Origin of the sequence: Pseudoalteromonas sp. APC 3893, from assembly GCF_030408095.1 — a bacterium.
Taxonomy (GTDB): domain Bacteria; phylum Pseudomonadota; class Gammaproteobacteria; order Enterobacterales; family Alteromonadaceae; genus Pseudoalteromonas.
On the sequence record NZ_JASDCD010000007.1, the window covers coordinates 57,672 to 115,342 of the forward strand.

The 57,671-nt window shown below is 40.6% G+C and carries 49 protein-coding genes (2 of these 49 cut by a window edge); 35 read left to right on the forward strand and 14 right to left on the reverse strand.

Annotation, left to right across the window (positions count from 1 at the left end; all coding sequences use genetic code 11):
• Together QMA12_RS10665 and QMA12_RS10670 are read left to right on the forward strand one after the other, a co-directional pair.
• A protein-coding gene (locus tag QMA12_RS10665) for a divalent metal cation transporter (RefSeq protein WP_290210171.1) crosses the window boundary here: on the forward strand, positions 1-76 show its final stretch. 1,157 nt of this gene lie to the left of the window's left edge; the window shows 76 of its 1,233 coding nt (coding positions 1,158-1,233); the start codon falls outside the window, past its left edge; the stop codon is at positions 74-76.
• A gap of 167 nt (positions 77-243) precedes the next feature.
• Entirely contained in the window at positions 244-558 is a 315-nt protein-coding gene (locus QMA12_RS10670) for a type II toxin-antitoxin system MqsA family antitoxin (protein ID WP_290210172.1), read from the forward strand.
• Between the two features lie 38 nt (positions 559-596).
• On the opposite strand, the gene QMA12_RS10675 is transcribed toward QMA12_RS10670, so the two are convergent.
• From QMA12_RS10675 to QMA12_RS10685, 3 genes are read right to left on the reverse strand one after another with little or no spacing between them, the layout of a single operon-like run.
• Complete coding sequence (locus QMA12_RS10675; RefSeq protein ID WP_290210173.1) at positions 597-1,784, reverse strand: VWA domain-containing protein; 1,188 nt, start codon at positions 1,782-1,784, stop codon at positions 597-599.
• A 1-nt stretch (position 1,785) separates the two neighbouring features.
• Positions 1,786-2,634, reverse strand: coding sequence for a MoxR family ATPase (locus tag QMA12_RS10680; protein ID WP_290210174.1), 849 nt, complete (start codon positions 2,632-2,634; stop codon positions 1,786-1,788).
• A gap of 52 nt (positions 2,635-2,686) precedes the next feature.
• Complete coding sequence (locus tag QMA12_RS10685) at positions 2,687-2,926, reverse strand: DUF1653 domain-containing protein (RefSeq protein ID WP_290210175.1); 240 nt, start codon at positions 2,924-2,926, stop codon at positions 2,687-2,689.
• 60 nt (positions 2,927-2,986) lie between these two features.
• On the opposite strand from QMA12_RS10685, the gene QMA12_RS10690 reads away from it, so the two are divergent.
• The 11 genes from QMA12_RS10690 (at position 2,987) to rpoS (ending at position 10,587) form a co-directional block, all read left to right on the forward strand.
• On the forward strand, positions 2,987-3,463 hold the full coding sequence (locus QMA12_RS10690) for a DUF2947 domain-containing protein (protein WP_256829146.1): 477 nt from the start codon (positions 2,987-2,989) through the stop codon (positions 3,461-3,463).
• 63 nt (positions 3,464-3,526) lie between these two features.
• A complete protein-coding gene (locus QMA12_RS10695; protein ID WP_087531030.1) occupies positions 3,527-4,144 on the forward strand; it encodes a hypothetical protein in 618 nt (205 codons plus the stop codon).
• Between the two features lie 72 nt (positions 4,145-4,216).
• Positions 4,217-4,507 (forward strand): cell division protein FtsB, encoded by a 291-nt coding sequence (gene ftsB / locus QMA12_RS10700; RefSeq protein ID WP_087531029.1) that lies wholly within the window; start codon positions 4,217-4,219, stop codon positions 4,505-4,507.
• Positions 4,497-5,198, forward strand: a complete 702-nt coding sequence (ispD, locus tag QMA12_RS10705; RefSeq protein WP_290210176.1) for a 2-C-methyl-D-erythritol 4-phosphate cytidylyltransferase — start codon at positions 4,497-4,499, stop codon at positions 5,196-5,198. The genes ftsB and ispD overlap by 11 nt, the downstream gene beginning before the upstream one ends.
• Positions 5,195-5,677 carry a 2-C-methyl-D-erythritol 2,4-cyclodiphosphate synthase gene (gene ispF, locus QMA12_RS10710; protein WP_087531027.1) on the forward strand — a complete coding sequence of 161 codons (483 nt, stop codon included), beginning with the start codon at positions 5,195-5,197 and terminating at the stop codon, positions 5,675-5,677. The genes ispD and ispF overlap by 4 nt, the downstream gene beginning before the upstream one ends.
• Positions 5,674-6,702 (forward strand): tRNA pseudouridine(13) synthase TruD, encoded by a 1,029-nt coding sequence (locus QMA12_RS10715; RefSeq protein ID WP_087531026.1) that lies wholly within the window; start codon positions 5,674-5,676, stop codon positions 6,700-6,702. The genes ispF and QMA12_RS10715 overlap by 4 nt, the downstream gene beginning before the upstream one ends.
• The gene (gene surE, locus QMA12_RS10720; RefSeq protein ID WP_087531025.1) at positions 6,703-7,467 is read left to right on the forward strand and encodes a 5'/3'-nucleotidase SurE; all 765 of its coding nucleotides are present in this window, start codon (positions 6,703-6,705) and stop codon (positions 7,465-7,467) included.
• Positions 7,457-8,095 carry a protein-L-isoaspartate(D-aspartate) O-methyltransferase gene (locus QMA12_RS10725; RefSeq protein WP_087531183.1) on the forward strand — a complete coding sequence of 213 codons (639 nt, stop codon included), beginning with the start codon at positions 7,457-7,459 and terminating at the stop codon, positions 8,093-8,095. Before surE ends, QMA12_RS10725 begins: the two co-directional genes overlap by 11 nt.
• A 9-nt stretch (positions 8,096-8,104) precedes the next feature.
• Complete coding sequence (locus QMA12_RS10730) at positions 8,105-8,683, forward strand: YqaA family protein (protein ID WP_087531024.1); 579 nt, start codon at positions 8,105-8,107, stop codon at positions 8,681-8,683.
• 41 nt (positions 8,684-8,724) lie between these two features.
• Positions 8,725-9,549 carry a peptidoglycan DD-metalloendopeptidase family protein gene (locus QMA12_RS10735; protein WP_087531023.1) on the forward strand — a complete coding sequence of 275 codons (825 nt, stop codon included), beginning with the start codon at positions 8,725-8,727 and terminating at the stop codon, positions 9,547-9,549.
• A gap of 57 nt (positions 9,550-9,606) precedes the next feature.
• The gene (rpoS, locus tag QMA12_RS10740) at positions 9,607-10,587 is read left to right on the forward strand and encodes an RNA polymerase sigma factor RpoS (protein ID WP_087531022.1); all 981 of its coding nucleotides are present in this window, start codon (positions 9,607-9,609) and stop codon (positions 10,585-10,587) included.
• 72 nt (positions 10,588-10,659) lie between these two features.
• Here the strand turns inward: rpoS and mutS are convergent, their stop codons facing one another.
• Positions 10,660-13,230: a DNA mismatch repair protein MutS gene (gene mutS, locus QMA12_RS10745; protein ID WP_290210177.1), complete on the reverse strand. Its 2,571-nt coding sequence runs from the start codon at positions 13,228-13,230 to the stop codon at positions 10,660-10,662.
• Between the two features lie 21 nt (positions 13,231-13,251).
• Here mutS and QMA12_RS10750 point away from each other — a divergent pair, with 21 nt between their 5' ends.
• Both QMA12_RS10750 and recA read left to right on the forward strand, forming a co-directional pair.
• Positions 13,252-13,743, forward strand: coding sequence for a CinA family protein (locus QMA12_RS10750; protein WP_290210178.1), 492 nt, complete (start codon positions 13,252-13,254; stop codon positions 13,741-13,743).
• Positions 13,744-13,808: 65 nt separating this feature from the next.
• Entirely contained in the window at positions 13,809-14,855 is a 1,047-nt protein-coding gene (gene recA / locus QMA12_RS10755) for a recombinase RecA (protein ID WP_087531019.1), read from the forward strand.
• A gap of 163 nt (positions 14,856-15,018) precedes the next feature.
• Here the strand turns inward: recA and QMA12_RS10760 are convergent, their stop codons facing one another.
• Positions 15,019-16,182 (reverse strand): DcaP family trimeric outer membrane transporter, encoded by a 1,164-nt coding sequence (locus QMA12_RS10760; protein WP_087531018.1) that lies wholly within the window; start codon positions 16,180-16,182, stop codon positions 15,019-15,021.
• Between the two features lie 295 nt (positions 16,183-16,477).
• Between QMA12_RS10760 and acs the strand changes: the two genes are divergently transcribed.
• Positions 16,478-18,418 carry an acetate--CoA ligase gene (gene acs / locus QMA12_RS10765; protein WP_087531017.1) on the forward strand — a complete coding sequence of 647 codons (1,941 nt, stop codon included), beginning with the start codon at positions 16,478-16,480 and terminating at the stop codon, positions 18,416-18,418.
• 97 nt (positions 18,419-18,515) lie between these two features.
• On the forward strand, positions 18,516-19,169 hold the full coding sequence (locus tag QMA12_RS10770) for a response regulator transcription factor (protein ID WP_087531016.1): 654 nt from the start codon (positions 18,516-18,518) through the stop codon (positions 19,167-19,169).
• A gap of 54 nt (positions 19,170-19,223) precedes the next feature.
• On the opposite strand, the gene purU is transcribed toward QMA12_RS10770, so the two are convergent.
• Positions 19,224-20,054 (reverse strand): formyltetrahydrofolate deformylase, encoded by an 831-nt coding sequence (gene purU, locus QMA12_RS10775; protein WP_087531015.1) that lies wholly within the window; start codon positions 20,052-20,054, stop codon positions 19,224-19,226.
• Positions 20,055-20,284: 230 nt separating this feature from the next.
• Between purU and QMA12_RS10780 the strand changes: the two genes are divergently transcribed.
• A complete protein-coding gene (locus QMA12_RS10780; protein WP_290210179.1) occupies positions 20,285-21,649 on the forward strand; it encodes a PQQ-binding-like beta-propeller repeat protein in 1,365 nt (454 codons plus the stop codon).
• A gap of 100 nt (positions 21,650-21,749) precedes the next feature.
• Here the strand turns inward: QMA12_RS10780 and QMA12_RS10785 are convergent, their stop codons facing one another.
• Complete coding sequence (locus QMA12_RS10785) at positions 21,750-24,152, reverse strand: serine/threonine-protein kinase (RefSeq protein ID WP_290210180.1); 2,403 nt, start codon at positions 24,150-24,152, stop codon at positions 21,750-21,752.
• 17 nt (positions 24,153-24,169) lie between these two features.
• A complete protein-coding gene (locus QMA12_RS10790; RefSeq protein WP_290210181.1) occupies positions 24,170-24,736 on the reverse strand; it encodes a sigma-70 family RNA polymerase sigma factor in 567 nt (188 codons plus the stop codon).
• A gap of 287 nt (positions 24,737-25,023) precedes the next feature.
• On the opposite strand from QMA12_RS10790, the gene QMA12_RS10795 reads away from it, so the two are divergent.
• Together QMA12_RS10795 and QMA12_RS10800 are read left to right on the forward strand one after the other, a co-directional pair.
• Entirely contained in the window at positions 25,024-26,388 is a 1,365-nt protein-coding gene (locus QMA12_RS10795; protein ID WP_290210182.1) for a hypothetical protein, read from the forward strand.
• A 123-nt stretch (positions 26,389-26,511) separates the two neighbouring features.
• Complete coding sequence (locus tag QMA12_RS10800; protein ID WP_290210183.1) at positions 26,512-29,148, forward strand: DUF2339 domain-containing protein; 2,637 nt, start codon at positions 26,512-26,514, stop codon at positions 29,146-29,148.
• A 152-nt stretch (positions 29,149-29,300) separates the two neighbouring features.
• On the opposite strand, the gene QMA12_RS10805 is transcribed toward QMA12_RS10800, so the two are convergent.
• Positions 29,301-32,741 (reverse strand): PAS-domain containing protein, encoded by a 3,441-nt coding sequence (locus QMA12_RS10805; protein WP_290210184.1) that lies wholly within the window; start codon positions 32,739-32,741, stop codon positions 29,301-29,303.
• A 383-nt stretch (positions 32,742-33,124) separates the two neighbouring features.
• On the opposite strand from QMA12_RS10805, the gene QMA12_RS10810 reads away from it, so the two are divergent.
• From QMA12_RS10810 to mrcB, 10 genes are all read left to right on the forward strand, one after another.
• The gene (locus QMA12_RS10810; RefSeq protein WP_004586074.1) at positions 33,125-33,388 is read left to right on the forward strand and encodes a DUF4212 domain-containing protein; all 264 of its coding nucleotides are present in this window, start codon (positions 33,125-33,127) and stop codon (positions 33,386-33,388) included.
• A gap of 11 nt (positions 33,389-33,399) precedes the next feature.
• Entirely contained in the window at positions 33,400-35,124 is a 1,725-nt protein-coding gene (locus tag QMA12_RS10815; RefSeq protein WP_290210185.1) for a sodium:solute symporter family protein, read from the forward strand.
• 108 nt (positions 35,125-35,232) lie between these two features.
• The gene (locus QMA12_RS10820; RefSeq protein ID WP_290210186.1) at positions 35,233-37,071 is read left to right on the forward strand and encodes a DUF294 nucleotidyltransferase-like domain-containing protein; all 1,839 of its coding nucleotides are present in this window, start codon (positions 35,233-35,235) and stop codon (positions 37,069-37,071) included.
• Between the two features lie 24 nt (positions 37,072-37,095).
• Positions 37,096-37,725, forward strand: a complete 630-nt coding sequence (locus QMA12_RS10825) for a 3'-5' exonuclease (RefSeq protein WP_290210187.1) — start codon at positions 37,096-37,098, stop codon at positions 37,723-37,725.
• Between the two features lie 9 nt (positions 37,726-37,734).
• Complete coding sequence (locus tag QMA12_RS10830; RefSeq protein WP_087531007.1) at positions 37,735-37,995, forward strand: hypothetical protein; 261 nt, start codon at positions 37,735-37,737, stop codon at positions 37,993-37,995.
• 180 nt (positions 37,996-38,175) lie between these two features.
• Entirely contained in the window at positions 38,176-39,192 is a 1,017-nt protein-coding gene (gene epd / locus QMA12_RS10835; RefSeq protein ID WP_087531006.1) for an erythrose-4-phosphate dehydrogenase, read from the forward strand.
• 55 nt (positions 39,193-39,247) lie between these two features.
• Positions 39,248-40,423 carry a phosphoglycerate kinase gene (locus tag QMA12_RS10840; protein WP_087531005.1) on the forward strand — a complete coding sequence of 392 codons (1,176 nt, stop codon included), beginning with the start codon at positions 39,248-39,250 and terminating at the stop codon, positions 40,421-40,423.
• 217 nt (positions 40,424-40,640) lie between these two features.
• Positions 40,641-41,705: a class II fructose-bisphosphate aldolase gene (gene fba, locus QMA12_RS10845; protein WP_087531004.1), complete on the forward strand. Its 1,065-nt coding sequence runs from the start codon at positions 40,641-40,643 to the stop codon at positions 41,703-41,705.
• Positions 41,706-41,852: 147 nt separating this feature from the next.
• Positions 41,853-42,014 (forward strand): YqaE/Pmp3 family membrane protein, encoded by a 162-nt coding sequence (locus QMA12_RS10850; protein ID WP_087531003.1) that lies wholly within the window; start codon positions 41,853-41,855, stop codon positions 42,012-42,014.
• Between the two features lie 132 nt (positions 42,015-42,146).
• Positions 42,147-44,495, forward strand: a complete 2,349-nt coding sequence (gene mrcB, locus QMA12_RS10855) for a penicillin-binding protein 1B (protein WP_290210188.1) — start codon at positions 42,147-42,149, stop codon at positions 44,493-44,495.
• Between the two features lie 17 nt (positions 44,496-44,512).
• Here the strand turns inward: mrcB and QMA12_RS10860 are convergent, their stop codons facing one another.
• The 5 genes from QMA12_RS10860 to QMA12_RS10880 form a co-directional block, all read right to left on the reverse strand.
• Entirely contained in the window at positions 44,513-46,354 is a 1,842-nt protein-coding gene (locus QMA12_RS10860; RefSeq protein WP_290210189.1) for a methyl-accepting chemotaxis protein, read from the reverse strand.
• A gap of 138 nt (positions 46,355-46,492) precedes the next feature.
• On the reverse strand, positions 46,493-47,773 hold the full coding sequence (hemL, locus tag QMA12_RS10865) for a glutamate-1-semialdehyde 2,1-aminomutase (protein WP_290210190.1): 1,281 nt from the start codon (positions 47,771-47,773) through the stop codon (positions 46,493-46,495).
• Positions 47,774-47,821: 48 nt separating this feature from the next.
• On the reverse strand, positions 47,822-48,838 hold the full coding sequence (locus QMA12_RS10870; protein WP_087530999.1) for an aspartate carbamoyltransferase: 1,017 nt from the start codon (positions 48,836-48,838) through the stop codon (positions 47,822-47,824).
• 81 nt (positions 48,839-48,919) lie between these two features.
• Positions 48,920-49,354, reverse strand: a complete 435-nt coding sequence (locus tag QMA12_RS10875) for a CopD family protein (protein WP_087530998.1) — start codon at positions 49,352-49,354, stop codon at positions 48,920-48,922.
• A gap of 18 nt (positions 49,355-49,372) precedes the next feature.
• Positions 49,373-51,055 carry a chloride channel protein gene (locus QMA12_RS10880; protein WP_087530997.1) on the reverse strand — a complete coding sequence of 561 codons (1,683 nt, stop codon included), beginning with the start codon at positions 51,053-51,055 and terminating at the stop codon, positions 49,373-49,375.
• 173 nt (positions 51,056-51,228) lie between these two features.
• Between QMA12_RS10880 and QMA12_RS10885 the strand changes: the two genes are divergently transcribed.
• The 5 genes from QMA12_RS10885 to QMA12_RS10905 all read left to right on the forward strand — a co-directional run.
• Positions 51,229-52,302 carry a DKNYY domain-containing protein gene (locus QMA12_RS10885; protein ID WP_290295271.1) on the forward strand — a complete coding sequence of 358 codons (1,074 nt, stop codon included), beginning with the start codon at positions 51,229-51,231 and terminating at the stop codon, positions 52,300-52,302.
• 134 nt (positions 52,303-52,436) lie between these two features.
• Positions 52,437-52,775, forward strand: coding sequence for an iron-sulfur cluster insertion protein ErpA (erpA, locus tag QMA12_RS10890; RefSeq protein ID WP_054205543.1), 339 nt, complete (start codon positions 52,437-52,439; stop codon positions 52,773-52,775).
• A 134-nt stretch (positions 52,776-52,909) separates the two neighbouring features.
• Positions 52,910-54,001, forward strand: a complete 1,092-nt coding sequence (locus QMA12_RS10895; protein ID WP_290210192.1) for an efflux RND transporter periplasmic adaptor subunit — start codon at positions 52,910-52,912, stop codon at positions 53,999-54,001.
• Positions 54,002-54,004: 3 nt separating this feature from the next.
• On the forward strand, positions 54,005-57,085 hold the full coding sequence (locus tag QMA12_RS10900) for an efflux RND transporter permease subunit (RefSeq protein WP_290210193.1): 3,081 nt from the start codon (positions 54,005-54,007) through the stop codon (positions 57,083-57,085).
• 508 nt (positions 57,086-57,593) lie between these two features.
• Positions 57,594-57,671, forward strand: the beginning of a protein-coding gene (locus tag QMA12_RS10905) for a helix-turn-helix transcriptional regulator (protein WP_058560149.1). It continues 162 nt past the right edge of the window; the window shows 78 of its 240 coding nt (coding positions 1-78); the start codon lies at positions 57,594-57,596; the stop codon falls past the right edge of the window.

Genomic DNA, 57,671 nt, shown 5'->3' on the forward strand with positions numbered 1-57,671 from the left:
ACGTACTTTAAGTTGGATTGGCTTGGTTTATTTGGTTGGTTTTACATTGGTGTTTTTAGGTTGGAAGCTGGTTTAATTAAGTGAGCGAGTTACAAGAGTTAGCAAGAGTAAAGTTAGCGAGGGTAAAGCAATAATAGCTAACTTGAAAAGTGTACGCTATTTGCGTATATTTAGTTAATGGAATGATAGATTTAACAGCAGATCAAAAGAAACAGTTAAAAGATTTTATGGAGGCGTGGCGCAATGAGCAATCGTGATTTATTTTCAGAATTAACTACAGCTCTTATTGATGCAAAGGCGCATTCACAAGGTAAGCTTACATTACGCACACATGCAGTGAATGATATAGACGAGCTTGCCATTTCACCCGATGAAATCATTAAAATTCGCGAAACGTTTAATATGTCGCGCGGCGTGTTTGCAAACCTATTACATACATCAGCAAGAACCCTTGAAAACTGGGAGCAAGGCCGCAGCGCACCGAATGGTCAAGCGATAACATTGCTAAAGCTAGTGCAGCGTCACCCTGAGACATTGAACCACATAGCTGAGTTGTGAGTTGGTATTTCTAGTACCTAGCCCCTATAACCTCGTATCTATGTTAATTCTCTAATCGCATTACTAATGCCATCCAAGCTCAGTGGGTACATGCGGTTATTCATCAACTGTTTTATAAAATCAATGGATTGATAGTAACGCCAGTGTTCAACCGGTTGTGGGTTGAGCCACGCGACTTTATCAAAGTGATTGGTGACTCGCTGCAACCAGGCACTGCCGGGCTCTTCGTTGTAGTGCTCTACTGAGCCGCCGGGATAGGCGATTTCATACGGGCCCATAGTAGCGTCGCCAACAAATATTACTTTATAGTCGCTGGTGAACTTGTTGATCAGCGTCATGGTGTCGATGACGTTTGAGTGGCGGCGTTGGTTATCTTGCCAAACATGCTCGTATAAACAGTTATGAAAGTAATAAAACTCTAAGTGTTTAAACTCGCTGTGGGCGGCGCTAAATAGTTCTTCACAGGTGTGAATGTAATCATCCATTGAGCCACCAATATCAAGCAACATGAGTACTTTTACCGCGTTATGGCGCTCTGGTGCCATTTTTACATCCAGCATACCGCCTTGTTTGGCGGTCGCGCGAATGGTCTCGTTTAAATCTAACGTGTCACTTGCGCCAGTGCGGGCAAATTTACGTAGTTTTTTAAGGGCGAGTTTAATGGTGCGCGAGCCTATTTCACGATCTGAATCTAAATTTCGGTATTCGCGTTTATCCCACACTTTTACCGCGCGGCGGTTGCGATTACCGTCTTGACCAATCCGCACGCCTTCTGGGTTATAACCATACGCACCAAAAGGTGATGTACCACCCGTGCCCACCCATTTACTCCCGCCAGCATGGCGTTTTTGTTGTTCTTCAAGGCGCTCTTTCAGGGTTTTCATTAGTTCATCAAGGCCGCCCATGGCTTTGAGTTGGGCTTTTTCTTCATCGCTTAGGTGTTTTTCAAACTCTTTGCGCAGCCAGTCATCAGGTAAATCATATTGCTGTTTTAGGCTTTCGAGTAAATCGAAATCAGCAATGCCGCTAAAGTAATCAGCAAAGGCTTTATCAAAACGGTCAAAATGGGTTTCGTCTTTTACCATAATGGTACGGGCTAAATAGTAAAACCCGTCAACATCGGCAAATACCGCGCCTTTTTTTAGTGCATTGATTAAATCAAGTAGCTCACGCATGCTCACAGGTAGTCGGTATTCACGCAGTTTGAAGAAAAACGCAATCAACATGTTAACGGCGGCTCATAAAGGCAAGTTTTTCGATTAGGCTGATGTCTTGCTCATTCTTCAAAAGCGCGCCAAACATTGGCATTAGGCCGCTTTTTTGGCTTTTGTCGTGCAGCGTTTTTGCGTCGATGTCTTCGGCCATAAGTAGCTTTAACCAATCGAGTAATTCGCTGGTGGAAGGTTTTTTCTTAATGCCGTTAACTTCGCGTAGGCCAAAAAATACTTCCAGCGCTTGGCGTACTAAATCTTGCTTAACGTGAGGGTGATGTACGTCGACAATTTGCTGCATTTCGTCACTTGATGGAAAGTCAATGTAATGGAAAAAGCAGCGGCGTAAAAATGCATCTGGCAGTTCTTTTTCGTTGTTTGAGGTGATGATCACAATAGGGCGCTGTTTAGCAACTACGCGCTCGCCGGTTTCATAAACATGAAACTCCATTTTATCAAGTTCAAGCAATAAATCGTTCGGGAATTCAATGTCGGCTTTGTCTATTTCATCAATCAATAATACTGGGCGTTTATTATTCTCTTCGCCGTAGGTAAAGGCTTGCCAAAGCTTACCTTTAACAATGTAATTGCCGATGTCGTGCACACGCTCATCACCGAGTTGGCTATCACGTAGGCGTGACACCGCATCGTACTCGTATAAGCCTTGCTGTGCTTTGGTGGTCGATTTGATATGCCACTGTATCAGTGTGGTATCTAAACTTTTCGCCAGCTCTTCGGCCAACATGGTTTTACCTGTGCCGGGCTCGCCTTTAATCAAAAGTGGCTTTTCCAGCAAAATAGCCGCATTAACCGCTTGTTTTAACGAATTACTTGCGATGTAGTTATCTGTAGAATTAAATTGCACGGTAATACCTTATCTGGTCTGAGCAGTAATGATTTTAAACATGATGCCATAACTATTCGGCATCGCCAAGGTAAGCAAAGCGGGGGATAGTTTGACCGTCTTTTTCCACGGTTTCTAAAAACATACTCAATGGACGCGCCCAAATGCCAAATTCGCCATAGAGGGCTTGGTAAATAACCAGTTGTTCTTGCGTCTCGCTGTGGGTGGCAACATGGAGCACTTTATATTGCGGACCTTTGTAGTGTTGGTATAAGCCTGATTTGAGGGAAAGTGGTTTTATTGCTGTAGTCATGTTTTGATCTCTTGTATAATTTGTGCTTGCACTTTTAATGCTAACTAATTTGCCACTATTATGAACTATATACCGTTAGATGATTACAAAAAAGCGTGGGTTTTTCGCCACCAAGATGCGCCTGTTTCAGAGCAAGATCTTGCTTTAATTAAGCCTATGAGTCATGAACGTGCCGCTGTACTTTGGAGCACTATGGTGAGCCGAGAGCACGACCACCCAGACTTTTTTGATAAAACAGATTGGTGTGGTAAAGACGAAAGCTTTACACAAACTGTGCACTGGGAAGCAGCCTGGGAAGAAGGGGCAGAGCTACCACCTGAAGAAATTTTAGCGCACTTAGATTGGCAGGCAAATACGACTGTGTATTTTTGTATGGCGCGAGATAACATTATTGAAACCAGTTTTGCGGTATTTAAACGTAACTGGCAGAACTTTATGTTTTTAGCAGACGGCAGTTTATTACTTGGTAAAAAACGTGATGCTGTTGTGCAGTTTTTAGAAAACGGTGATGCAAAGCTGGGTAATAAGCCTGCTTAGACGCTTAAAAAGTGGTCAATACTATGCTATAAAATAAACACCTAGGTGTATTGAGTAGAAGCGTTGACTGCGAGTAACCCTGATCAACAAGTTGATATTTGGCAATCTGATGCACAACGTGTGTTGTATGCTCAACTATGCAATGCGTTTTATGCTCGTGAAATAACTCGATTAGTTAGCGAACCTAGTGAACAGCGCCTACGCGCGATATTAAAAAGTTTACCTTACTATATTGAACGTGCAGCCACTCGTGTGGTGAATGGTCAGGTCCCTTTTGTGCTTGATCCACAAAATGGTAGTTGGTTAGATAAACAAAAGGCCAAACCACCTAGCCAAGATGATCTTGCCGATTTTTATTCCCGCTATAAAAAATTAGGCTTAATTGTGCCGTTATTACTCGATAACGCCAATCAAACTCGGGTAGCAATAGACAGTATCGACCAAGTAAGCGACAATAAACTTCATTGTAATGAACATGGTTGGTTTGATTGCCAAGGTAGGTCGCTTGAAGGGCAAACTGCGTTACTATTAAAACCAACAAAAGCAACGATGAGCGCTGCTTGTTGTGGCCACCAGTGGCGTTTTAATAAGCGATGCGCTCCGCGTGTGCTGTCGTTGAGAGAAATGCTGCTAGCTAGTAATATTAACTGGCGTAATTTAAAGCGCACTCATGTTCAGTAAAACTTAACATCAGTTGTCTTCTAATGTGTATTTTTAACTTAAACTGATAAAGCAACAACCAAGGAGTGTTTAATGCGGCTGTTTCAATTTGCGCTACTTTGTTTAGCGTTGTTTGTACAATACCGATTGTGGTTTGGTCACAATGGTGTGCAAGATTATAGTCGATTAAAATCAGCGGTTACTTCCCACCAAGACACTAATGCCAACTTAATAAAGCGCAATAAAGTACTTAAAGCTGATATTGAAGACTTAAAATTAGGTCAAGAAGGCGTTGAAGAGCGCGCTCGTAACGAATTAGGAATGATCAAGCCAGGTGAGACATTTATACGTGTGTTACCTGGACAACAACTCAATGAAAAATAAACATACAATCGCTGCTATTGTCCCTGCCGCTGGTGTAGGTAGTCGGATGAAACATAGCGCGCCAAAACAATACATAACTCTGGCCGGGAAAACTATTTTAGAGCATACATTAGCTAAGTTGGCTAAGCTTTCACAGCTCGATAAAATAATTGTGGTGGTCAGTGATGATGACCCCTTTTACGAACAGATACCCCAGATGGACAAGCGAATCGTTCGAGCCTGTGGTGGTAAAGAGCGTGCTGATTCAGTACTAAATGGGTTATTAACCTTGCATGCTGATCCACCTGATTGGGTGTTAGTGCATGATGCTGCTAGACCGTTAGTTAATACAACTGATATCGAACACTTAATACTGCAATGCCTAAGCGCTGATGAAGGTGGCATTTTAGCGACTAAGGTCAAAGACACAATAAAGCGTGGTGATACCCACAGTGAACAAACGGTGCCACGAGATGACTTATGGCAGGCATTGACGCCACAATTTTTTAAATACACAGATTTAACGAACGCACTACAAGGTGCATTGGCACAGCAAGTAGCAATCACCGATGAGGCATCAGCTATTGAGTGGGCGAAAAAACCAGTCAAGTTAGTGCCTGGGCGCAGCGATAATATAAAAATAACCACACCAGAAGATTTAGATTTAGCCCACTTTTTACTCCAAAAACAACACAGCGAGAACGCATCATGATTAGAATTGGCCATGGCTTTGATGTTCATAAATTTGGCGGCGAAGGCCCGTTAACTATTTGTGGTGAAAAAATAGCTTACCCACAAGGGTTTTTAGCCCATTCCGATGGTGATGTGGCAATTCATGCATTGTGTGATGCGATTTTAGGTTCGCTTGCGATGGGTGATATTGGTAAACACTTTCCAGATACTGCCAGCGAATATGAAAATATCGACAGCCGTATTTTACTTCGTCATGTAGTTGATTTAGCTAAGCAGCAAGGCTACGTACTCGGTAATGCAGATGTCACGATTGTGGCTCAAGCGCCAAAAATGTTGCCTCATATACAGGCTATGCGTGAAAACTTAGCCGCCGATTTAAAGGCCGAGCTTAGCCAAGTGAATGTAAAAGCAACTACTACGGAAAAGCTGGGTTTTGAAGGACGTAAAGAAGGCATTTCAAGCCATGCAGTAGTGATCATGAGTAAGCTCTCAGTATGAGTGAATTAAACTATTTGTATGGTAAGCCGTTATCTCAAGCGGACTTTAAAACCTCGGCTGAAGACTTCATGGTTGATGAAGACCTTGGCATTGAATTTACTGGCAGTGGTGAACATGTGTGTTTGCAAGTCGTAAAAAAAGGCGAAAACACCCAATATGTTGCTAAGTTACTGGCGCAAAAAGCGGGGATTTCACCACGGGATGTCAGTTATGCGGGTATGAAAGATCGCCACGGCGTATGTAGCCAATGGTTTAGCGTGCCAGTGCCAATAAAAAAAGAGATTGATTTTACTGAGCTTAATAGTGACTCGGTATTTATAGTTTCTCAGCAACGACACAATCGTAAACTGCGTACGGGATGCCATAGGGGTAATAAATTTACAATTACGCTGCGCAATGTCACACAGCCGTTAGATATTCTTTGTAGAATTAATGCCGTTCGTGCCGGCGTACCTAACTATTTTGGTGAGCAGCGCTTTGGTCATGGCGGGCATAACCTTGATATGGCAAAGCGAATGTTCGCTGGCGAGCGTATTCGTGATAAAAAATTACGTGGCTTGGTTATTTCAGCGGCACGCTCCTATGTGTTTAATCAAATTGTTAACTTACGTGTTGCCGAGCACGGTTTGGCTAAAACCATGCACCGTGAAGTATTTATGCTCAGCGGTAGTAATGCCTTTTTTGAAGACGCCATTAGCGATGAAAATATTGCTCGGCTTGCCTCTGGCGACATTATGATGTCGGCACCTATGGTAGGTAAAAGCGAAAAAGGCTTAACAGAGCAAGAGAAAGAATGGCTAGAACCATACCAAGAATGGTGTGAAGGGCTTGGTGAGCTGGGCCTTAAAAACGAACGCAGAATGTTACGCTTAATACCACAAGATTTAGCGGTAGAAACAATTGATGAAACCACGATAAAATTAAGCTTTGGTTTGCCTAAAGGCACCTTTGCTACAGCACTACTTCGTGAGTTGGTGGATTACACCGATGCGAGCCCCAAATTACACAAAGAAAAGGACGCGTAAATGAAAATTTTATTGAGTAATGATGATGGTGTAAACGCGAAAGGAATTGCCGTACTTTATCAAGCTTTGACACAAATTGCTGATGTCACTTTGGTGGCACCTGATCGTAATTGCAGTGGCGCAAGTAATTCTTTAACGCTGATGAACCCTTTGCGTGCGACCAAGCTTGAAAATGGTTTTATATCAGTAAACGGCACACCAACAGATTGTGTGCATTTAGGTGTTAATGAGTTGCTAGATGAAAAGCCAGACTTAGTTGTTGCGGGTATTAACCATGGCGCTAATTTAGGTGATGACACGCTTTATTCTGGCACTGTTGCTGCTGCCACCGAAGGTCGTCATTTAGGCTTGCCTGCTGTGGCTGTGTCGTTATGCTCAAAAGAAGGTAACTACTTTGAAACCGCGGCTGCGGTGGCTGTTAGTATTATCAAAGAGCTCACTTCGCATCCATTACCAAAAGATCAAATTATAAATATTAATGTACCAGATATTCCATTGAGTGAACTAAAAGGTGTTCAGGTAACCCGCTTAGGTGCTCGCCACAAAGCTGAAACCATGACCAAGCAACAAGACCCATGGGGCCGCGATATATTCTGGTATGGCACCTTAGGTGCAGAAAGTGATGCCAGCAATGGCACAGATTTTTATGCCATTAATAATGGGTATGCATCAGTTACACCTTTAAGTGTTGATATGACCGCGAAAGAAAGCATACAAGCGGTTGGCGATTGGCTTAAAACAATGGAGATCAATGGTGCTGTCTAATTATACTCGCAGTGCGCAGGCTCTGGCTGATTTATTAGCGCGAGAAGGCGTTGAGGATAGGCAGGTTCTCGATGCGATTGCTGCTATTCCTAGACATATATTCATCGACGATGTACTAAAGCACAAAGCTTATCAAAATACAGCATTACCAATAGGGCAAGGACAGACTATTTCACAGCCTTATATAGTTGCCCGCATGACAGAATTACTGCGCTTGGCTGGGGTTCGTGATAAAGTTCTTGAAATTGGTACTGGGTCGGGTTATCAAACTGCAGTACTGGCAAAAACCTTTACCAAAGTATGTTCAGTTGAACGTATAAAGGCGCTGCAATGGCAAGCCAAACGGCGATTACATAACCTTGATTTGTACAACGTAGCAATGAAACACGGAGATGGCTGGCAAGGCTGGCAATCACAAGCCCCGTTTCAAGGGATTATTGTTACAGCTGCAGCATCGCAAGTTCCCCAAGCATTACTTGACCAACTCGCCGATGGGGGAGTAATGATTGCACCAATTGGCAACGAAGAACAACAACTGGTAATGGTTGTTAGAAAAGATAATAAATTTACCCAACATGTAATTGCACCAGTGAGATTTGTTCCACTTGTCCCTGGTGATATTGAATAGGAAGTCACTTTGAAATTGTTTACTAAGTTATACGATATGGCGTTAGTGTGGGCAAAACATCGCCATGCAGAGCGTTATTTAGCCGGAATGAGTTTTGCTGAATCTGTTTTTTTCCCGGTTCCGCCTGATGTAATGTTAGCACCTATGGCACTTGCGCAACCTAGCAAAGCTTGGCGTTTTGCCAGTTTTACTACGATTGCATCTGTGATTGGTGGTGTTTTAGGTTATTTGTTGGGGTTTTGGTTATTTGAACCTGTGGTTGAACCGCTTATTAGCCAAATGGGTTGGCAAGACAAATTTAATATCGCTCTTGAGTGGTTTAAAAGCTACGGCGTTTGGGTGGTTTTTTTAGCTGGTTTCTCACCCATTCCTTATAAAGTATTCACTATAGGTGCAGGGCTTTTACATATGGCCTTTTTACCTTTTTTACTCGCTTCAGCGGTTGGCAGAGGCGCGAGGTTCTTTTTGGTCGCAGCGCTAATGAAGTGGGGCGGTGTGAAAATGGAGCAAAAATTACGTCAATACGTTGAAGCACTTGGCTGGGGCTTAGTCATTTTAATCGTCATTGCTTACTTTTTATTACGTTAACCGCTAAAAGTTACAACTTTTGAAATTAAGGGTAAAGCACCATGAATAAACAATATGTGCTCTATGTTACTTTATTTATGAGTGTTTTGCTCAGCGCTTGCTCTTCCCGCCAAGCCCCTGCACCTGTTAGTAGCTTGGATACAAGTGTTAAACCATACACCAGCAGAATAAATATAAATGGGGACAAGTACACCGTTAAAAAGGGAGATACGCTTTACTCTATAGCATTTAGTGCCCGCCAAGATTTTCGAACATTAGCAAAAAATAATGCTATACCAGCCCCTTACATTATTCATCCTGGTCAAGTGATCTCTTTTATTCGTGTTACAGAAAAAAATAAAAAGCAGGAAAAATATACGAATTCGAGCAGAAAGTCTACAAAATTAAAACTAAAAAATAACAAAAAATTAAAAAAAGAGCTTGATCAGCCAAAACAACGAGAGTATGTTCAAAAGCAAGCCAGTAAAAAAGTTAGTAATACTAGCCAGTTAAACCCAAGAAAGGTACGTTGGTCTTGGCCCGCTAAAGGTAAAGTAACACAACGTTTTTCGACTAGGGAAAATGGGTATAAAGGGCTACAAATTACTAACAAAAAAGGGTCGTCTGTTTTAGCAGCAGCACAAGGGACCGTGGTATATGCGGGTAACGCACTTCGAGGATATGGTAATTTAATCATTTTGAAACACAATGATGATTACCTTAGTGCCTATGCACACAATTCGAAGCTGTTAGTTAAAGAGAAACAGAATGTGAAAGCAGGGCAAAAAATAGCAGAGATTGGCAGTTCAGATTCTGATGTTACGGCATTGCGTTTTGAGATCCGTTATAGAGGAAAAGCTGTTAATCCCCAAAAATACTTGCCTTAGCTATCGGGTATTGACACCAGTGATTGAATAATCACTTATTTGCTTGAGGGTACGCTAATGGGTAACACAGCAAAAGTAGAAAAAACGAAGTCCGCGGCTGATGAAAAATTTGATGATGTGGTAGTTGAAGAAGCTACAGCATTATTAGAGGAAGTCGATAAAGAAGATGATATATTCGCTAAAGAGGAGGTAACCAAAAATTTAGACGCCACTCAATTGTATTTAGGTGAAATTGGATTCTCTCCTTTATTGAGTGCTGAAGAAGAAGTGTTTTTTGCCCGCAAAGCGTTAAAAGGCTGTGAAGCATCCCGCAAACGCATGATTGAAAGTAACCTACGTTTAGTTGTAAAAATTGCCCGTCGCTATAATAACCGTGGTCTTGCATTACTTGATTTAATTGAAGAAGGTAATTTAGGACTTATTCGTGCTGTTGAAAAGTTTGATCCCGAACGTGGCTTTAGATTCTCAACCTATGCTACTTGGTGGATCCGTCAAACTATTGAGCGTGCGATTATGAATCAAACGCGTACCATTCGATTACCTATCCATGTAGTGAAAGAGTTAAATGTATACCTACGTACAGCGAGAGAATTGACACAAAAACTTGATCATGAGCCAACCGCAGAAGAAATTGCAGAGTGTTTAGATAGACCGGTTGAAGACGTCACAAAAATGCTGCGCTTAAATGAAAAAATTACCTCAGTCGATACACCAATTGGTGGCGAAAACGATAAAGCATTACTTGATATTATCGCAGATGAAAAAGGTTTTAGCCCTGAAGGCGAAGTACAAAACAATGATATTAATAAGCATATTGTAGATTGGTTAGGTGAACTTAATCCTAAACAACGTGAAGTATTAGCTCGTCGCTTTGGTTTGCTTGGTTATGAGCCATCAACGCTGGAAGATGTAGGCCGTGAAATTGGCTTAACGCGTGAGCGAGTTCGCCAAATTCAAGTTGAAGCATTACGCCGACTTAAAGACATTTTGCAACATGAAGGGTTAAGTACAGATAGTTTATTTGAACAGTTTTCGTAACTATATAAATATTAATACATAAATTAAAAAACCGAAGCGATTATCGCTTCGGCTTTTTAATGTCTGCAATTATTACAACAGTGCTTTTAATTTATACAGTAAATCTTGCGCTTGGCGCGGGCTTAAATTATCTAAATCGATTTCAGCCAGCTGAGTTTCTACTTCACTCGGTTCGCTTTCAAATAATGATACTTGTTGCGTGTTTATATCTGCGGTAACAGGTTGATGGTTTTCGAGCATCTTTAGCTTTTGCTTAGCCTGTTTTATAACTGCTTTTGGCACACCAGCTAATGCCGCAACTTGTAAACCAAAGCTTTTACTCGCCGCGCCATCAAGTACAGTGTGCATAAACGCGATAGTGTCATTGTGCTCAATCGCATCTAAATGCACATTTACCAGCCCCGTTTGTTGCTCGGCTAGTTCGGTCAGTTCAAAGTAATGGGTGGCAAACAGTGTTTTTGCTGCAATTTTTGATGCTAAGTGATCAGCGGTTGCATAGGCGAGTGACAGACCATCATAAGTACTTGTACCACGGCCTATTTCATCCATTAATACCAGTGATTGCGTGGTTGCATTGTTTAGAATTGTTGCGGTTTCGGTCATCTCAACCATAAAAGTTGAGCGGCCAGAGGCTAAATCATCGCTGGCACCGATGCGAGTGAATATTCGGTCAATATTACCAATTTTCGCGCTATCTGCAGGCACAAAACTGCCAATATGAGCCATTAATACAATCAAGGCTGTTTGACGCATATAGGTTGATTTACCACCCATATTTGGCCCAGTAATAATCAACATTTTACGTTGATTGTTAAGTTCAACAGGGTTGGCAATGAATGGGTCTTTCATTACTTGTTCAACCACAGGGTGACGGCCTTGCTTAATGCTAATATCGTCGTTATCGCAAAGCTGTGGCTTTGCATAATTAAGAGCTATTGCACGCTCAGCTAAATTATTAAGTACGTCTAAATCAGCAAGGGCTGCAGCCATTGTTTGCAGCTGCTCTATGTGTGGGGCGATAAACTCGAATAATTGCTCATAGAGTTGCTTCTCCAGTGCGAGTGCCTTTGATTGGCTGCCAAGCACTTTGTCTTCATGCTCTTTTAGCTCTGGAATAATATAGCGCTCGTTATTTTTAAGCGTTTGGCGTCGAATATAATCTGCTGGCACTAAATGTGAGTTAGCACGGCTTACTTCTATAAAAAAGCCATGCACTTTGTTGTAGCCAATTTTAAGGGTACTAATGCCTGTACGTTCGCGCTCACGTAATTCTAATTGATCAAGCACATCAGTGGCACCTTGGCTGAGTGCACGCCATTCGTCGAGCTCACTGTTATAGCCTGGGGCAATTACGCCTCCGTCACGAATAAGCACAGGTGGGTTATCAATAACAGCACGTTCTAATAAATCTTGCAGTTCAGGTAAAGCTGCAGAGTCAGCAATAATTTGTGCAATGCGAGGGTCACTAGCGACATTTAATAATGCATGCAGCGGGCTTAACGCTTGTAATGCACCGCGTAGGCGAGTTAGATCGCGAGGTCTTGCGGTCCATAATGCTAAGCGCGCTATAACACGTTCTATATCGCCTATTTGCTTAAGTGACTCGTGTAATTCACCACATAATTGCGCATCGATTATGGCACTAATAGCATTCAGGCGAGCATTAAGTTCGGGTTTTGAACGAATAGGAGTGTGAATGCGACGCTTTAGTAACCGTGACCCCATCGCTGTTGCGGTTTTATCAAGTACTTGAGCAAGGGTATTTTCGTACCCGCCAGATAGGTTGAGTGTGAGCTCTAAATTTTTTCGGGTGGCAGCATCTAAAATTACCGCATGTTCGTTATGTTCAAGGGTGATCGCACGAATATGAGGCAAGGCAATTCGTTGCGTGTCTTTAACGTATTGCATTAAGCATCCGGCGGCAATTAACGCCGCTTTGGCTTTATCAACCCCAAAGCCGACTAAATCTTTAGTGCCAAATTGATCGCATAAAAGATGCTGTGCAGTGTCTAGGTCAAATTCCCATTCAGGGCGGCGGCGAATGCCTTTAATATGCTCTATTAAATGTACGTTAGAAAAATCTTCACTATAGAGTAATTCTGCTGGTGCTAAACGTTGCAGTGTTGAGCTAAAAGCTTCATCGGTATTTACTTCAACAATATTAAAACGCCCAGAATTGATATCTAAATAGGCAATTCCGTATAAACCTTTTTTACTTTGCCATACACTGGTAAGTAAATTATCTTGACGCTCTTGTAGCAGGGCTTCATCAGAAATAGTTCCTGGCGTAACAATACGTACCACTTTGCGCTCTACAGGTCCTTTGCTGGTTGCAGGGTCGCCAACTTGTTCACAAATCGCTACAGATTCACCCATTTGTACTAATCGCGCCAAATAGTTTTCAACTGCATGATAAGGTACCCCAGCCATAGGGATAGGATCACCACCGGCTTTACCACGATGAGTTTGTGAGATATCTAAAAGCTGCGCGGCACGTTTTGCATCATCAAAAAAGAGTTCGTAGAAATCACCCATTCGATAGAACAATAAAATATCACGATGCTCAGATTTTATTTTTAGATACTGCTGCATCATCGGAGTTTGTTGACTTATTGTCTGTGGTGCATAAAGATCAAACGACATGTATTTACCCAAAGGCTGAATATGGAGTTACATCAAGAGATTAAAACACTTGCTGCGCAATTAGGCGCTATTTTAACGGATAAACGCTTATGGATCACTACCGCTGAGTCATGTACTGGTGGCGGGGTGAGTTATGCGCTTACCGACACACCCGGAAGCTCTGCTTATATTGACCGTGCGTTCGTTACTTATAGCAATCAAGCAAAACAAGATTTACTTAAAGTAACGGCTGCAACGCTTGCAGAATATGGCGCTGTGAGTGAGCAAACAGTGCTAGAGATGGCAGCGGGCGCATGTAAAGCCACCAATGCAGATATTAGTATTGCAGTTTCTGGCGTTGCTGGGCCTGGTGGCGGCACAAAAGAAAAGCCAGTTGGGCTTGTCTGGTTTTGCATTCAAATAGGTAATAAACAGTACCCAAGTCAGCAATTGTTTTTTGGTCATAGAGCCAGTGTTCGATCCCAAGCTATTGTTTATGCTTTAAAAGAAGTCATAGAGAAGATAAATTTATAAAATAAGCTTGATACTGTAATTTCATACAGTATACTTGTCTGCATTAGCCGGATTTGGAGAACAAAATGAACGATAACAAACAAAAAGCATTAGATGCAGCTTTATCTCAAATTGAGCGTCAATTTGGTAAAGGCTCAATCATGAAATTGGGTGACAATAAAGCACTAGACATTGAGGCTGTATCGACAGGTTCACTAGGTATCGATATTGCTTTAGGCATAGGTGGCTTACCTATGGGTCGTATTGTTGAAGTGTATGGCCCTGAATCATCAGGTAAAACAACTTTAACGCTACAAGTTATCGCTCAAGCACAAAAAGAAGGCAAAACCTGTGCATTCGTAGATGCTGAGCACGCACTTGATCCAGTTTACGCGCAAAAGTTAGGCGTAAATATTGATGATTTACTAGTGTCTCAACCAGATACGGGTGAGCAAGCGCTAGAGATTTGTGACATGTTAGTACGCTCAAGTGCTGTTGATGTTGTGATTGTCGATTCAGTAGCAGCCCTAACACCAAAAGCTGAAATTGAAGGCGACATGGGTGATTCACACATGGGCTTACAAGCTCGCTTAATGTCACAAGCATTACGTAAGCTAACGGGTAACATTAAACGCTCAAACACATTATGTATTTTCATCAACCAAATACGTATGAAAATTGGTGTTATGTTTGGTAACCCTGAAACAACAACCGGTGGTAATGCACTTAAGTTTTACGCTTCAGTTCGTTTAGATATTCGTCGTATTGGTTCTGTGAAAGAAGGCGATGAAGTTGTTGGTAACGAAACTCGCGTAAAAGTGGTTAAAAACAAAGTTGCACCACCATTTAAACAAGCTGAATTCATCATTATGTATGGTGAAGGTATTTCTAAGCATGGCGAACTTATTGATTTGGGTGTTAAGCACAAAATTGTTGAAAAAGCCGGTGCATGGTACAGCTACAATGGCAGCAAAGTAGGGCAAGGTAAATCTAACTCAATTAAGTTCTTAAAAGAGAACCCAGAGATTTCAGACGAAATTGAAGGTAAATTGCGCGATATGCTTTTGCTTAAAGCTGAAATTAAACCGGAAGACGGTGAAGACTCGGGCTTAATTGCAGAAGATGAGTTATAAAAATTAAAGAGTAAGCGCGATTTGACCCGCACTTAACAATTAAAAAAGCCGCTAAATAATTAAATTTAGCGGCTTTTTTGTATTTATACTTTGTTAGCAAGTTAGCAAGTTAGCAAGTTAGCAAGTTAGCAAGTTAGCAAGTTAGCAAGTTAGCAAGTTAGGGCTAAAATGCATACTTAACAGAGAACTGCAAGCGATCCATATCACCATCATTGCCACTTTCGAGTTCACGTTCAGCGTGTTTAAATTCAGCACCAAAGGTTAGTTTTTTAACGGGTGAGTAGAGAATATTAGCGCTGTAGCTTTGGCTAGATTCAGTTGGGTCACCTGTAATTGTAAGTAAATCAATGTTATTGTCAGCTGAGAAGAATGAGTAGAGGAATGTTGAGCGCCATTGGTTATTCCAATTATGCTGATAAGCAACAAAACCTGAGGTTGAGTCAATGGCATCGAGTTCATCGCCATTTAATACGGCTCCATGGGCAACATTTAAACCGACGTAACGACCTAAGCCTTTGCCTTGGGTAAGCATAAATTTAAGGTTATCTTGACCAACTTTAACCATACCTGATGCACTAAGACCAATTGAGGTTTCATCAGCGTCAAGACCACCCACTTTATACGTAAGTTGCCGAGCAAGCGCTGCAACCACTAAGTTACCCCAATCTGCTTTATGCGTATAACGTGCTGTAAAATCCGGTAATGATGCATCATCGGTTACAGCCATACCATTTGAAGTTGTAATTGTACTTTCAGGGTTTTCTAGTGAGAAAGACCATGCACCGGTGGTGTATTTAACTTGTGCTTGGCGAACAAACACCGTGCCTTCAGCTGGACCTACAAAATCAAGTGTTTCAGGCAGTGCACCCACATTTTGGAAGTTTGACCATGTTTGACCAAATAACCATCCATCATAAGAAATAAAAGCGTGGCGAATACGTGGCGCGTATGAGTTAGAAACTCGTTCATTACCACCAGCAGCAGACGCTAAAAAATCTATTTCGATTTTACTGTTTATGGTTTTGCCGTTGTCTAAGAGTGTTGATGTGCCAAAATTAAAACGAGACTGGCGTGCGTGCATATCAAATACAGCATCAGAGTCGTCGTCGGTGCCAACTGTTAATGTACTTGGTACATAAAAGTCACGCCCTACATTTGTTCCAGCAGGAGCACCAGCTGAATAATCACTCCACATTGCATCAATTTTTACGTAACCGCCATAATTAACATCTGTGTCACCAATTGTGGCAGCTTGTGTTGTCGTGCTCAGTGCGCATAAAACAGCGGTTGCGGTGAGGGATCTTATTAGTGTTGTTTGTGTTGTCATGATTGGTTTCCTATTCGGTGCAGTTGTTATACTTCTACTAATGCCACTTTTGATGATGTACGCTTTTTACTCAATTACCTATTGGTCTATTAGACTAATGTTTGACAACAGTAGACTTGTAAGAACAGGGTTGTTAACCTTATGTTATTAAAAAGTTTAAAGCAGTAAACGCTAATTTTGCTCTAATTTAGGGCCAATAAAAATAGCATTACAACTAAGGTCTAATACTTTCATCAGCCATGCTGAGTGATCCTTGAGATAGGCCTTTGGCAAGTAATTACAAATGGAGACGACTATGTCACAAAGTATCTATCCAGTTCCTGCACATATCAAGAATGCAGCCTTAGTTGATAACGATAATTATAATACACTGTACAAGCAATCTATTGATGATCCAGAAAGTTTTTGGTCAGAGCATGGTAAACGCCTTGATTGGTCTACTCCTTATACTAAGGTAAAAAACACCTCATTTGATAAAGGGCATATCAATATTAAGTGGTATGAAGATGGCGAACTGAACGCTTCTTATAACTGTATTGACCGTCACCTTGCAACCAAAGCAGATAAAACAGCATTGATTTGGGAAGGTGATAACCCAGAACAAAGTGAACATATTAGCTATCAGAAATTGCATGATGAAGTGGCTAAATTTGCAAATGGTCTTAAAAAATTAGGTGTAGAAAAAGGTGATCGTATTGCGATTTATATGCCTATGTCGCCACAAGCCGTTTATGCCATGCAAGCATGCGCACGTTTAGGTGCAATTCACTCAGTGGTATTTGGTGGCTTTTCGCCATCAGCGATTGCTGATCGTATTAAGGACTCTGGCGCTAAAGTTGTTATTACCTCTGATGAAGGGCGACGCGCAGGTAACACAGTACCATTAAAAGCCAACGTTGATGAAGCGGTTGCACAAGAGTCTGTAACGACTATTGAACATGTTGTTGTTCATCAGCTTACAGGCGGAGAAGTCGATTGGAATGAGCACGATGTTTGGTGGCACGATTTAGTTGCTGATGTGCCAGCACAGTGTGACCCAGAGCCAATGAATGCAGAAGACCCACTATTTATTCTGTATACATCTGGCTCAACAGGTCAACCTAAAGGTGTTGTACACACAACTGGTGGTTACCTTGTTTACGCATCAATGACCCATGAATACGTATTTGACCTGAAAGAAGATGATGTTTTTTGGTGTAGTGCTGATGTTGGTTGGATCACAGGTCATAGTTATATTGCTTATGGGCCATTAGTAAATGGTTGTACACAAGTGTTATTTGAAGGTGTGCCAACGTATCCTACAGCAGGACGTATGGGTGAAGTAGTTGATAAGCATGGTGTAACTATTCTTTATACTGCACCTACGGCTATTCGTGCACTTATGGCCAAAGGCGACGAACCAACGTCTACATCTAACCGTGATAGCCTTCGTATTTTAGGCTCGGTGGGTGAACCAATAAATCCAGAAGCATGGTCGTGGTATTACGAAAATATAGGTAAGAGTAACTGTCCGATTGTGGACACTTGGTGGCAAACAGAAACTGGCGGTATAATGATCACGCCACTACCAGGTGCTACTGATATGAAACCAGGCTCAGCGACTCGCCCGTTTTTTGGTATTGCTCCAGCACTATTTGATGCTGAAGGTAATACATTAGAGGGTGCTGTAGATGGTAACTTAGTCATTTTAGACAGCTGGCCATCACAAGCGCGTACTGTTTATGGTGATCATGAACGTTTTGAACAAACTTATTTCTCAGCATACCCAGGTGTTTATTTTACAGGCGATGGTTGTCGTCGTGATGAAGACGGCTACTATTGGATAACCGGGCGTGTCGATGATGTACTCAATGTATCAGGGCATCGTTTAGGTACCGCTGAAATAGAAAGTGCCCTTGTTGCTCATGAGGCTGTAGCAGAAGCCGCCGTTGTTGGCTTCCCTCATGACATTAAAGGTCAAGGTATTTATGTTTACATTACGCCAAATGAAGGGATAACAGTCAGTGACGAGCTCACTAAAGAGGTACGTAACTGGGTTCGTAAAGAGCTAAGCCCAATAGCTTCACCAGATATGATTCAATGGTCACCAGGTTTACCAAAAACTCGTTCTGGTAAGATTATGCGTCGCATTTTACGTAAAATCGCAGCAAATGAGCACCAACAACTAGGTGACACCTCAACGCTTGCAGATCCTAGCGTGGTTGATGAGTTAATCGAGAACCGATTAAATCGTTAAATATGCGTTAAAAACTTGATTAGAAGTTGATTCTAAACGTAGTATATCGGCTGTCAGCTATTCGATAGGTGACAGCCGAATTTATTAGGAGTGAACCATGAGTCAGTTTTTAATAGCGGATGACCACCCGTTATTTCGTGAAGCACTAAAAGGGGCGTTAAGTAGCAAATTTGCTGATTTAGAAGTTTTTGAATCAGAAGATTTTGATACCACACTAAAAGTGCTCAACGAACAAGAAGATCTAGACATCTTACTACTAGACCTACACATGCCAGGCAGTGGCGATTTATACGGCCTTATTCGTATCCGTGAAGACTACCCAAGTTTACCTATTGCGGTGGTTTCAGGTAGTGAAGATATCAATATTGTTTCCAAAGTAATGAGCTATGGTGCGATGGGATTTATTCCTAAGTCATCGTCGTCAGAAGACATTGCCCTGGCAATAAATCAAATACTTGATGGCGATGTATGGCTCCCTGTTGAGCTTAAAGACAAAGTCGAGACCATAAAAGGCGAAGATAAAGAAATCGCCGCACAAGTGGCATCTTTGACGCCACAACAATATAAAGTATTACAATACTTACATGAAGGCTTACTCAATAAGCAAATAGCTTACGAGTTACATATTTCTGAGGCAACAGTAAAAGCACACATTACAGCAATATTTAGAAAACTAGGCGTATATAATCGTACTCAAGCTGTACTCATTGCAGCAAAATTACAACTAGAACCGATTGAGTCAGCGTCTTAACCTTCAAAAATAAAGAGGCAAATAGCCTCTTCATTTCTAAATTAAATCTATCACCTAGCTAAACACGACAGTTTTATTACCGTTGATAAATAACTTATGTTCAGACGCTAATTGCAGTGCTTTACAAAACACTGTTTTTTCAACATCTTTCCCCATTTTAGCCATCATTTCTGCGGTATTGGCATGATTAACATGGGTCACGTCCTGCATGATAATTGGCCCTTCATCGAGCTCATTATTAACAAAATGTGCCGTTGCACCAATGATTTTTACACCTCGTTCAAATGCTTGGTGATATGGCTTTGCCCCAATAAACGCCGGTAAAAATGAGTGGTGAATATTAATAATTTTACCATCAAAGCGGGCGACAAACTCTGGGCTCAAAATACGCATATATTTAGCAAGGCCAATAATATCAGGCTTATAACTAGCAATTAAATCACCCACTTGTTGATCATGCTCTAAACGGCTTAGTCCTTCATGGCTAACAACGTGAAAAGGCACATTAAAGCCTTTTGCTAAAGGCGCTAAATCTGGGTAATTAGCAATTACAGCAAGCACTTCAATGTTAAGGGCTTGCTCAAACTGTTTGAGTAACACACCGCCTAAACAATGGGCTTCTTTGGTGGCAAGCAGTACAACTTTGGTTTTTTCGTTACTATGTAAAGTAACCTTCGCGCCAGTAGGCAGCAGGCCTTCAAGTTGGGTTAAAAATTCACCATTTGGTTGGTCGCTCAACTCGGTACGCATAAAAAAACGTTTTGCGTCTTTATCTACAAACTCGTTGTTACGCGTAATATTTAAATTATGCTCATGACAAAGCCCGGTTATCTTAGCTATTAAGCCTACATCATCCGCACATTGCGTCGTTAGTATCGTGTTCATTTTTCCTCATTCAAATCCCGTGAACCCAAGCCTCCATTATTTGTTAATTGGCCAGCAATGCAAGGGCTTTATTAAGTTATTGATTATTATTCATGAGTCGCTGCTACGTTTAGATAGATAAAAATATTTTAAGTTTGTGAGAAAAATTTAACTGTTTTTCGTGTTTGTCATTATTGTAATTTTATTCGTAGGATTTACTTAACAATAAATAATAACTATCAAGGAATTACATGAATTTACAGTTTGAGTCACCTAAAGCTAAAGCATCAATTATATTTGCGTTAAGCCTTCTTCTATCTGCTTGCGGAGGTGGTGGAAGCGGTGGCAGCGATGATCCACAAACCACAAAATCTGATGCAGATAAGGAACCTGATAAGGTTGAAGAGTCGCGCTTAGTCTGGGAAAAGTCATTACCAACTTCAAGTTTTGCCTATTACTCGTCACCGGCACTCAGTGCTGATGAGCAAACCGTTTTTATAGGCACTGCCAAGAATGTGCGTAATGATCCCGCAGGCAGTGACTTGATGGTAGCTTATAACCGCGACGGCAGTGAAAAGTGGCGCTACCCCTTACCTAATGGTGAAGAGGTGCGCTCAAGCCCTGTTGTACACAATGAAAATATTTATTTCACAGTTGATAAGCGCACTGGGGAGTTTGATAAAGTATATCGTGATCTAGTCGCTCTAAATAGTAGTGGCGAGCAAGTATGGCGTCAGCGTGTATCTGATTATGGTTTGCAAACAGGCTCCGGTTTAACGAAGGTTGCGGCTTTTGAAGGCCAAATTATATACACTGGTTTAGATATCCGTGCTTTTAATGCGCAAACGGGTGAGAGTTTGTTTGAGCGTTTATGTAATTGTGCAGAGCGACAAGACAGATTTGTAAATGGGGCGGTAAATTATAACGGTGAGCTTGTTTTTTATGATGAGGGTCGCGTCCTTAAGCTTGATCTAAATAGCTATGAGCTAGTGGGTGAGTTCAAAGATATAGACACCTTTGCAGGCGACTTGGTTTACTCAACTCCGGCTATTGATTCTAATAATAATATTTATTTTGGCTCTGAAGCCGGGATTTTATACAGCTTTGATGATAATTTGGATCTGCGTTGGAAGTTTGAATTACCAAATCCGCAGGTATTTGAAACGCCACATATTCGTTCATCAGTTGCGATAGATGAATCACGCGGGAATATTTACTTTGGCACAAGTAATAATGACGATAGTGAAATTTATGCGCTTGAACTCAATTCAAAAGCAATAAAATGGCAAACCCAAATTACTGGTAACGTGAAGGTATCACCAGCAATCGGTGACAGTGGTAATATTTATTTCGCGACAGAAAATGATTTAATGCATGTTTATTCACCTAATGGTGAGCTTGTATGGCAGTATGATCTAAAAGCCAGTGCTACTTGGTCATCCCCTGCAATTGATAGTCAAGGCATCTTGTATATTGGTACTCTTTCAGAGGGAGACCGTAATGATGCAAATGCCACCGGTAAACTTGTAGCTATTCAAACTGATAGCACGGGTTTAATGTCTAATACTTGGTCTAAAATACACCGAGATAATCAAAATAGTGGTGTGGTTAAGTAATTATTCCACATATAAATAGGTATAGGAGCTTTGATTGGACTTGAGCAAGAAAGTCCAATCAAAGCATTATTAAATTTAGAATTACCTCTTTGTTTAGAATTTACATTAACCCCGTTGCTAGTTTTTCATTAGTAAGGTTTAGCCTTTCTATGGTTCGTGTATAACGGATGCTGTCTTCACCTAGGCTTTGGCGAAAGCCTTCGGCGGCATGCTCAAGATGAATTTTGGCTGCTTGCCACTCTTGTAATTCTATTAGGGTTCGCGCTAAAGCTGTTTGAACTAATGCACTCCGGTATGAAATTTCAGGATACAGAGTAAGAGTTTGTTTTAGCGTCTCATTTAAAACCTCTTTCGCTTTTATTTGATTGCCCATTTCAGAATATGCTAACCCTAAATTTCTTGCTGAGGTCAGTGTGCTTGTATGTACTTTGCCGTACATTAACGTATTTGATTCAAGTGATTCGTTATAAGCATGAATTGCTTCTTCAAAACGCTTTTGATAACCATAGGCATTGCCTAAGTAGCCATAACCATAAGCATAATCTATGTGTTTTTTACCATATCGGCCCTCTACCATGGCAATGGCCTGTTTATGCAGCGGTATAGCTTTGTCGTATTCACCTAAGCGTGAAAAGTTATTGCCTATTTCGTTCAGGGTCAGTGCTAAAGTTGGGTGATCTTTTGGGTATACTTTGACTTGAACTTTATATATGTCTTCAAGCAAAATATTTGCCGCATCGAAATCTTCATTGGCTGAATAAGCACTTTGTAATGTAAATAAAGCCTCGAGGTATTCTGCGGAGTTTTTTACGAAGTATTGCTCGCTAAATGTTACAGCCAGTTTTGCTTCTGCTAATTGCTCTGTTAGCTTTCCTTGCTCTTGGAAGATAGCGGTACGTTTGTTTTTTATTGTAATGACTGCGGTATAAAGTTGATGCTCAATAGCTAATTGCTCGGCTATTCGCAATTTAGCAAGTGCCTGCTCATATTGATCGCTGTAAAAAAGAATATTAGCAAGGCTATTAAAGTATTGAACTGAGTTTTTTGCAGTGAGGTGCTCTTTCTCTACTGAGTCTAGTGTTTGTTGGGCTGATGCTATTTCCGATTTTTGGATGTGAATTTGTGCTTTAAGAAGTGCTTGCTCAGTATTAAGCGCTGTATTGTTACTTAACTCGAGGAGTTCAAGTGCGCTCGTATGTTCACCAACACCGTTGAGTGCTTTTGCTAAATATAATGCGACTTTGGGTTTTGATTGCAGTAAATCATCTTCATTACTAAGGCGCTGTTTTGCGCCGAGTAGTAAGTCTTGTGCACTTATCTCATGTCCATCGTATGCTGCTGGATCTGCAGATTCGAATACATTAATCAAAAAATCTGCTACATATTCAGTGGTTTCCCTTTCTTGTTTTAAATGTATGTTTTTTTGCCATAATGCATTCGTAAATAAAGCACATGCAACAATGAGACTTATACCAAGTAATGTTATAAGTGGATTACGTTGAATAAACTTTTTGCATCGATATAGATAATGAGTGTTAAAGCTTATTGGCTCCGCACTTAAATATCGTTTAATATCGGTGTTAAGTTCAAGTGCAGTTGCGTAACGAGTTGCCTGCGCAGATGATGCTTGTTTAATGATTCCTAGTAGCTCACTAGAGCTTTCTTTAATAGTACTAGCGAGTACTTTTCCTAAACTATATACATCACTCTGGGTTGTAAGCGTTTGGCCTGCAAGCTGCTCAGGGCTGGCGTACTCTTGGCTTAGAGCCTTAATATACTCGTTAACAACAAAATCGGTTTGTTCATTATTTATTGTACGAGCAACGCCAAAATCAACGAGCTTAGGTTCACCTTGCTTGTTAACAAGGATGTTCGATGGTTTTAAATCTGCATGGATCACTCTGTTCTGGTGAGCATAGCTAACGGCATCACAGACTTTACAAAATAAAGTTAAGCGCTGTTTGGTGTTTAACTTTTGTTCATTGCAGTAACTTACAAGCGTTGTGCCTTCGATGTATTCCATCACCATGTACATGCCAAATTCACATTCACCTGCGTCTAGTACTCCTGCTATATTTGGGTGGTTCAATAATGCTAAATATTGTGCTTCGCGGGTTAGATTTTGCGGGCCATGTAATGCAGTAATAGTTGGGTATATAATTTTTATAGCAACGGTTTGCTCAAATTTACCATCATTTCTGTGCGCTAAATAAACAACGCCCATCCCCCCAGAGCCTAATAGTCTCTGTAATGTGAAATGGCTGATATTCTTACCTATCAAGTCCTCTATTTTGCTATTGTCATTTAATAGCTCGGTTGAATGGCTAATAGATTGATGGAACTGTGTTTGTTGTTGATTTTGATTATGAGCAAGAATTAGCTGTTCCACTTCGCTAAAGAGAGTGCTGTTTATATTTTCGAGGCTTTCTAACCCAGCAATAAGGTTGTTAGGGTGCTCTTTAAGTAAGTATTCAAATACACTGAGTGAATCATTAAATTTCATGTTTTCTTCTTTTTTAATTATTGTTCTATATGCACTCTTAAAAACGCTTTAGCGGCGTCTAACTCGCGGTAAATAGTGGCAAGAGATACTTTAAACTGTTCAGCGAGAGCTTTACTGTCAATGCCTAAAAAGTAGTGCATCGAAAAAATTTGTGCTTTTTGCGGGTGGTTTTTTTCGAGGTGATTTAATGCGCTATCCAGAGCTAAAAAATTTTCCTGATGCTTTAATTGGCTATCCTCTTGAGCTGCGTCAACATCATTTGGTGTTCGTTTTTTTGATTGAAATTTACGAATTTCATCACGTAAAACATTGCGAATAAATACACTAAGGTAAGCATTAAATTGAGTTTCGTGCGCGAGTGTTTTTTGCGGTGGGATCAGCTCAATCAATGATTGATGTAACAAGGATCCTGTATGGGGTAAATGCTGTATTACATAAGTAGAGTCAATATCATCGCGGTAGCTTTGTAGATGTACATGGCAAATTTGTTTTAAGTGGTAATAAATACGTGATTTTAATTCGTCAGCGCTTTTTGTACAGCCGCTCTGCCATCCATGTATTAACTTTTCTAATGGTGTTTGCATTTCAAAGTCCTCAAGATCATAGGCTATAAAGGTACAGTTGTACGCTTTTGATTACAACTGTTAACCTTGTGTTTTTGTTCTGGTTTTTTACAACTATATTTTAAATTTAGTTGTTTAGAATATGTAAGTGAGGTTATATGTAATAAAATGTGCGTTTTATTTGCACATTCATACACTTTATTACGAATATGTAAGGAACTGTAAGTGTGGGTAATGCTTTGTAAAGGTTGGAATTTTTAGTTGTTTTTATAGTCTCATTAGCACTATTAACAATAAGGAATGATTCCATGCACAGCTCTTTACTTAAAACTGTTTTAGTAACTACCTTGGCAGCAACATTAGCTGCTTGTTCTGGGGATGACTCATCAAGTAGCAGTAGTGGCTACATTCAACTTTATAACGGTTCTTACAATAGTCCGTATACACGTTTGTTTGTAGATGAAACTGAACGCTCTGGTACTTACTTTGGTGATGTTACAACGCGCCACAATTATAGCTCTACAAGCTACGATGTTTCTTTTGAATATGTAGATGCTAACGATAGCTATATTACAATTCAAGAAGAATCAGTTTCTATAAAAGATGATCAAACACAGTTATGGGTTATGAGCGGAGATTTTTCAGAACCTAATTTTACTGAATTAGCTGTACCGACCAGCAGTGACGAAGATGAGTTTAACTTAGGCTGGTTTAATATTTCAGGTGAGGGTAGTAATTATGATGTCTATATTGCGACTGAGGATGGTTTATTCGATACCGCAGAACTCATTGCATCACCCACTTATTTGAACGAGCTATCGCTACAAGCTTTCGAAGAAGGTTATTACACTATTTACATTACTCAAAGTGGTAGCACAGATGTTATTTTTGAATCAGCCACTGTATATTTTAATGATGAATCAAGCTATGTAGTGATGATCCGTCCAAGTTATGCAACTGAAGAGGAAGGGATAACATTGGATATTGTTACTTCGAGTAACTCAGTGACATCACTTAAGCATCAATCTGCGCAGGGGCAGTTGCGCTTTATTAATACGATAGATGACTACCCACAAGCCAGTTTTACAGTAACCCGTGGTGACGAAAGTCATGTAACAGAACTAACGCAAAATGATACTTTTTCTGATTATATTGAGCTTAACCCAAATAGCTTCAGCATTGCGATGATGGATAATGAGGGTACGTCAATTGTTGATAATTACCTACTGACATTGGAGCGAGAGCAAAGTAACGTGGGGATTTTTTACAATGATAAAGACTACGGCCCGCGTATGCTTACCGTTGTTGAATCACTGACGCCTAGCAGTTATAACCATAATGTAACAGTGGTCAACTTACTTGATACCTATGCCGGACAAGACATTACGGATGTTGATATTGCATTTACTTTAGACGGTGAGACAGTCGATGATGCCAGTAACTATATTGATAGCCTGGATAAGTACGACCAAGAAGATGAAGTGGTTGATAATGAAGTCTATACCACTTATGTGTTGTATGAAGACAATGGGCAGCAAATAGTCTTAATGCAGCAAGGGGATATGGATTTTACTCAAGAAGGTAATTACATTTTAATCCTAGAGCATGATGAAACGAGTAGCACAGGTTTTAAAATGACCTTAGAGCGCACTGTGACTGATTCTGTAGAGTAATCTCAGTAGAGTAGTAAATTTATTAAATCTCAGCTTCGTTATATGATGCTGGGATTTTTTTGGCTATATTTTCACTACAGTTTACGTTATAAGGGAGGAATAAAAGTAGTCAGGGATTAAAAAATGGACGACGTGCTTGGTTTAATTGTTATTCTATCGTTAGTGGTTGTAATCGGATCTATCGCCGGTTTAATCGCTTTAACAAAGGTCAGTGCGCTACAACAAGAAGTTACGCTTTTAAAAAAACAACTGCACTCAGTGATTTCTAAAACCTCGAGTCAGCCAGCAACTGCTGTGGCAAGGTTTGCATCTGAGCAATCACATACGCCCCCAATTGAATCTGAACTACAGTCTCATGCTACTAATCAGCAATCTGTTACATTAAATCAAACTATATCAACGCATACAGTTATTAGTTCCCGAGAAACGAATAAGCGTTCTCACTCTGCAGTTAGCACTTTTTTGGCTCAATTAAAAAATCAACTGCAACAAAATTGGATGACTTGGATTGGTGGTGTCGCACTGGCCTTCGGTGGCATATTTTTAGCAAAGTACAGTTTAGATGCAGGTCTATTATCACCTAGTTTACGCCTCACCTTAGGCGGGTTATTTGGTATAGCGCTAATTACAGTTGCTGATTTTTTGCACCGTAAAGGTATTGTTTTTGAAGGATTTAATAATTATATTCCAGCAGCTTTAGCGGGAGGCGGGTTTATTAGTTGCTTTGCATTAACGCTGCTTGCTTATTCAAGTTATGAAATGTTAAGCGCAACCACTGCTTTTGTGATGCTAGCTGTTATTGCACTAGCAGCTAGCTCTATGGCACTGCGCTTAGGACCATTGTTAGCTCTATTAGGTATCGTTGGCGCGTATAGCGTGCCTATATGGGTTAATACGGGAAGTGGCAATTTGGCAGCGCTGCTAACCTATATTGGATTTGTTACTTTATCAGCTGTGCTTGTGGCGAAAAGGGTAAACCGTAATTGGCTATGGTATTTACTTTGGGCAGGGCATATTGGCTGGTATTGGGTGGCCTTAAGTGTTGTTAAGTCAACTGAATATTGGCTTGTGGGTGGTTTTTCCCTTTTATCTATCATAGGTTTAATCGCGATGATGCGTTTAGGTTTAACATTGCGGTTATTAGAATGTCGCCCACATAGTTTACAGCGACTACTAAAATTACAGCCTGATAATCCATTATTGTTAGCGATTGTGGCGCCATTATTGATAGCGATAGCAATTTCTATGGCGAGTATGCAATGGCAAATTATGATGGTGTGTTTAATTGTCATGCTGCTATTTTTGGTGCTGCAAAATAGCCGTTGGGATCTATGGCAAGGTTTAGCGTTGCTAATTGCTGTGTTATTGGTTGTAACTCAGCATAATTATAATATTGATAGTAACGACCACTTATTTATATTTAAAGATATGTATGGGCTTGGTTTATTGCTTGGTATAGGCTTTTGTTTGTACGGGCTGTATTTTGGCACATATTACTATAAACGTTTAAGTTTTCACTTAGTGGCTGCCTTTAGTCTGTTTGTACTAATAGCAACGCTTTATACTCTCACCTCAGAGCAAGAGTTAGCGGTAGCGTATTCATTATGGACAGTACTATTACTACTTGGCAGTGGCGTATTGATCAAACGTGCGCAAAATGCCTATACGCAATGGCAGCAGTTTAGTTATTGGATTGGTGCTAATGCCAATATCACACTTTGCTTAACGATGTTATTAGCTGATAGCGGCCTCACGCTTGCGCTTGCAATTCAAGTGTTGGTTATAAGTTTTCTTGTTAAACGCCATAAAGTGCCTATGCCGCACTGGCCTATTAAAGCGCTCGTGGCAGCAGTACTTGCACGTTTGACGTTTGCACCGTGGATTGAGAGTTATGCAGATCTAACGCTTCTATCAATGCATTGGAGCATAGTGGTTTACCCCATTGCTGTTGGATTGTTTTGGTTTGTGGCCAAGCAATGGCAACAAACCGATATGAAGCTATGGCTTGAAGGCGCTGCGCTACATTGTTTGGCATTATTTATAACTACTGAAACGAGTTATCAATTAGTTGGGCATTATCCACAACTTGGCTCTTTAAGTTTTTATGAGCAAGTATTACTTAGCTGTAATTGGCTCGCGTTAGGTTGTGTTTATTTATATCGCGCGCAAAGTGCAGCGCAGTTGGCTAAATTATACCAAGTAGCGGGTTTAATATTATCAGCTTTAGCAGGGTTGCTGTTGTTAAGCACTGCACTGAATGACAATCCATTACTAACATCCTTGTATGTAGGGGAAACTCCGATATTTAACTGGGTGCTATTAATGTGGTTGGTGCCAAGTGCTTTAGCGCTGTGGTTAACTAAATTAGTTAAACCTGTTAATGCTCAACTTAGTAAAATAATATTGGCAGTAGCGGGCGTTTTAGCTGTATTAGCAATAACTGTACTTATACGCCAGTATTGGCAAGGGGCGTATATCTACCTAGATAAAATAACCAGTGACGCAGAGCTTTATAGTTATTCGATTATTTGGCTTTTTCTCGGCGCGCCGGTGGTCATTTGGGGGCATTTAGAACAACAACTGCTGTTACAAAAAGTCGGGTTAGGTATTCTTGGCGCAGTAATAGTTAAAGTGTTCTTAATTGATATGGCAAACCTGACTGGTTTACTTAAGGCGATATCATTTATTGGACTGGGACTTTCGCTTGTCGGTTTGAGTTGGCTGTTTCAAAAGCTCAGAAGTAAAGCACTATCGGGGTGATTAAACTAAAGCAGTACACCTAGCAAAATTGCTAGATGTACTTAGCTATGTTGTTTAGCACGGATCTGTTTTATTTTTTGCCTAGCACCTAGCACCTAGCACCTAGCACCTAGCACCTAGCACCTAGCACCTAGCGCCTAGCGCCTAGCACGTCACGTACTGTGATTAAGCAGTGCTTTTAATTTGCCAGGCTTTATCGGTTTGGATAAATAATGAATATTAGCGGCTTTAGTTGTTTGTTTTAGTTCATCATCACGTACTGCGGTAATTAAAATAGCGGGCACAGGACTTTGCCAAATTTCGCGTAATGTTTTAATAAGTGTTATACCGTCGCAGTTATGGCCGAGTTGGTAATCCATTAAAATAACATCTGGCGCTTTATTTGCTTTTGCATATTCTAAAACAGTCTCAACTTGGTCAAACAGTTGATAATCGGCTTGCCACTTCTGTAATAAGCTCGCCATGGCATTTAAATTTTCAGGGTCATCATCCACAGCTATTACATTCATTGCCGCGCGGTTTTCAAATAAGCTGTTAGTGGCAGTTTTTTGCTGTACAAATTGGCTGTCGCCGTAAGGAACTTCAATGCTAAAACGACTGCCTTTGTGGATGGTTGAATGTACTTCTAACCGTAGGCTGAGTAAATCAACCATACGTTTAACCACACCTAAACCAAGACCTACACCTTTATTGTCGCCGGCTTCTATACGGTAAAAATCATTAAATATCTTTGCTTGTTCTACTTCGCTAATGCCAGGCCCGGTATCCCAAACTTCAATGCGAAGGTGGTGTTTTCGTTTACGACATGCGACTAACACACGGCCTTTTTCAGTGTATTTAACCGCGTTAGACACTAAGTTTTGGATAATCCTGCGTAAGTAAGTGATGTCACTATGGACTATTTGTTGCCCAGAGCGGACATGCAGCTGCAAGCCTTTTTCGCTCGATAAAATAGCGTATTCGTTACGTAGCGGCGCTAAAATATCATCAATACTGAAATGACGTGGAGAAGGGGTCATAGCGCCTTGTTCAAGTTTTGCAATTTCAAGTAAGGCTGACATTAAATGTACAGTTGAATCGAGACTTGCACCTAGCTTTTCAAAGTTGTTGATATTGTTGTCTGCCAACGAAGTCTCATCAATGGCTGCTAAGTACAAACGCGCCGCATTTAGTGGTTGTAAAATATCATGGCTTGCCAAGGCTAAAAATCGTGTTTTACTGTCATTTGCCTGTTCTGCCTCACGTTTGGCTAAAGTGAGTGCTTGCTCTGTTTGTACGCGACTTTCTATTTGAGCTTCGAGATCTTTATTAATAGTACGTATTTCTTGAGTACGAGCTTCAATGCGGTTTTCAAGATCCATGTTCACTTCTTCCAACGCATTTTGTGTGGCAATATGCGTGGTAATGTCTGAAAAGCTGGTAACAAAGCCGCCATCAGGCAGTGGATTACCAATCATTTCATATACTTGCCCATTTCTGCGGTGTCGAATAAAGTGGTGAGATGTGCCGTTTTTTAAATGCTGTACACGTTTTTCAACTTGTCGCTCTATTTCGCCTGGGCCACATTCTCCGCGCTCTGCGTTGTAGCGAATAATCTCTTCGATGGGTTGGCCTACTTCTAAAAAGTCGGCTGGGTAGTTAAACATTTCAGCGTAGCGCTTATTCCATGCAACTAGTTTGAGGTCTTTATCGACTACTGAAATACCATGGCTTAAGTTCTCAAGTGACGTGAACAAAAGGTTTTGGTTAAACTGCAGCGCTTGAGTGGTTTCATCAAAAAAGTTAACCACTTCTTCAAAGGCCATGCGCTTACCCGAAGCCACAGTATGAATAAGAGCTTGCGCAGAAGAGGCACCTAAAACCCCCGTTAATGCGCGTTCACAATAGGCAATAAATTCAGGATCAGGATGGTTGTTATTATCACCCAATTGATGGCTGAGCGAGAAATGTGCTAATACTTGCTGACTACGCTGAACGCCTAAAAACGTTTGTAGCAAAATTTTAAAGTCATACACAGTGGCTTTTACGTTTTTATTTAAACGCCTTGCCAGCACAGCTTGCTCTTTAGGGTTAACAAAAGCAGCAGCTTGAATTTTATCTATTAACCGTTCATCGGCTCCGAGTGAAAAACTGATATAGCAACCAATATTAGCAAATAGGGCAATAAGTGTACCTCGGGTTATTAAGGTTTGCTGTAGCTCGGTATCAAGGCTGTTACCGGCGTCTAAAATTGGCAACATTAAAAATAAAATCCAGCAAATAAAACCAGCCAAAAGGCCTGCGTAAACTCCATAAGCATGGCCTTTACGCCAGTATAATCCGCCAATAATAGCGGGTAATAATTGGGTGACCAGTGAGAATGCAACTAAGCCCATACTCGCAAGTGCTTTACCATGGCCAAACCATTGCTGATAAAAATACGACAAAATTAATATGCCCGCGATGGTAAAGCGCCTTACTAATAAAATACGCGACCTATAGCTGGTAGTGATCAGGTTGCGTTTAAACTTACGGCGTAGCATTAATGGTAATACAACGTCGTTAGATATCATGGTGCTGAGCGTGAGTGTAGCGACCACTATCATGGCAGTCGCTGCCGAAATTCCACCAATAAATACAAAAGTGATAAGTAAAACATTATCGTGCATTAAAGGGAGTGCCAGTACAAAGCTATCTGGTGAAAAGTCACTGCCAATATTTGGATGAATAGCAGCTGTGGCGATAGGCAAAATCATCGCGGCTGTGAGTAATAAATACAGTGGGAAAGCCCAACGTGCGGTAAATAAATGGCGTTTGTCTTGGTTATCTACCACGGTGACATGAAACTGTCGTGGTAAACAAATAATCGCTGCGGCTGCCATTAATGATTGACCAATAAAGTTAAAACTAAAAAAGTTGAAACTACTCCAATGCTGCCATAAAGATTCAGTGCTTAACACTTCGCGCTCTGTGGGTAAGTTAAATAGGGTATAAACCGCTAAGCCCGCTACAGCGACCAGTGCAAGTAGCTTAATTAAAGATTCAAATGCTACCGCTAGCATTAAACCCGAGCGGTATTCAGTTACATCGACTTTGCGTGTGCCAAAGAAAATAGCAAACATGGTCATAATCAATGTGGCTGATAACGCAACCATAGAGCCAGATATTTTATTATCGCTTTGTAACAGTAAAAAACTGCTACTAAGGGCTTTTAACTGCAGAGCGATATAAGGAATAGTGGCAAGTAAAGCGATAACAGTAACCATAATCGCCGTTGTTTGACGTTTGCCGTACCGAGCTGAAATAAAGTCAGCAATGGTGGTGATATTTTGTTTCTTACTTACCAGTACAAGCTTACGTAAAAAGCCTTGGCCGAAAAAAAACAACAGCGCAGGGCCAAGTAAAATAGGTAGGTAACTCCAACTGCTGGTGGCAGCTGTGCCCACTGAGCCATAGTAAGTCCACGAGGTGCAATAAATCCCTAAAGAGAATGAATAAACAAATGGGTGATGGCTAATGCGCTTTGCTAATGGAGTGGTTTTATCTCCCCAGTTTGCAAGCCAGAACAGCACGCCAATATAGGCTAATGCAACAAAAATTAGAGCAGCAGTCATATAATAATTCAGTTTTTATTATGATAGTTAATACCATACCAGAAATTGAAAATAATTTGAGCTGTCAATTATTATGCTTATTTACCTAAATTTTCAAGTGATTGATATAGATGGTGTTTTTGATTTTTGTAAATGTATTCGACTAATGTCGCAGATCGACAATATAGCCTTGCTGAATAGTGATCATCACTTGGTGAAAATGTTTAACGTGATGATATTTAATGTTTTTTACTTTTATTTAACAAGTCTCAATTTGCAGTTTACGTAAACGTTAACCTTTTGTTACGACCATGGTCTCAATTCAATCTTGCTCAGGCATTGCTAACTTTATATACGAACATAAAACACACACATCATTTTTCGGTGTTAATGAGGAATATAAAATGGCTTTTAAAGATGAAGAACAAGCAAAAGCTTATTGGGCGGAAAACATTTCACTGCTGTTTAAATTATTAGCAGTTTGGTTTGTCGTATCCTTCGGTTTTGGTATTTTACTGGTAGATGTACTTAATGAAGTACGCTTTTTTGGGTTTAAACTTGGTTTCTGGTTTTCCCAGCAAGGCGCGATTTACACCTTTGTGGCTTTGATTTTTGTTTACGTTTTCAAAATGAATACGTTAGATAAAAAATACGGCGTAGACGAATAGGAGCTTAAGTAATGGATGTTCAAACACTCACGTTTTTAATTGTTGGTTTAAGCTTCGCGCTGTATATCGGCATAGCAATATGGGCCCGTGCAGGGTCAACAAAAGAATTTTATGTAGCGGGAGGTGGTGTTCCGCCTTTAGCTAATGGTATGGCAACGGCCGCAGATTGGATGAGTGCGGCGTCATTTATTTCAATGGCGGGTATCATCTCTTTTGCAGGTTATGATGGCGGCGTTTACTTAATGGGGTGGACAGGTGGCTATGTATTACTCGCCATGTGTTTAGCGCCTTACTTACGTAAATTTGGTAAGTTCACAGTGCCTGACTTTATCGGCGATCGTTACTATTCACGCACCGCTCGTTTAGTGGCAATTTTATGTGCTATTTTTATCTGCTTTACTTATATTGCAGGGCAAATGCGCGGTGTAGGTGTGGTGTTTTCACGCTTTTTAGAAGTTGAGATCGAGACCGGTGTGTACATTGGTATGGTGATTGTATTCTTCTATGCAGTGCTTGGCGGTATGAAAGGGATTACTTACACTCAAGTAGCACAGTATTGCGTATTAGTATTCGCATACTTAGTGCCTGCAATATTTATCTCAATGATGATGACAGGGCACTTCTTCCCGCAAACAGGCTTTGGTGCCACACTAAGTGATGGCTCTGGCATGTATGTACTGGATAAGCTTGATGGCTTAAGCGCTGAACTGGGGTTTGCTCAATACACCGAAGGCTCTAAGAGCATAATTGACGTATTTGCAATCACAGGTGCATTGATGGTGGGTACTGCAGGTTTACCACACGTTATTGTACGTTTCTTCACTGTACCTCGTGTTAAAGATACGCGAATTTCTGCAGCATGGACGTTAGTATTTATCGCGATTGTTTACACCACAGCGCCAGCAGTTGCATCGTTTGCACGTGTTAACATGATTGATACGATTAACGGTAAAGATGGCAGTGGTACTGAGTATGCACAAGCGCCAACCTGGGTTAAAAACTGGGAAAGAACAGGTCTTATTACCTTTAATGATAAAAACGGTGATGGCAAAATGTTCTACACAGCCGGTAAGATTGACGATCCTAACAGTGCAAATGAGGTAAACGTTGACCGTGATATCATGGTATTAGCAAATCCTGAAATTGCTAACTTACCTGCATGGGTTATTGCATTAGTGGCTGCCGGTGGTATTGCAGCAGCGCTATCAACTACGGCTGGTTTATTATTGGTTATTTCAACATCAGTCTCGCATGATTTACTTAAGCGAACTCTCAAGCCTGATATTAGCGATAAACAAGAGCTACTCGCAGCGAGGTTAGCAGCGATGATTGCCATTGTTATTTCCGCTTACTTTGGTATTAACCCGCCTGGATTTGTGGCGTCGGTGGTGGCATTTGCATTTGGCTTGGCTGCTGCAAGTTTCTTCCCGGCTATTATTATGGGGATTTTCTCTAAGACGATGAATAAAGAAGGTGCGATTGCAGGTATGGTGACAGGTATTACCTTTACTGCGGCGTACATCATTTTCTTCAAATTTGTTAGTCCTGAGCTTAACAGCCCTGAACATTGGTTCCTAGGTATTTCACCAGAAGGTATTGGCTTAGTTGGTATGGTTATTAACTTTGCTGTTGCAGCTATAGTATTAAAACTAACGGCTGACACCCCTGTTGAAATTCAACAAATGGTTGAAGGTATTCGTAATCCTAAAGGCTCTAGTGAGGCGCATGCTCACTAACAATAACTTGATTGTTATTTAAGCCAAAGCCCGACTTTTGTCGGGCTTTTATTTTTTATGAATATGCGTAATGTAGTAACTCTGGTCTTATTATTTGCGAGTACAGTTATGAATAACGAGCAGCAGGAAGTCGCCCAGTTTGTCAAAATACAAACGCCGTTTAGTCAAATCGATAGTAGTGCAGCCGATTATTTTGTAACCCATGTCGACAGCATTTATTTGACCCGAGAAAATCAATCGCAATGGTTACAGTCCGACTCGCCTAAGTTGTTTTTAATTCGCTCTGGATTATATGACCTAGTTGATGCCAAAGGCGATGTGATCACGCGTTTAACACAAGGTGATTATTTTGGCTTTCCATCTTTGTTAACAGGAGAGGCAATACAAAACCGTTTAGAAACGCAAAAAGAGGGCATAGTGTATATGCTCAATCAAGAGAGTTTTGATTTCTTGCGTCGAGAATATAAGTCGTTTGAACAATATTTTGTTCGTGCCCATGCTAATAGGCTACTTTCCTCCCATTATAAAAGTCAAAACGAAAGTTGGTCTGAGAAAAAAATATCAGAGTTGATGTCACGTAAAGCGGTTACATTGCCTCCTGATGCGAGCATTCGTCAAACAGCTAAAAAAATGAAAATGCACGGTGTTTCGTCAATAATGATCACAGAGTTTGAACAGCTGGTTGGGGTTGTGACTGATCGTGATTTACGTAATCGCGTGCTTGCAGATGAGGTTGAGCCAAAAGAAGCTGTGAGCACAATAATGAGTAAAAAGCCCAAATATATATTTGAGAATAATCGGGTTTTTTCAGCTCTGCATTTAATGCTTAAACATAATATTCATCACTTACCAGTATTAGATGAACATCATAAAGCACTGGGTATGATCACCAGTACGGACTTGTTACGCCAACAAAAAAGTGACCCAGTACAATTAATTGGTCGTATTTATAAAGCGCATAATATTAGTGATTTAAAGCGTTATGCTGATGAAATACCTGAGTTACTTCGTGGCTTTTCGCATAATATTGATGATATTTCTTTGATTGGTAAATTACTTAGTGGGCTAACCGATGCATTAACGTCACGGCTTATTCACTTATTTCAAGAAGACAATGGTGCGGCACCGACCAGTTTTAGCTTTATATGTTTTGGCTCACAAGCACGAGAAGAGCAAACTCTGCACTCAGATCAAGATAATGGTTTGTTATTACCAGATGATTTAAGTGATCAGCATCAAGATTACTTTCGCCGAATGGGAGAGTTTGTGTGTGAGCAACTTGTAGAATGCGGAATTAGGCGCTGCCCCGGTAATATCATGGCCAGCAGTGAATTGTGTAGAATGGGTATTTCAGATTGGTGTGAGCGTTTTTTCAAGTGGATAAAAAGTCCGACACCTGAGGCGATGCTAAACTGTAAAATATTTTTTGATTTACGGTTTATTGAAGGCTCAAACTCGCTTTATACCAGTTTTTGTGAGCAGTTAACCCGTATATCTCGCAATGACTTATTTTATGCTGCGATGGCCAATGATATAAAAAGTAATGCAGTACCCATTGGTTTGTTTAATCAATTTAAGTTAGAGAAAGATGCTAAGCAGCACAAGTTTATTGATTTAAAGAAACGCGGAGTGGTGATCATTAACGACATAGTGCGGTTATATGCGTTAAAAGCAGGAGTAAGGCGAGCAAATACCCAAGAGCGTCTTGATGCACTATTAAAGTATCCACTGTTAAATAATCAGGATTTATATAACCTAAAAGATTGCTGGCGTTTCTTAACCCAATTGCGTTTACGCACTCAAATTAACGAAGAGGGCTTGCCGAGTAACTGTATTAATCCTGATAAATTAAATTCTTTGGAGCGTCATCAGCTCAAAGAAGCGTTTTACCTAATAAAACAAGCACAGCAAGCGGCTGCATTTAAATTTGCAAGAGGAAGTTTGTAATGCACAAAACGTTAAGGGCTCAAAGTGGTTAAGCGTTGGTTAGATCGTTATTTATCAAAAAAGAAATTGTTAGCTACAAGTGCTGCGAGCCAGCGTTATATTGTTATCGATTTAGAGCTAACAGGACTTGATGTAAAACAGCATGAGATAGTCTCTGTTGCATGGGTTTTAATTGAACAGCAGTGTATTAAGCTCAGCCAAGCTACACATTATATTAATAAAGACGTACAACAATTAGAGCAAAGCCCTGTTTTTCATGGTATCGCGCAAAAAGATATTATTACAGGGCAAAGCTTAGACATTATTCTCACTAAGCTAAGTGATTACTTTGAGGATGCTATTTTAGTGTTTCATAATGCCAGTTTAGATTGGGGGTTTTTAAAACACGCCTTTAAAGCGCAGGGAATGGTGGCTAAACCCAGATTGATTCTTGATACTTTTTTAATAGAAAAAAAGCGCTTACATCAGCAAGGGCAAGAAATTGGCCTCGATGATTTAACATTAGCCGCTTGTAGAGCACGTTATCAGTTACCTGACTATCATAACCATCACGCTTTAACCGATGCGACTGCAACGGCTGAGTTATTACTTGCGCAGTGTTATCAAATAGGCCAAGGTAAAGATTTAAAGTTAGTTGATTTAGTTTATTTATAGGTTCTTTTAATGAAAAATAATTTACTGCCATCTTTAGTCGGTGTGATAGTCAGTTTAATTACAGTATGGTGGTTACATGGGTTTTTATTAGTGGATCGTTGTTTAGATAGTGGTGGCGCGATTAATCATAAAACTAACTTATGCATGGGTGAAAACGGTCAAGTAATAGAACTGGCAACGTCATCAGGCGTATTAGCCATTTATTGTATTGTGATTATGACAGTTTCATTAGTATCCGGAAGTTTAATACGCAAGCTGCTTAAGCGTTAAACAATTTACCTTTTCTAACTGTAGAGCCTAAGCCTTAGGAAGTTTGGGGCGATATAAAACTTGTGCTACACATTTATTTAACGTTACCTCTTATATTCAACTGCAAGGTCGATTACAATACGCGCATCAAAAAGGCAGGTGGCCTTTATCTGCAAGCAAATAGAGTGGATTTTCTAACGAATGGCAATCAAACTTGCAATCAATGGTTTTGGTCGAATTGGTCGGAATATTGTTCGTGCCCTGTATGAGTCAGGCTTAAACGATGAGATCAAAATTGTTGCAATAAATGAACTGGCGGATCCTCAAGGGATCGCGCATCTCCTTAAATACGATACTTCGCATGGACGCTTTAAGTTTCCCGTAACACTTGGCGAAGATAGTATTACCGTTGCTAATGATTCTATCGCCTTATTCTGCGAGGAAAATCCCGCTGAACTGCCTTGGCAAATATTAGATGTGGATGTTGTTTTAGAGTGTACCGGTGTGTTTCACTCTCGCGAACATGCTCAGTTACATCTAAATGCTGGTGCGAAGAAAGTGCTATTTTCTCAACCTGCAGATGCTGATGTTGATGCCACAATCGTGTATGGTATTAATGATGATGAATTAACCGCAGCGCAAACAATTGTTTCAAATGGTTCATGCACGACTAACTGCATAGTGCCAGTTATAAAAGTACTTGATGATGCCTTTGCGATTGAGTCAGGGGCGATTACCACAATTCATGCGTCAATGAACGATCAACAAGTGATTGATGCGTATCATCATGACTTACGTCGCACCCGTGCTGCGAGTCAATCTATTATTCCAGTTGATACCAAACTAGCCCGTGGTATTGAGCGTATTTTGCCTAAATTCCATGGCCGTTTTGAAGCGATTGCTGTACGCGTACCGACTATCAATGTAACTGCGATGGATTTAAGCGTAACAGTGAATACAGATGTGGATTTACTTGCGGTTAATAAAGTATTAAAGGCCGCAGCGAAAGATCGTCTCGAAGGGATTTTAAGTTACACCGAAGAACCATTAGTGTCTGTCGATTTTAACCATGATGCACACTCTTGTATTATTGATGGCACACAGACACGTGTTAGTCATAAACGACTGATAAAGTTATTAGTCTGGTGTGACAATGAATGGGGATTTGCCAACCGAATGCTCGACACAGCAAAGTGCATGATGGTTGCAAGTAACTAAATATTATAATTAAAAGTTTTTACTCAAGTCAGTATCGTTAACTAAGGAGAAGTCCATGTCGGTCATAAATATGGCAGATTTAGATTTAAACGGCAAACGCGTGTTAATTCGTGAAGATTTAAATGTACCCGTAAAAGCAGGTAAAGTGACCTCTGATGCACGTATTCGTGCAGCATTACCTAGTATTAAATTAGCCCTTGAAAAAGGCGCAAAAGTAATGGTGATGTCACACCTTGGCCGCCCTACGGAAGGGGAATACAACGAAGAGTTTTCACTTGCTCCTGTTGTTGATTATCTAAATGAAGCACTAGAGCAGACAGTGCGTCTTGAAAAAGATTATTTAGATGGCGTTGAAGTTGCTGATAATGAAGTGGTTGTTTTTGAAAACGTGCGCTTTAATGTTGGTGAAAAGAAGAATGATGAAACACTAGCTAAGAAACTGGCTGCATTATGTGACGTGTATGTAATGGATGCATTTGGTACGGCTCACCGCGCACAAGCTTCTACTCATGGTGTTGGCGTATATGCTGATGTTGCTTGTGCAGGCCCATTACTGGCTGCTGAACTTGACGCATTAGGTAAAGCACTTGATAACCCTGCACGTCCTTTAGTAGCTATTGTAGGTGGTTCTAAAGTGTCTACTAAGTTAACTGTACTTGATTCACTTTCTACCATTGTTGATCAATTAGTAACAGGTGGCGGTATCGCGAATACCTTTATTGCAGCTGCTGGCTACCCTGTAGGTAAGTCACTTTATGAAGCTGATTTAATTGATGAAGCAAATAAATTAAGTGCTGCTGCTAAAAGCAATAATGGTGAAATTCCTGTCCCAACTGATGTGGTTGTAGGAAATGAGTTTTCAGAGTCAGCGGTTGCAACATTGAAAGATGTGAGCGAAGTAACCAGCGAAGACATGATTTTTGATATCGGCCCAGATACGGCAAACCAACTGGCAAAAATCATTGCTAATGCAGGTACTGTGGTTTGGAATGGTCCGGTTGGTGTGTTTGAATTTGATCAATTTGGTAATGGTACACGTGCTATTGCACAAGCGATTGCAGACTCAAATGCGTTTTCGATAGCAGGAGGCGGTGACACGCTAGCAGCCATTGATAAATATGGTATTGCAGATAAAGTTTCGTATATTTCAACAGGCGGTGGTGCTTTCCTTGAATTTTTAGAAGGGAAAAAACTGCCAGCTGTTGCTATGCTAGAAGAGCGCGCTAAGTAAAATTAGTTGCTCGCTGGTGTGAGTAGTATTACTTGCACCAGCAAAGACCATTAATTAAATACCTCTCACCCTTATTTAATTGTTGGTTTTGGTTTACCGGTAGGTTTGGCGAGTGTCGATTCTATCGTGATGTAGTGATTGCATCGAATTAAACTATTCCGTTCGAACTAGGTAGTTTGTGCGTGCGCGCAGCTATCGACAATTTGGAGAATACCCAATGGCTTTAATCAGTATGCGACAACTTCTTGATCATGCAGCTGAAAATGGTTACGGCGTACCAGCATTTAACGTTAATAACCAAGAGCAAATCCGCGCTATTATGATGGCGGCTGATAAAACAAACAGCCCTGTAATTGTGCAAGGCTCAGCAGGTGCTCGTGCCTACGCTGGTGCCCCATTTATTCGTCATATGATTTTAGCAGCCATTGAAGAATGGCCACATATTCCTGTGGTAATGCACCAAGATCACGGCACATCACCTGGCGTTTGCCAACGTTCTATTCAATTAGGCTTTTCATCAGTCATGATGGATGGCTCATTAATGACCGATGGTAAAACACCTTCAAGTTATGATTATAACGTTGATGTTACACGTAAAACCGTTGAACTTGCACACTCATGTGGTGTATCAGTAGAAGGCGAGTTAGGTGTATTAGGTTCACTTGAAACGGGTGAAGCTGGCGAAGAAGATGGCGTTGGTGCTGAAGGTAAATTAACTACAGATCAAATGCTAACAGATCCTGAAGAAGCTGCTGACTTTGTAAGTAAAACACATGTTGATGCACTAGCAATTGCGTGTGGTACTTCACATGGCGCTTATAAATTTACTCGCCCACCAACAGACGATATTTTAGCAATTGATCGTATTAAAGCGATTCATGCGCGTATTCCTAATACGCACTTAGTTATGCATGGTTCTTCGTCAGTACCACAAGAGTGGCTTGAAATCATCAACCAATACGGTGGTGAAATCCCTGAAACTTATGGCGTGCCAGTTGAGCAGATTGTTGAAGGCATCAAGTTTGGTGTGCGTAAAGTCAATATTGATACTGATTTACGTTTAGCATCAACAGGGGCTATTCGTCGTCATTTAGCACAAAACCCTGCAAACTTTGACCCACGTAAATACCTAGCTGAAGCAACTAAAGCGATGACAGAGATATGTGTTGCGCGTTATGAGTCATTTGGCACAGCAGGCCAAGCAAGTAAGATTAAGCCAATCTCACTTGATGAAATGCATCTTAAATATTTAACTGGCGAACTAGATCCACAAATTAAATAATTTAAGTAACTGAATCAAAAAGCCAGAGTCTCTGTGAGTTTCTGGCTTTTTTATGCCTGTCATAAACTATTAAAACAAATACATGTAGCTAATTTTTAATTACAGACTATGCTTTAAAAGAGTTAAATATCAATTACTAGGACTACCATGGATAACAAATTACTACTTATTATTTTGTCGTTGTTTTTACCTCCAGTTGCGGTTTTTTTAAAGGCTGGAGTAGGTAAAGATTTAATCATTAATATTGTTCTGTGTTTTATCTTTTTTATACCCGCGGTAATTCATGCCCTTTGGCTGTGTACACGTTAAGGCATCGCTGGAAATAAATTCAGTAGCTTCGATTAAGTTTCAGTTACTGTTAACTTTACAGGTGTTAGCGTGTATAGCTATATGCTAAGCTCGCACCTGTAAATTAACCTCTGGAAATTAATAACAACATCAATGGCTGATAAAAAAGAACCTCGCTCATCGAAAACCTCAACAAAGCGCCCTGTAAAAAAGGCGGCTAGCAATACGGCTAAAACTGCAAAAAAAGCCTCCAAGAAAAAAACGGTAAAAAACACTAGTACGCGAAGCTTTGGCCGTAAACTATTCTCTATTTTTTGGAAATTGAGTCTTGCAGGTGTTGTCGCTATGGCTCTTTATTTAATCTATCTTGATGCCAAAATAACTCGTCAGTTTGAAGGTAATAAGTGGCAACTGCCAGCACAGGTATATGCTCGTGCAATGAGCTTTTATCCAGGGCAGTTTTTATCAAGCCAAGAAGTGCTTTGGGAGCTTGATCGGTTAAATTACTCGTCAGTTAATAAGCTAAGTCGTACTGGTCAGTATATAAAAAGTGGCGATAGCATTAAAATTTTTCGCCGTGAGTTTGAGTTTTTTGATGGCTTAGAGAGTGCACAAGTCATTGAGCTGCGCTTTACAGGGAAAAAATTAGCAACGATCAAAGATAAATTTGGCAGACGACTAAACAGCGCACGTTTAGAGCCAGTGCAAATAGCCCGAATTGGGAATGATTCAAAACAGGATCGTGAGTTTGTGCCTCTTGATAAATTTCCAGCAATGCTTAAAGACACCTTGTTAGTGGTAGAAGATCAAAAGTTTTATGAGCACCATGGGGTGTCTGTATTATCTATTATGCGCGCTTTATATAGTAATATTAAAGCTGGCCGCACCGTTCAAGGGGGCAGCACGTTAACTCAGCAATTAGCTAAAAATATCTATTTAACCCGTGATCGTACCCTTATTCGTAAATTCAACGAAGCACTTATCGCATTGATCTTGGATTATCGCTATTCTAAAGACCAAATCTTAGAGGCTTATTTAAATGAAGTGTATCTTGGTCAATCATATAACCAGGGTGTACATGGCATGGGTTTAGCATCTGAGTTTTATTTTTCTAAACCAGTAGATGAGCTGGAGTTTGACCAAATAGCCCTGCTTGTTGCAATGGTGAAGGGACCATCGTACTACAACCCGCGAAGATACAGCGAGCGCACGATGGAGCGCCGTGATCTCGTATTACGACTCATGGTTGATAATAAACTTATTGATACTCGCGAATACCGAGCTGCATTGCAGCGGCCAATTGATATCGCTCCAATGAAAGATAGCCTTCCTAAATCATACCCAGGTTATTTAGAGTTAGTGGACCGTGAGCTTAAACGATTACTCCCAGATCAAGAGGTACTTGATGCGGGGGTCAGAGTATTTACATATTTTGATTTACAAAAGCAAGCGGCGATGGAAGAAGCCATCACAGAAAGTCTACCGTATCTTGAAAGGCGAGCTACAACAGAACAACTAGAAGCCGCTATGGTGTCTGTTAATGTTGAAAAAGGTGGTGTATCAGCGTTAGTAGCTGGTCGAGATCCACGCTTTCTAGGTTTTAACCGGGTACTGGATACAAAGCGAAATATTGGCTCGTTAGTTAAGCCTGCAGTTTATTTAACAGCACTTGAGTCAGCTAATTATAACTTAGCTACATTATTAGATGACTCTCCTGTTCAAGTAACAAATCAGCAAGGTAAAGTTTGGCAGCCTGAAAACTTTGATCACCAATATCGCGGCATGATGCCACTTTATAAAGCATTCAGTAAAAGTATTAATATTCCAGTGGTTAATTTGGGGTTAGATGTAGGGGTTGATAAAGTGGCAACTACATTATCAAAACTTGGCGCTAAGCAGGATATTGAGCAATACCCATCATTGCTATTAGGGGCGATTGAGATGTCGAGCTTAGAGGTTGCTCAACTTTATACAACGCTTGCTGCGGATGGTGAATACCGAGAGTTAACCTCTATTTCAGCATTGACTGATTCCGTTGGTAAGGTTTTGTATCAGCACCAAGTTCGATCTGAGCCGCGGTTTGATAAAGCGGCTGCTTATATGACTAAGTATGCCATGAAACGAGTGACTAAAGACGGTACCGCCAAGCGATTAAATGCACATTTTCCTTCAATTCAATTAGCAGGCAAAACAGGCACCAGTAATGATTTACGTGATAGTTGGTTTGCCGGATTTGATCAAAGCACAGTTACAGTAGCTTGGATTGGCCGAGACGATAATAAAAGTACTGGGCTAACGGGCAGTGTTGGCGCACTAGAAAGCTATATTCGGTACCTAAAACCATTGAACCCGGAATCGATTGCAGACACTCGGCCCCCAACAATTCGTTGGGCATTTGTTAATGAACAAACAGGAATGCAAGCCCCACCAGGGTGTGGCAAGGTAATCCAATTACCACTGCGCGCTGCAGAGTTTGAACCTAGGCCAAGTTGTCAGCGCTAAGGAGTAGTTTAAAGCTGTTAAGCTTTAAACTTACTCATTGCATTTGATAGCCGCTCTGATAACAGGCTTAACTTCTGAGCATCACCAAGGCCTGATTGAGCAGATGCTTGTGTCTGTATCGCAAGAGTACTTATTTGCTCTGCGTCATTGAGTGCTTGAGCTGTTGCCTTTGATTGCTCCTGAACTCTTTGGGCAATAAGCTCACCTTGTTGCTCTATTTCTAACATACTGGTTTGCGCATTTTGTAGTACAGAATTGGTACTGTTAGCTGAGTTAACGCATTCAGCCATTTTAGTTACGCTAGTTTGCATTTTTTGTTGAGTATCATCGGAAGCTTTTTGTAATGAGCTGATAATTTGATGGATTTCTTGAGTTTGTAGTTGGGTGCGTGATGCCAAAGTACGTACTTCATCAGCGACCACAGCAAATCCACGACCTTGCTCGCCAGCTCGAGCAGCTTCAATGGCAGCGTTGAGAGCGAGTAAGTTGGTTTGATCTGCTATTTCACTAATTCCCTTACTTACATTACCGATGTTTTGGCTATCCGTTGCTAATCGGTCTAATGCTTTTTGATTTTCTTTAAATTCAATTTGTAAGTCTTCCATGTACCTAGCAAGTTCCATGGTATTAGTTGAACTTTCTTTAACATGTCCGGCAGCGCCTTGTGCAATATGCATTGCTTGAACTGCCGACTCCTCGACAGCGTGAGCACTGTTTGACATATCACTAAGGGCACTGTGTATCGCACTCACGCGACTTTGTTGTTCAGTCACATCTTCACTTGTTTTATAACTTGTTTGTTCTAGAGAGTGTGTTGCTTCACTTAAATCGACGGTTGTGGTTTTTACGTCCGCTAATAATTGAGTAAATGCTTTAAGTAGTGCATTGTAACGAGCTGTAATTATGCTCATTTCATCATTACCGAGGGATGTTAAGGTCGCACTCAAATCACCATCAGCAGCTTGTTCTGCTGCATTAGCGAAGCGAGTGATTCCACCTACCACAGCCAAATAAAAGCCAATCAATAAGTAAGCTGCGCTAAGTAAGCATATGAATGAAGCAATTAACACGATATTTCTTATCATGCGCTGTTGCTGCAGCTTATCAGTTATTAGCTTTTTAAGAGTAGGGATGCTTTGGTTTATAAGTTGTTGTAAGTCATTTTGAACAGTGCTGTAGTAACGGGAAAATTCAATTTTAGATATCGATAAATTGTCTGGCTCCAGCATTTTATTATCGATAGTGTTTTTAAATTGAGTAACACTTTTTTGCAGTTTTGATAGTAAAGGGGATAGTTTTTCATCAACCAAAGGGTTTGCATCTGTCGCTATAGTAAGTGTTTTTTGCACTTGTGCTTGGTACTGCGGTAATGACTTCGTTAAATTTGATAACGCTATAAAGGTCGTCGGAGTAAACGCTTGGGTATTTAGAACAGTATTAGCACTATCATTAGCTAAATTTATTTGCTTGATGAGAGCGGGGATTGTCGTAACCAATACACGATTTAAGTAAGCACTTGATAAGTGTTCATCAACAGCAAGTTGAGATTGAATGGAGATTAATTCTAGCGCATCAGCGGATTGCTCATCTCTTACATTAAAACCATGTTCGCGAGCAATTGCAGCGCTTTTATTAACTTTTCCAGTCATTTGGTTATTAAGTAAAGCTTCATAGGTTTGTAGGCCTTGGCGCTTCATCGTGGAAATATGTATGCTTTCAGTTAGTAAGCTGAGCAAGAAAAATAAACTTAATGCCAGCGGAGCGAGTAAAATACCAAACACTAAACCGATTTTGGTTTTATATTTTAAGTGTTCCATCAAGTTGATGGCAGGGGCCGTAAAGTGTCGTAATCCTGGCATAATGCTCTCTTGTAATGGGCAAATGGGTTGGGTAAGTAATATAAGACCGAAGAGCTTACTACTTTCATTCACTAATATTAGCCTAAAAACAAAAAAAAGCCCTTACGGGCTTTTTTATAAAGAGCGTTAAACAGTGTGTTAAAGCTTGGCGAATACTCGTTCAGCGGCTGCAATAGTATCAATAATTTCTTGCTCTGAGTGTTCAGAGCAAACAAAGCCTGCTTCAAATGCTGATGGTGCTAAGTAGACACCTTCTTCTAGCATTAAGTGGAAGAACTTTTTAAAGCGTTCTAAGTCACATTGTGTCGCTTGTTCATAAGTGGTTACTTTTTCTTGCTCTGTGAAGAAAAATCCATACATACCACCGGCGTAGTTAGTGGTTAGTGGAATTCCCGCTTTTTTCGCTGCTGCTTCAAAGCCTTCACAAATCGCTTTGCTTTTTGCTTCAAGCTCATCATGAAGACCGTCAACCTCAAGTAGCTCAAGCGCTTTTAAGCCAGCAGCCATAGCAATAGGGTTACCAGAAAGTGTGCCCGCTTGATACACAGGGCCTACAGGGGCGATGTAATCCATGATTTCATTCTTACCACCAAACGCGCCTACAGGCATGCCGCCGCCAATGACTTTGCCTAAACAGGTTAAGTCTGGCTTGATGTTGTAATACGCCTGTGCGCCACCAAGTGCGACACGAAATCCAGTCATAACTTCATCAAAAATAAGCACTGATTTATATTGATCACAGATTGCACGCAGGCCTTCTAAAAAGCCTGGTACTGGTGGAATACAGTTCATGTTACCAGCAACTGGTTCTACGATGATACACGCGATTTCATCGGCGTATTTTGCAAAAATAGCTTTTACTTCATCCAAGTTATTAAACGAAACCGTTAATGTATGTTTGGCAAAGTCTTCAGGGATACCTGGGGAGTTAGGTACACCCATAGTCAGTGCGCCAGATCCCGCTTTAACTAATAAAGAGTCGGCGTGACCATGGTAGCAACCTTCGAACTTAAGAATTTTATCACGGCCAGTGTAACCACGTGCTAAGCGAATGGCGCTCATGGTAGCTTCTGTACCAGAGCTTACCATGCGTACTTTTTCAATTGATGGCACCAGCTGTTTTACTTTCTCCGCCATGAAAATTTCGGTTTCGGTAGGCGCGCCATAGCTTAAGCCATTTTCAACGGCTTCAAGTACAGCCTGTTTGATTGCAGGGTGGTTGTGACCCATGATCATAGGTCCCCATGAACCTACATAATCGATATAGCGATTGCCATCGGCATCAAAAGTAAATGGCCCTTGGGCTTTGGTAATAAACAGTGGCGTACCACCTACACCGTTAAAAGCACGTACCGGTGAATTTACGCCACCAGGGATTGAGGCTTGGGCGCGGGCAAATAAATCTTGGCTAATTGTCATGAATATTCCTATTGAGTTTTCATGGTTACATTAAAATACATTTCTTGTTTAGTCGTTACGTTTACGGCTAAACCAAGGTACTTCAACTTCATAGTTTTCTACTTTGTCAGCAACATCTAACGTTAATGCAAATAATGCCATGCGGATCAATACTCCGTTTTGTACTTGGCGGAAAATTGCTAGGTTGTCATTACTGTTTAAATCGTTATCTAGCTCATTGGCTTCTAAGCGGCTATCACGAGGTAATGGGTGCATAAGCACTGAGTTAGGCTTGCAGTGAGCGTTATAAATTGACTGACTAATGCGGAAACCTCCGCGGTATTTATTGGCTTCTTCTTGTGATGGGAAGCGCTCTTCTTGAATGCGAGTTTGGTAAACAATATCGGCAGCTAAATTGCCTTCCATTTTATCGACAATTTCGATTTTATGACCTGCATTATCAACAGCGTCTAAAATATAGCTCGGCATTTGCAAGCCATCAGGTGCGACCATTGAAAATTTTACGTCCTTATAATGACACAGCAATTTAGATAATGAATGAACGGTACGGCCATATTTTAAGTCACCCACTAAAGCTATATGCATGCCATCAATACCCTGCTGAAAGCGATTAAGCTCACGTTCGATGGTTAGTAGGTCAAGGAGGGCTTGAGTTGGGTGTTCATTTGGACCATCACCGCCGTTAATAACCGGAACTGAGCAACCGGTTGCAAACTCAGCCACAGAGCCGGCATCAGGATGACGCATAGCTACGGCGTCAGCATAAGCTGAAATCACACGGGCGGTATCGTAAAGTGATTCACCTTTTGCCAAAGCAGAGCTTTGCATTCCAGTGGTTTCACGTACTAGGCCGCCTAATAAATTAAAGGCAGTACCGAAGCTTACGCGGGTACGGGTACTTGGTTCAAAGAATAGGTTTGCTAAGATTGCGCCTTCTAACACATTGGTACGCTTTTGCTTTTTAGCGTATGGTTCCATTTTTTTGGCTACTGAAAAAATACGTTCAATACAGTCTCGGTTGAGCTGATTAACAGAAAGAATATTTTCACCTTCGAAACTTAACATTGGGGTTATCCTATTACATTGAAAAGGGGCGCGATCAACCATTAATGATGGACACGCAATCGCGCGATATTATATCAAATTTTACAAGCTTGGTTTAGTGATGGCTAAAAATACGATAGCAAGCAGCACTAAAACAGGGAGTTCATTGAAAATACGATAAAAACGATCACTGCGCTTATTACGGTCGTGTTTAAAGTCAGCTAATAACTTAAAGCAATATGCATGGTAAAGGTACAAAATAATGACCAAAACTAACTTGTAATGTAACCACATGCTGTATTTAAACCACTCACGGCCGTATTCAACAATCATCAATACACCAAAAACGGCTGTTAATACGGCAAAGGGAGTAACAAATAGTAATAAACGGCGCTCCATTATCTTCAGCATCGAGCTACATGATTTTTCTTCGTTCATTGCGTGATAGACAAAAAGCCGAGGTAAGTAAAAAATGCCAGCAAACCAGGCTATCATAAAAAATACATGCAAGGCTTTGTAAACGAGTAAGGCGCTCATAATGTTCTCTTTAGTTTGTTACAGTAAGCTATTACGTATGGTGAGGATATGGCGGATCTGATCCCAACGCATAATTCCCATAATCTGTTGGTTGTCGAGTAAATTATATATATACACGGCGCCTGTGCGCTTATCTTTTAATATATCAAATGCATCAGCGAGTGTGGCTTGGCTGCTTACACCTTGTAAATTGATATAATTTATCGAGATATTTTGATCTGACATTAAACTCAGGTCATATTCAGCTAAGCGATAACCATTTTCTTCATCATAAACAATTAACGGGGTTTGACTGTTAACTGCATCAAGGCTTGATTTAATTTGTTCTTTGTCATCAGAGTAGAGTAACTTAAAGTTCTCATCCATTTCATCCATCACCCCTACTTTTTGCAAGGCTTCAGTGGCAGGGGATACATGGTAGTTCAGTCCTTGAAAGTCGAGCTGTTGTAAAAATATTGAACGATTACCAAAAAACTGCAGCGCGGTTACATAAGCAGTTGAGATCACTAACATTGCGGGCACTATTATTTCAGGACTAGAGGTCAGCTCCATAACGGTTGTAAGGGCTGCAAGTGGTGCGTGTAGTGTTGCAGCAAGTAATCCTGCCATGCCCAGTACACTGTAAGTGCCTGATATATCTATCCCAGGGCTAATAAACTGGGCGAAAAATGCCATTAATGTGCCCATCAATACACCTAACCCAATAACCGGGCCGATGATCCCACCAGGAATACCTAATCCAATTGCAAACAGCGTTGCAAACAACTTAGCTATTAAAATAGTGGTGAGCAATTGTACATCATCCGGAGATTCAACGGCTATGGCGATTGCGCTCATCCCTGAACCCATAGAATGGGGAACCATATAGGCAATTAGACCCGCGATTAACCCCGCTAAAAGTAGGCGTGGAAACATGCTTAGCGGTTTAAATGTTCGAATAATTAACATTAGATTTTGATTAAATGCAAATGCGACTGCGCCTAGTGTCATACCGAATAAAATTAAGAACGGATAGTGCCAGCCACTCAATGCCGTGACGGTTATTAGCTCAAGCTCAGAGGCGTCACCAAAAACGAATTGAGTCGCCAAGGCGCCAGTTGTAGCTGCAAGCATTATAGGTACGAAGATGTGAACTTTATATTCACGTAATACCACTTCCATAACAAAAATAACGGCGGCCAAAGGGGTGTTAAAAGATGCTGCAATACCTGCTGCAACACCACACCCACTTAGAGTACGCATGGCATTATGCGGGAGGTGGAGTTTATCTGCTAGCAAACTCGCGCCTGTTGCTCCCATATGCACTGATGGGCCTTCACGCCCCACTGAAAAGCCGCTTATTAAAGCCAGTGCCCCACCCACAAATTGGTTTACCGTATTATAAAGCGGCATTTGGCCGTAGTAATGTTTGATTCTGTGAATTACAAAAGGAATACCAAGGCGATAGTGTTTAAAACCTGTAAATGCGGCAAACAAGGCTATCAAAAAAGCGGCGCCAACCGGCATTAATAAACGTTCTAGGGGGGGCAGAGTGCTAAAATCATCAGGTGTTTCGAGAAATAACCCCTGAAAAAATAAAATAGTTAAACGAAATAGAATGATTAAAAACGCTGCAATTAATCCTGCGCATACGCCGAGTAAGCACAGTTGCACCGATGTTTTTGGCTTTGCCAAGCGACGCCTAAGCGTTTCAAGCCACATGCATTCTTCCTCGCCATTTATTTAACGAGAGTTTATCAAAATAGTAAGGTGAAGTCCTTGAGATTTTTACTGGTTTTTCACTTAATGCAAATTGATTTTGGGTATAGCTTAAGGTAGTTTGCAAAATCACCGAAATGGATATTCAAATTTGGAAAGACTCTATGCACACCGTAATGAGTATTATAACTACATTCGCGCTAATGGCTTGGCCACTAATAGTAATGATGTCGCCAATGATGCTAGCAGCTCCTGGTGCACAAGATAGTAAAACGGCTGTGTTAAGTGCTATGTTATTTTTGCTCTACCCCGTCGCTATCTTTATTTTACTGGGTTTGTTTGAAGTTAACTATTTAGGCTTTAATGGCTTTTTGTTAGCAAAAATTAGCGCGGTCGTTGTGTGTGTTATTTTTGTGGTTTTTGGCTATTCCAGTTTGTTTATTAATATGGTCAAAGGGGTGCCTAATAGTGGCTATGCAGTTGTGAATGACACTGTGTATTTTAGTGGTAACGAGCTCACAGAAGCAGACCCTGATAGTTTTACTACTTATGACCGACAAGATTATGAAAATGAACACTCAGCATCACTGTATGCCAGCGATAAACATAGCTTTTATTATTTTGGTAAGCGGGTAGAAAATGTTGATTCTCGCAATATAACAGGGCGATTAATTGGTCATACGTTGTATTGGTTTAGTGACACGCAAGTGATTTTAAGAAATCAAATAATTGAAGCGGCAAATCCGCACACCTTTGCAAGTATTGATGAAAACTGGAGTTACTCAGAAACTGATGGTGAATATATCATTTATTATGGTGATGAAAGATTAAAACCTGCTGAGTTTGATTCTTTCAAAGTGCTTTTTAGGGCATACGCTAAAGATAAAAGTCACCTTTATTATGGTGCGTATATTATTGCCCCCGAGGCTGACTTAAAAACGTTCGAAATACTCACCACACACTATGAATTCGCACGTGATATAAATAATATTTACTATTTATCTGGCAGTGAAACCCACGCTGTTGAAGGGCTAGATCCTAACACTTTCAAAGAATTGAAACGCAGTTACATTAAAGATAAAAGCGCGGTCTATTACCATAGCTATAGTGATGGTGTACAACGTATCAGTGAAGCTGATGTCACAAGTTTTGTAGTCACAGATTATGATGAAACAACACATTCAGACGCGGGTGATAAAAACTATTACTATATGCGTGGCGAAATTGTCGCTGCAAAAACTGACTTTTAACAAATCCTCGCTAAGGTGAGGGATTCTACTGATGATAATCTATTTATAAAAGTAATCAGCAGTTGTTTACTATACTTGATTAAAACACTAGGGTATTAGATAATCGCGCCATTAGAGGAATTGAGGGGTTGGGTATGTCAGAAGAATTACCGATTAAATTTAGCGATGCTGCGGCTGTTCGTGTTAAACAATTAATTGATGAAGAAGAAAATCCAGAACTTAAACTACGTGTATATGTTACCGGTGGTGGGTGTTCTGGTTTCCAATATGGTTTTACTTTTGACGAAAAAGCTAACCCGGGCGATTTAGAAATCGTAAAAAATGGCGTAACTCTCGTAGTTGATCCTATGAGTATTCAATATTTAGTCGATGGTGTTGTTGACTACACTGAAGGCTTAGAAGGTGCTCGGTTCTTTGTCTCAAACCCTAACGCAACCACTACCTGCGGGTGTGGCGCTAGTTTTAGCGTTTAACAAATCATAAGAAAGCCGCTGTAGAGCGGCTTTTTTGTATCTGCATTATTTTATATTGCTCTAAGACTCCCCCTTACCTATTATTAAACCAGTTTGCGCATCGATAAATTAAGATCTAATAAGGAAGCACTGCGTTGAAAAAGCTCGCCAAGCAACTCGAACAAAAACCCTACATTTTAGCTTTATCTATTATCGTTTTTATTGTTATCTGGATGAGCTCAGGAAGCTCTCAGGCAAATGACGAAGAAACAATTAAAGCTGTGGAAAAGGTTGCCAAAGTACAAGTTGTTAAACTTGTTGCGCAGGATATTAAAAAAACATTGTCGTTTTATGGTAAATCACAACCGGATAAATTAGCCAAAGTGAGCGCCCGCCAAGCAGGTGAAGTTGAGAAAATCTATGTTGAAGAAGGTCAGTTTGTCGAGCAAGGTCAGCTAATCTTAGAATTGGATAAATCAGATTTGGCAGCGCAAATAGGCTCTGCAACAGCACTTTTAAAGCAATATACCGCAGAGTACGAAGGGGCGCTGTCACTACGTGATCAAGGGCTGCAAGATCGCGTGCAAACTATGCGCAGCGAAGCGATACTTGCACAAGGAAAGGCGCGGTTAGCTGGGCTCAAATTACAACTTCAGCGGACAGAAGTTCGTGCCCCATTTAGTGGCATAATTAATAAACGCGTTGTGCAAATAGGTGACTATGTTGGCATTGGTGACCCAATTTTAGAATTAGCGGATCTTGACCCATTAGTGGTAAGAGCAAATGCAACACAAAAAGAAATACTCGGTTTAAAAGTTGGTCAAGGCGTGCATGCCCATGTGTTAAATGATAAAACTTACCCTGGTAAAATTCGCTATATCGCCTCAGTCGCCGACGAAAGTACTAATACGTTTAGAGTTGAAGCTGCATTTTCAAACCCAAATATGACCTTTAAAGCCGGCTTTTCAACTCAGCTTGATATTGAATTGCAATCAGCACCGGCCATGTTACTTAGTCCTGCGTATATGGCGCTCGATGATGAGGGAAACATTGGCGTAAAAATCATTGATGATAAAAATAAAGTGGTATTTAAAAGTGTTGAACTCGTCAAATCGACAGCAGAAGGAGTCTGGCTTTGGGGGTTAGGTGAAACAGCAAATGTGATAACCCTTGGTCAAGGCTTTGTTCGAGAGGGCGATATTGTTGAGCCTGTATATATGAACGTAGACGATAAAGCTGGCGAGTAACCGATGAAGAACTTAATAGAAGCGTCGCTCAACCATACTCGTACAGTACTATCTATATTCATACTGTTATTAATTTCAGGCTGGGTGACGTATCAAAATATTCCTAAAGAAGCGAACCCTGATGTAACCATCCCGTTTATCTATGTGTCTATTATTCATGATGGTATTTCTCCAGAAGACGCGGAACGTTTATTGGTTCGGCCAATGGAGATTGAATTACGTTCTATTGAGGGCGTAAAAGAAATGACTGCGGTGGCCAGCGAAGGTCATGCGTCGGTAACATTAGAATTTATAGCCGGTATGGACCCCAAAGAGGCGCTTGCCGATGTGCGTGATAAAGTAAGCTTAGCCAAAGCTAAATTGCCTTCGGAATCAGAAGAGCCAGAAGTTCACGAAATTCTCATGGAAGATGAGCAACCTACAATTACTCTAACACTCTCTGGCGATTCACCAGAACGAGGTTTATTGACGCTTGCGCGAAACTTAAAAGATGAACTTGAAAGTATCTCGAGTGTATTAGAGGTTGATGTGGGAGGCGATCGTGAAGATATGGTCGAAATTGAAGTTGATCCACTTGCGATGATCTCCTATGGACTGGAACCAAACGATATTATTCAGTTGTTATCTAATAATAATCGTTTGGTTGCTGCGGGCACATTGGATACAGGTAAAGGGCGTTTTGCAGTAAAAATACCCTCAGTATTTGAGACTATTCAAGATGTAATGGAGCAACCAGTTAAAGTCGTTGGCGATAGAGTTGTTCGCTTTATGGATGTCGCGAAAATTCGTCGCGCATATAAAGATCCTAGCTCCATAGCACGCATCAATGGCCGCCAAGCTGTGTCGTTAGAAGTGAAAAAGCGTGCTGGTGAAAACATCATCGACACAGTCGCACAAGTCAAACAGGTCGTTACTCAAGCTCAAAAAATATGGCCAGATCATATTCGTGTTGATTACACCGGTGATATGTCAAAAGATGTTGAAATGATGCTTTCTGACTTACAAAATAATGTGTTATCAGCAGTTCTGTTGGTGGTTATTGTGATTGTGGCTGTACTGGGGGCGCGTACTGCATTCTTAGTTGGAATTGCGATACCTGGCTCTTTTTTAACGGGCATTTTAGTCATATCTCTATTTGGTCTTACTGTGAACATTGTGGTGTTATTCGCACTTATTATGGCGGTTGGTATGTTGGTTGATGGTGCCATCGTTGTTACTGAATTCGCTGATCGAGCTATGAGTGAAGGAAAGTCCCGCAAGCAAGCTTATAAAATAGCCGCAGAGCGTATGGCATGGCCTATTATCGCTTCAACGGCAACCACCTTAGCTGCCTTTGCACCGCTGATATTCTGGCCTGGCATGATGGGGGAATTTATGAAGTACTTGCCAATTACATTAATCGCGACATTAACTGCCTCATTATTGATGGCTTTAGTGTTTGTGCCTACAATTGGTGGCTTAATAGGTAAAACACGACCATTAACGGCGCAGCAAAAAAGGGATTTAGCATTAGCTGAATCAGGCGACTTAACTCAATTGTCAGGGTTTTCTGGGCGCTATGTCCGATTACTTAATCGAGCGATAAATAGCCCTTGGTGGACATTGTTGGCGGCTATTGCGTTCTCTATCGTAGTGTTTTTTGCTTTTGGTGCTTCTAAGTTAGGTGTTGAGTTTTTTCCTGATGTTGAAGCAAATGGTGTGAACATAAAAGTACGCTCTTACAGTGATCTGTCTATTTATGAAAAAGACGTGATTATGAAAGAGATCGAAACGCGTATTTTGGATGTGCAAGGTATTAAAACGCTCTATGCCCGTACTGGTGGTAAAGATCAGATTGGTACATTCAGAATGAACCTAAAAGATTGGGATGAGCGTGCTCCTGCCGAAGACATTATTAGTCAGGTAAATGAGATCACCGCAAGCTTTGCTGGCGTTGAGATTGAACTGCGCAAAGATGAAAATGGCCCCGGTGGTGGTAAGGCGCTGAGTATTGAGTTAAGTTCGAAATATCCTGAAGAGTTAAATCAACAAGCTAAAGTTATCCGTCAAGCAATTGAAAATGATGGGGCTTTTAGAAATGTTGACGACACCGCATCAAAACCAGGCATTGAGTGGCAACTAAAGCTTAATCGTGCTGATGCTGCACGCTTTGGTGCCGATGCGGCGATGCTCGGGGCAAATGTACAATTGATCACAAATGGTTTAAAACTTGGTGAGTACCGCCCAGATGATGTAGATGATGAAATTGATATTCGAGTGCGTTTTCCTCATGATAAACGTGATTTAGGGCGTTTAGAAACATTACGTGTTAAAACAATGCACGGGCAAGTACCCATAACTCATTTTGTTGAGCGTAATGCTGCGCCAAAAGTTGATACCATTCGACGAGTAGATGCCCACCGTGTAGTCACGATTAACGCCGATATGAAGGTTGGTGAACAACTAGCAAAGGCACTGCCTAGATTACAAACACAGTTAAAAGAGCAGGGATTAGATCCTAGGGTTAAAATAAAGGTGCGTGGCGAAACTGAAGATCAAGATGAATCAGAAGCTTTCTTAAAAAATGCATTTTTAGTTGCGTTGTTTGTTATGGGGATCATCCTGGTCACTCAATTTAATAGCTTTTATCAAGCATTTTTAATTCTCAGTGCTGTGTTATTTTCAACAGTTGGGGTCTTTCTTGGCTTATTTGTATTGCAGCAGCCATTTGGTATTGTAATGTCAGGCATTGGGGTGATTTCATTAGCAGGTATTGTTGTTAATAATAATATTGTATTAATAGACACTTATAATGTTTTACGTAAGCAGGGGCTGGCAATAGAAGATGCAATTTTAAGAACTGGAGCACAACGTTTAAGGCCTGTATTATTAACGACTGTTACAACGATTTTAGGATTAATGCCGATGGTGTTACAAATCAATATCGATTTATTTAATCGGACTATCGATTTTGGTGCGCCATCGACTCAGTGGTGGGTACAACTTGCTACAGCTGTTGCAGGAGGACTCTCATTTGCAACGGTACTGACGCTTGTTTTAACCCCATGTCTATTAATGCTACGTGAGCGAAAAAGCACTAATTAGCTCAAATTAAGTCACTCACTATTGATGAGTGACTTGGATCATTAGAACAAAAAAACCTAAAACTAAGGCTGAAAAGCTTAAAATGTATATAAAGCCTTTTTTACCTTGTTTAATTGGAACTCCATTTTTCTTAAGAAAAAAGTACCAAACTAAGCAAAGTATAATGGGTAATAAAAAAAGTAACCGGAACATATTTCTTTCTCCTCGCTTTATTTTTACATATTTACATCATAAACCACTAATTTTAAAAGTAAAAATAATTTGTCGTAAAATAGGTTCATTTACATAAATTATTTGATACATTAAAGAGGAACGAATAATCGAGTATTTACTTTATTGTTTGTTTTACAATAATTGAATGGGGATAAAAATACGAAGCTTGAAATGGAGTCGGCTCGTAATTTTTTATTCAGCAGTAGTAGTTATAGTATATAATGTATCCAAGAGTGAGACGGGCAAATTTCATTCTTAATTTAATTTTAAATCATCTAAGTAGGAGATGTTTTTTATGATGGGTAAAACAGTTTCTTCAGAAGAAAACTCAAAGTTGACCAAATGGCTTAAAGTTAAGCGCCATGAAAAGGGT

Coding starts and splice junctions, on each gene's coding strand:
- QMA12_RS10670 (WP_290210172.1), top strand. CDS start 244: ATGAGCAATCGTGATTTATTTTCAGAATTAACTACAGCTCTTATTGAT.
- QMA12_RS10675 (WP_290210173.1), bottom strand. CDS start 1,784: ATGTTGATTGCGTTTTTCTTCAAACTGCGTGAATACCGACTACCTGTG.
- QMA12_RS10685 (WP_290210175.1), bottom strand. CDS start 2,926: ATGACTACAGCAATAAAACCACTTTCCCTCAAATCAGGCTTATACCAA.
- QMA12_RS10690 (WP_256829146.1), top strand. CDS start 2,987: ATGAACTATATACCGTTAGATGATTACAAAAAAGCGTGGGTTTTTCGC.
- ftsB (WP_087531029.1), top strand. CDS start 4,217: ATGCGGCTGTTTCAATTTGCGCTACTTTGTTTAGCGTTGTTTGTACAA.
- ispD (WP_290210176.1), top strand. CDS start 4,497: ATGAAAAATAAACATACAATCGCTGCTATTGTCCCTGCCGCTGGTGTA.
- ispF (WP_087531027.1), top strand. CDS start 5,195: ATGATTAGAATTGGCCATGGCTTTGATGTTCATAAATTTGGCGGCGAA.
- QMA12_RS10715 (WP_087531026.1), top strand. CDS start 5,674: ATGAGTGAATTAAACTATTTGTATGGTAAGCCGTTATCTCAAGCGGAC.
- surE (WP_087531025.1), top strand. CDS start 6,703: ATGAAAATTTTATTGAGTAATGATGATGGTGTAAACGCGAAAGGAATT.
- QMA12_RS10735 (WP_087531023.1), top strand. CDS start 8,725: ATGAATAAACAATATGTGCTCTATGTTACTTTATTTATGAGTGTTTTG.
- rpoS (WP_087531022.1), top strand. CDS start 9,607: ATGGGTAACACAGCAAAAGTAGAAAAAACGAAGTCCGCGGCTGATGAA.
- mutS (WP_290210177.1), bottom strand. CDS start 13,230: ATGTCGTTTGATCTTTATGCACCACAGACAATAAGTCAACAAACTCCG.
- QMA12_RS10750 (WP_290210178.1), top strand. CDS start 13,252: ATGGAGTTACATCAAGAGATTAAAACACTTGCTGCGCAATTAGGCGCT.
- recA (WP_087531019.1), top strand. CDS start 13,809: ATGAACGATAACAAACAAAAAGCATTAGATGCAGCTTTATCTCAAATT.
- QMA12_RS10760 (WP_087531018.1), bottom strand. CDS start 16,182: ATGACAACACAAACAACACTAATAAGATCCCTCACCGCAACCGCTGTT.
- acs (WP_087531017.1), top strand. CDS start 16,478: ATGTCACAAAGTATCTATCCAGTTCCTGCACATATCAAGAATGCAGCC.
- QMA12_RS10770 (WP_087531016.1), top strand. CDS start 18,516: ATGAGTCAGTTTTTAATAGCGGATGACCACCCGTTATTTCGTGAAGCA.
- purU (WP_087531015.1), bottom strand. CDS start 20,054: ATGAACACGATACTAACGACGCAATGTGCGGATGATGTAGGCTTAATA.
- QMA12_RS10780 (WP_290210179.1), top strand. CDS start 20,285: ATGAATTTACAGTTTGAGTCACCTAAAGCTAAAGCATCAATTATATTT.
- QMA12_RS10785 (WP_290210180.1), bottom strand. CDS start 24,152: ATGAAATTTAATGATTCACTCAGTGTATTTGAATACTTACTTAAAGAG.
- QMA12_RS10790 (WP_290210181.1), bottom strand. CDS start 24,736: ATGCAAACACCATTAGAAAAGTTAATACATGGATGGCAGAGCGGCTGT.
- QMA12_RS10795 (WP_290210182.1), top strand. CDS start 25,024: ATGCACAGCTCTTTACTTAAAACTGTTTTAGTAACTACCTTGGCAGCA.
- QMA12_RS10800 (WP_290210183.1), top strand. CDS start 26,512: ATGGACGACGTGCTTGGTTTAATTGTTATTCTATCGTTAGTGGTTGTA.
- QMA12_RS10805 (WP_290210184.1), bottom strand. CDS start 32,741: ATGACTGCTGCTCTAATTTTTGTTGCATTAGCCTATATTGGCGTGCTG.
- QMA12_RS10810 (WP_004586074.1), top strand. CDS start 33,125: ATGGCTTTTAAAGATGAAGAACAAGCAAAAGCTTATTGGGCGGAAAAC.
- QMA12_RS10815 (WP_290210185.1), top strand. CDS start 33,400: ATGGATGTTCAAACACTCACGTTTTTAATTGTTGGTTTAAGCTTCGCG.
- QMA12_RS10820 (WP_290210186.1), top strand. CDS start 35,233: ATGAATAACGAGCAGCAGGAAGTCGCCCAGTTTGTCAAAATACAAACG.
- QMA12_RS10830 (WP_087531007.1), top strand. CDS start 37,735: ATGAAAAATAATTTACTGCCATCTTTAGTCGGTGTGATAGTCAGTTTA.
- epd (WP_087531006.1), top strand. CDS start 38,176: ATGGCAATCAAACTTGCAATCAATGGTTTTGGTCGAATTGGTCGGAAT.
- QMA12_RS10840 (WP_087531005.1), top strand. CDS start 39,248: ATGTCGGTCATAAATATGGCAGATTTAGATTTAAACGGCAAACGCGTG.
- fba (WP_087531004.1), top strand. CDS start 40,641: ATGGCTTTAATCAGTATGCGACAACTTCTTGATCATGCAGCTGAAAAT.
- QMA12_RS10850 (WP_087531003.1), top strand. CDS start 41,853: ATGGATAACAAATTACTACTTATTATTTTGTCGTTGTTTTTACCTCCA.
- mrcB (WP_290210188.1), top strand. CDS start 42,147: ATGGCTGATAAAAAAGAACCTCGCTCATCGAAAACCTCAACAAAGCGC.
- QMA12_RS10860 (WP_290210189.1), bottom strand. CDS start 46,354: ATGCCAGGATTACGACACTTTACGGCCCCTGCCATCAACTTGATGGAA.
- hemL (WP_290210190.1), bottom strand. CDS start 47,773: ATGACAATTAGCCAAGATTTATTTGCCCGCGCCCAAGCCTCAATCCCT.
- QMA12_RS10870 (WP_087530999.1), bottom strand. CDS start 48,838: ATGTTAAGTTTCGAAGGTGAAAATATTCTTTCTGTTAATCAGCTCAAC.
- QMA12_RS10875 (WP_087530998.1), bottom strand. CDS start 49,354: ATGAGCGCCTTACTCGTTTACAAAGCCTTGCATGTATTTTTTATGATA.
- QMA12_RS10880 (WP_087530997.1), bottom strand. CDS start 51,055: ATGTGGCTTGAAACGCTTAGGCGTCGCTTGGCAAAGCCAAAAACATCG.
- QMA12_RS10885 (WP_290295271.1), top strand. CDS start 51,229: ATGAGTATTATAACTACATTCGCGCTAATGGCTTGGCCACTAATAGTA.
- erpA (WP_054205543.1), top strand. CDS start 52,437: ATGTCAGAAGAATTACCGATTAAATTTAGCGATGCTGCGGCTGTTCGT.
- QMA12_RS10900 (WP_290210193.1), top strand. CDS start 54,005: ATGAAGAACTTAATAGAAGCGTCGCTCAACCATACTCGTACAGTACTA.